Origin of the sequence: Clostridium sp. AM43-3BH (assembly GCF_003479985.1) — a bacterium.
GTDB lineage: Bacteria > Bacillota > Clostridia > Lachnospirales > Lachnospiraceae > Otoolea > Otoolea fessa.
In genome coordinates this window covers 1-57,671 of record NZ_QUIH01000007.1, presented here as the reverse complement: position 1 = coordinate 57,671, position 57,671 = coordinate 1, and the positions used below count along the sequence as shown (strand labels likewise).

Annotated in this window: 56 protein-coding genes and 2 tRNA genes (1 of these 58 running past the window's edge); 8 read left to right on the top strand and 50 right to left on the bottom strand. The window is 50.0% G+C overall.

What is annotated here, in order from left to right:
• A protein-coding gene (locus DW931_RS11720; protein WP_022358845.1) for an ABC transporter permease crosses the window boundary here: on the top strand, positions 1 to 725 show its 3' portion. 97 nt of this gene lie to the left of the window's left edge; the window shows 725 of its 822 coding nt (coding positions 98-822); its start codon lies beyond the left edge, outside the window; it ends in the stop codon at positions 723 to 725.
• Positions 725 to 2,653 (top strand): extracellular solute-binding protein, encoded by a 1,929-nt coding sequence (locus DW931_RS11715; RefSeq protein ID WP_107001833.1) that lies wholly within the window; start codon positions 725 to 727, stop codon positions 2,651 to 2,653. Before DW931_RS11720 ends, DW931_RS11715 begins: the two co-directional genes overlap by 1 nt.
• 82 nt (positions 2,654 to 2,735) lie before the next feature.
• Here DW931_RS11715 and DW931_RS15970 read toward each other — a convergent pair whose 3' ends face one another.
• Positions 2,736 to 2,876, bottom strand: a complete 141-nt coding sequence (locus DW931_RS15970; RefSeq protein ID WP_182426675.1) for a hypothetical protein — start codon at positions 2,874 to 2,876, stop codon at positions 2,736 to 2,738.
• Positions 2,877 to 2,987: 111 nt separating this feature from the next.
• Here DW931_RS15970 and DW931_RS11705 point away from each other — a divergent pair, with 111 nt between their 5' ends.
• A complete protein-coding gene (locus DW931_RS11705) occupies positions 2,988 to 3,419 on the top strand; it encodes a NifB/NifX family molybdenum-iron cluster-binding protein (RefSeq protein WP_118482015.1) in 432 nt (143 codons plus the stop codon).
• Positions 3,420 to 3,470: 51 nt separating this feature from the next.
• On the opposite strand, the gene trmL is transcribed toward DW931_RS11705, so the two are convergent.
• The 16 genes from trmL to DW931_RS11625 all read right to left on the bottom strand — a co-directional run bounded on the left by trmL (position 3,471) and on the right by DW931_RS11625 (position 21,516).
• Positions 3,471 to 3,965 carry a tRNA (uridine(34)/cytosine(34)/5-carboxymethylaminomethyluridine(34)-2'-O)-methyltransferase TrmL gene (gene trmL / locus DW931_RS11700; protein WP_107001831.1) on the bottom strand — a complete coding sequence of 165 codons (495 nt, stop codon included), beginning with the start codon at positions 3,963 to 3,965 and terminating at the stop codon, positions 3,471 to 3,473.
• Entirely contained in the window at positions 3,959 to 5,134 is a 1,176-nt protein-coding gene (locus tag DW931_RS11695) for an aminotransferase class I/II-fold pyridoxal phosphate-dependent enzyme (RefSeq protein WP_107001830.1), read from the bottom strand. The genes trmL and DW931_RS11695 overlap by 7 nt, the downstream gene beginning before the upstream one ends.
• The gene (locus DW931_RS11690) at positions 5,131 to 5,613 is read right to left on the bottom strand and encodes an Lrp/AsnC family transcriptional regulator (RefSeq protein WP_022358850.1); all 483 of its coding nucleotides are present in this window, start codon (positions 5,611 to 5,613) and stop codon (positions 5,131 to 5,133) included. Before DW931_RS11690 ends, DW931_RS11695 begins: the two co-directional genes overlap by 4 nt.
• Before the next feature lie 14 nt (positions 5,614 to 5,627).
• Positions 5,628 to 6,245: an AIR synthase-related protein gene (locus DW931_RS11685; protein WP_243015256.1), complete on the bottom strand. Its 618-nt coding sequence runs from the start codon at positions 6,243 to 6,245 to the stop codon at positions 5,628 to 5,630.
• A 115-nt stretch (positions 6,246 to 6,360) separates the two neighbouring features.
• Positions 6,361 to 7,857: a VanW family protein gene (locus DW931_RS11680; protein ID WP_243036944.1), complete on the bottom strand. Its 1,497-nt coding sequence runs from the start codon at positions 7,855 to 7,857 to the stop codon at positions 6,361 to 6,363.
• A 148-nt stretch (positions 7,858 to 8,005) separates the two neighbouring features.
• A complete protein-coding gene (locus DW931_RS11675; protein WP_118469324.1) occupies positions 8,006 to 8,731 on the bottom strand; it encodes a 3'-5' exonuclease in 726 nt (241 codons plus the stop codon).
• A 188-nt stretch (positions 8,732 to 8,919) separates the two neighbouring features.
• Positions 8,920 to 10,746, bottom strand: coding sequence for a B12-binding domain-containing radical SAM protein (locus tag DW931_RS11670; RefSeq protein ID WP_118469326.1), 1,827 nt, complete (start codon positions 10,744 to 10,746; stop codon positions 8,920 to 8,922).
• Between the two features lie 4 nt (positions 10,747 to 10,750).
• Positions 10,751 to 11,803, bottom strand: a complete 1,053-nt coding sequence (locus tag DW931_RS11665) for an L-threonylcarbamoyladenylate synthase (protein WP_181357271.1) — start codon at positions 11,801 to 11,803, stop codon at positions 10,751 to 10,753.
• A 204-nt stretch (positions 11,804 to 12,007) separates the two neighbouring features.
• Positions 12,008 to 12,745: an N-acetylmuramoyl-L-alanine amidase gene (locus DW931_RS11660; RefSeq protein ID WP_333489847.1), complete on the bottom strand. Its 738-nt coding sequence runs from the start codon at positions 12,743 to 12,745 to the stop codon at positions 12,008 to 12,010.
• An 87-nt stretch (positions 12,746 to 12,832) separates the two neighbouring features.
• Positions 12,833 to 13,705, bottom strand: a complete 873-nt coding sequence (locus tag DW931_RS11655; protein WP_118469328.1) for a YitT family protein — start codon at positions 13,703 to 13,705, stop codon at positions 12,833 to 12,835.
• Positions 13,706 to 13,815: 110 nt separating this feature from the next.
• Positions 13,816 to 15,270, bottom strand: a complete 1,455-nt coding sequence (locus tag DW931_RS11650; RefSeq protein WP_118293786.1) for a sigma 54-interacting transcriptional regulator — start codon at positions 15,268 to 15,270, stop codon at positions 13,816 to 13,818.
• 149 nt (positions 15,271 to 15,419) lie between these two features.
• Positions 15,420 to 16,787 carry a sodium/glutamate symporter gene (locus DW931_RS11645; protein ID WP_022358860.1) on the bottom strand — a complete coding sequence of 456 codons (1,368 nt, stop codon included), beginning with the start codon at positions 16,785 to 16,787 and terminating at the stop codon, positions 15,420 to 15,422.
• A 152-nt stretch (positions 16,788 to 16,939) separates the two neighbouring features.
• Positions 16,940 to 18,109: an alanine dehydrogenase gene (locus tag DW931_RS11640; protein ID WP_107001824.1), complete on the bottom strand. Its 1,170-nt coding sequence runs from the start codon at positions 18,107 to 18,109 to the stop codon at positions 16,940 to 16,942.
• A 333-nt stretch (positions 18,110 to 18,442) separates the two neighbouring features.
• The gene (locus DW931_RS11635; RefSeq protein ID WP_118469329.1) at positions 18,443 to 19,120 is read right to left on the bottom strand and encodes an RraA family protein; all 678 of its coding nucleotides are present in this window, start codon (positions 19,118 to 19,120) and stop codon (positions 18,443 to 18,445) included.
• 86 nt (positions 19,121 to 19,206) lie between these two features.
• The gene (locus DW931_RS11630) at positions 19,207 to 20,460 is read right to left on the bottom strand and encodes an SLC13 family permease (protein WP_118469331.1); all 1,254 of its coding nucleotides are present in this window, start codon (positions 20,458 to 20,460) and stop codon (positions 19,207 to 19,209) included.
• A 9-nt stretch (positions 20,461 to 20,469) separates the two neighbouring features.
• Positions 20,470 to 21,516, bottom strand: coding sequence for a beta-propeller fold lactonase family protein (locus tag DW931_RS11625; protein WP_118469332.1), 1,047 nt, complete (start codon positions 21,514 to 21,516; stop codon positions 20,470 to 20,472).
• A gap of 120 nt (positions 21,517 to 21,636) precedes the next feature.
• Between DW931_RS11625 and DW931_RS15965 the strand changes: the two genes are divergently transcribed.
• On the top strand, positions 21,637 to 21,807 hold the full coding sequence (locus tag DW931_RS15965) for a hypothetical protein (protein WP_182426676.1): 171 nt from the start codon (positions 21,637 to 21,639) through the stop codon (positions 21,805 to 21,807).
• Here DW931_RS15965 and DW931_RS11620 read toward each other — a convergent pair.
• The 3 genes from DW931_RS11620 to DW931_RS11610 form a co-directional block, all read right to left on the bottom strand.
• On the bottom strand, positions 21,780 to 22,661 hold the full coding sequence (locus tag DW931_RS11620) for a LysR family transcriptional regulator (protein WP_118469333.1): 882 nt from the start codon (positions 22,659 to 22,661) through the stop codon (positions 21,780 to 21,782). The genes DW931_RS15965 and DW931_RS11620 overlap by 28 nt on opposite strands.
• 169 nt (positions 22,662 to 22,830) lie before the next feature.
• Entirely contained in the window at positions 22,831 to 23,712 is an 882-nt protein-coding gene (locus tag DW931_RS11615; RefSeq protein WP_118469334.1) for a LysR family transcriptional regulator, read from the bottom strand.
• Positions 23,713 to 24,038: 326 nt separating this feature from the next.
• Positions 24,039 to 26,000 (bottom strand): aconitate hydratase, encoded by a 1,962-nt coding sequence (locus tag DW931_RS11610; protein WP_118469335.1) that lies wholly within the window; start codon positions 25,998 to 26,000, stop codon positions 24,039 to 24,041.
• Between the two features lie 411 nt (positions 26,001 to 26,411).
• On the opposite strand from DW931_RS11610, the gene DW931_RS11605 reads away from it, so the two are divergent.
• The gene (locus DW931_RS11605; RefSeq protein WP_181357266.1) at positions 26,412 to 27,296 is read left to right on the top strand and encodes a gamma-glutamyl-gamma-aminobutyrate hydrolase family protein; all 885 of its coding nucleotides are present in this window, start codon (positions 26,412 to 26,414) and stop codon (positions 27,294 to 27,296) included.
• Between the two features lie 321 nt (positions 27,297 to 27,617).
• On the opposite strand, the gene DW931_RS11600 is transcribed toward DW931_RS11605, so the two are convergent.
• The 4 genes from DW931_RS11600 to DW931_RS11585 form a co-directional block, all read right to left on the bottom strand.
• A complete protein-coding gene (locus tag DW931_RS11600) occupies positions 27,618 to 29,303 on the bottom strand; it encodes a glycosyl hydrolase family 18 protein (RefSeq protein WP_118469336.1) in 1,686 nt (561 codons plus the stop codon).
• Between the two features lie 261 nt (positions 29,304 to 29,564).
• Positions 29,565 to 29,819, bottom strand: a complete 255-nt coding sequence (locus tag DW931_RS11595) for a hypothetical protein (RefSeq protein WP_022358865.1) — start codon at positions 29,817 to 29,819, stop codon at positions 29,565 to 29,567.
• A 91-nt stretch (positions 29,820 to 29,910) separates the two neighbouring features.
• Positions 29,911 to 30,528 (bottom strand): hypothetical protein, encoded by a 618-nt coding sequence (locus tag DW931_RS11590; protein ID WP_118482014.1) that lies wholly within the window; start codon positions 30,526 to 30,528, stop codon positions 29,911 to 29,913.
• 72 nt (positions 30,529 to 30,600) lie between these two features.
• Complete coding sequence (locus DW931_RS11585; protein WP_118469337.1) at positions 30,601 to 32,022, bottom strand: serine/threonine-protein kinase; 1,422 nt, start codon at positions 32,020 to 32,022, stop codon at positions 30,601 to 30,603.
• A gap of 323 nt (positions 32,023 to 32,345) precedes the next feature.
• Between DW931_RS11585 and DW931_RS11580 the strand changes: the two genes are divergently transcribed.
• Both DW931_RS11580 and DW931_RS11575 read left to right on the top strand, forming a co-directional pair.
• Entirely contained in the window at positions 32,346 to 33,095 is a 750-nt protein-coding gene (locus tag DW931_RS11580) for an adaptor protein MecA (RefSeq protein WP_107001812.1), read from the top strand.
• Positions 33,096 to 33,234: 139 nt separating this feature from the next.
• Positions 33,235 to 33,405, top strand: a complete 171-nt coding sequence (locus tag DW931_RS11575) for a 4Fe-4S binding protein (protein WP_107001811.1) — start codon at positions 33,235 to 33,237, stop codon at positions 33,403 to 33,405.
• A gap of 83 nt (positions 33,406 to 33,488) precedes the next feature.
• Here the strand turns inward: DW931_RS11575 and DW931_RS11570 are convergent, their stop codons facing one another.
• From DW931_RS11570 to DW931_RS16495, 21 genes are all read right to left on the bottom strand, one after another.
• Entirely contained in the window at positions 33,489 to 34,211 is a 723-nt protein-coding gene (locus DW931_RS11570; RefSeq protein WP_118469338.1) for a helix-turn-helix domain-containing protein, read from the bottom strand.
• Between the two features lie 207 nt (positions 34,212 to 34,418).
• On the bottom strand, positions 34,419 to 34,901 hold the full coding sequence (locus DW931_RS11565) for a GNAT family N-acetyltransferase (RefSeq protein ID WP_107001809.1): 483 nt from the start codon (positions 34,899 to 34,901) through the stop codon (positions 34,419 to 34,421).
• A 78-nt stretch (positions 34,902 to 34,979) separates the two neighbouring features.
• Entirely contained in the window at positions 34,980 to 36,311 is a 1,332-nt protein-coding gene (gene dnaB, locus DW931_RS11560) for a replicative DNA helicase (protein WP_022358873.1), read from the bottom strand.
• Positions 36,312 to 36,327: 16 nt separating this feature from the next.
• Positions 36,328 to 36,774, bottom strand: coding sequence for a 50S ribosomal protein L9 (gene rplI, locus DW931_RS11555; protein WP_022358874.1), 447 nt, complete (start codon positions 36,772 to 36,774; stop codon positions 36,328 to 36,330).
• A 2-nt stretch (positions 36,775 to 36,776) separates the two neighbouring features.
• Positions 36,777 to 38,825: a DHH family phosphoesterase gene (locus tag DW931_RS11550; RefSeq protein ID WP_118469339.1), complete on the bottom strand. Its 2,049-nt coding sequence runs from the start codon at positions 38,823 to 38,825 to the stop codon at positions 36,777 to 36,779.
• Positions 38,826 to 39,287: 462 nt separating this feature from the next.
• The gene (locus DW931_RS11545) at positions 39,288 to 39,902 is read right to left on the bottom strand and encodes a cytidylate kinase-like family protein (RefSeq protein WP_118469340.1); all 615 of its coding nucleotides are present in this window, start codon (positions 39,900 to 39,902) and stop codon (positions 39,288 to 39,290) included.
• Between the two features lie 319 nt (positions 39,903 to 40,221).
• Positions 40,222 to 40,797 carry a biotin transporter BioY gene (locus DW931_RS11540; RefSeq protein WP_118469341.1) on the bottom strand — a complete coding sequence of 192 codons (576 nt, stop codon included), beginning with the start codon at positions 40,795 to 40,797 and terminating at the stop codon, positions 40,222 to 40,224.
• 18 nt (positions 40,798 to 40,815) lie between these two features.
• Positions 40,816 to 41,769 (bottom strand): biotin synthase BioB, encoded by a 954-nt coding sequence (gene bioB, locus DW931_RS11535; protein WP_118469342.1) that lies wholly within the window; start codon positions 41,767 to 41,769, stop codon positions 40,816 to 40,818.
• A 347-nt stretch (positions 41,770 to 42,116) separates the two neighbouring features.
• Entirely contained in the window at positions 42,117 to 43,316 is a 1,200-nt protein-coding gene (hydF, locus tag DW931_RS11530) for a [FeFe] hydrogenase H-cluster maturation GTPase HydF (RefSeq protein WP_118469343.1), read from the bottom strand.
• A 19-nt stretch (positions 43,317 to 43,335) separates the two neighbouring features.
• Entirely contained in the window at positions 43,336 to 44,763 is a 1,428-nt protein-coding gene (gene hydG / locus DW931_RS11525; RefSeq protein WP_022358886.1) for a [FeFe] hydrogenase H-cluster radical SAM maturase HydG, read from the bottom strand.
• A 165-nt stretch (positions 44,764 to 44,928) separates the two neighbouring features.
• Complete coding sequence (gene hydE, locus DW931_RS11520) at positions 44,929 to 45,984, bottom strand: [FeFe] hydrogenase H-cluster radical SAM maturase HydE (RefSeq protein ID WP_243015261.1); 1,056 nt, start codon at positions 45,982 to 45,984, stop codon at positions 44,929 to 44,931.
• 90 nt (positions 45,985 to 46,074) lie between these two features.
• Entirely contained in the window at positions 46,075 to 46,341 is a 267-nt protein-coding gene (locus DW931_RS11515) for a TM1266 family iron-only hydrogenase system putative regulator (RefSeq protein ID WP_022358889.1), read from the bottom strand.
• A 506-nt stretch (positions 46,342 to 46,847) separates the two neighbouring features.
• Positions 46,848 to 47,612 (bottom strand): amino acid ABC transporter ATP-binding protein, encoded by a 765-nt coding sequence (locus DW931_RS11510; protein ID WP_022358890.1) that lies wholly within the window; start codon positions 47,610 to 47,612, stop codon positions 46,848 to 46,850.
• Positions 47,613 to 47,632: 20 nt separating this feature from the next.
• Positions 47,633 to 48,283 carry an amino acid ABC transporter permease gene (locus DW931_RS11505; protein WP_333489850.1) on the bottom strand — a complete coding sequence of 217 codons (651 nt, stop codon included), beginning with the start codon at positions 48,281 to 48,283 and terminating at the stop codon, positions 47,633 to 47,635.
• 199 nt (positions 48,284 to 48,482) lie between these two features.
• Complete coding sequence (locus DW931_RS11500; RefSeq protein WP_118293963.1) at positions 48,483 to 49,340, bottom strand: amino acid ABC transporter substrate-binding protein; 858 nt, start codon at positions 49,338 to 49,340, stop codon at positions 48,483 to 48,485.
• Positions 49,341 to 49,630: 290 nt separating this feature from the next.
• Positions 49,631 to 49,897 (bottom strand): 30S ribosomal protein S18, encoded by a 267-nt coding sequence (gene rpsR, locus DW931_RS11495; protein WP_022358893.1) that lies wholly within the window; start codon positions 49,895 to 49,897, stop codon positions 49,631 to 49,633.
• A 77-nt stretch (positions 49,898 to 49,974) separates the two neighbouring features.
• Positions 49,975 to 50,436, bottom strand: a complete 462-nt coding sequence (locus DW931_RS11490; RefSeq protein WP_022358894.1) for a single-stranded DNA-binding protein — start codon at positions 50,434 to 50,436, stop codon at positions 49,975 to 49,977.
• A 25-nt stretch (positions 50,437 to 50,461) separates the two neighbouring features.
• On the bottom strand, positions 50,462 to 50,749 hold the full coding sequence (gene rpsF, locus DW931_RS11485; protein WP_107001800.1) for a 30S ribosomal protein S6: 288 nt from the start codon (positions 50,747 to 50,749) through the stop codon (positions 50,462 to 50,464).
• Between the two features lie 240 nt (positions 50,750 to 50,989).
• Complete coding sequence (locus tag DW931_RS11480) at positions 50,990 to 51,184, bottom strand: DUF951 domain-containing protein (RefSeq protein ID WP_022358896.1); 195 nt, start codon at positions 51,182 to 51,184, stop codon at positions 50,990 to 50,992.
• Between the two features lie 23 nt (positions 51,185 to 51,207).
• A complete protein-coding gene (locus DW931_RS11475; protein ID WP_118469346.1) occupies positions 51,208 to 51,930 on the bottom strand; it encodes an NAD-dependent protein deacylase in 723 nt (240 codons plus the stop codon).
• A gap of 98 nt (positions 51,931 to 52,028) precedes the next feature.
• Positions 52,029 to 54,083 (bottom strand): GNAT family N-acetyltransferase, encoded by a 2,055-nt coding sequence (locus DW931_RS16495; RefSeq protein ID WP_118469347.1) that lies wholly within the window; start codon positions 54,081 to 54,083, stop codon positions 52,029 to 52,031.
• Positions 54,084 to 54,411: 328 nt separating this feature from the next.
• Here DW931_RS16495 and DW931_RS11465 point away from each other — a divergent pair, with 328 nt between their 5' ends.
• Positions 54,412 to 55,776: an MATE family efflux transporter gene (locus DW931_RS11465; RefSeq protein WP_118469348.1), complete on the top strand. Its 1,365-nt coding sequence runs from the start codon at positions 54,412 to 54,414 to the stop codon at positions 55,774 to 55,776.
• Here DW931_RS11465 and DW931_RS11460 read toward each other — a convergent pair.
• The 5 genes from DW931_RS11460 to DW931_RS11440 all read right to left on the bottom strand — a co-directional run bounded on the left by DW931_RS11460 (position 55,753) and on the right by DW931_RS11440 (position 57,600).
• On the bottom strand, positions 55,753 to 55,956 hold the full coding sequence (locus DW931_RS11460; protein WP_118469349.1) for a hypothetical protein: 204 nt from the start codon (positions 55,954 to 55,956) through the stop codon (positions 55,753 to 55,755). The two genes, DW931_RS11465 and DW931_RS11460, sit on opposite strands and share 24 nt — an antisense overlap.
• A gap of 90 nt (positions 55,957 to 56,046) precedes the next feature.
• Positions 56,047 to 56,772 (bottom strand): hypothetical protein, encoded by a 726-nt coding sequence (locus DW931_RS11455; protein ID WP_207664450.1) that lies wholly within the window; start codon positions 56,770 to 56,772, stop codon positions 56,047 to 56,049.
• 87 nt (positions 56,773 to 56,859) lie between these two features.
• Entirely contained in the window at positions 56,860 to 57,246 is a 387-nt protein-coding gene (locus DW931_RS11450) for a thioesterase family protein (RefSeq protein ID WP_022358901.1), read from the bottom strand.
• A 206-nt stretch (positions 57,247 to 57,452) separates the two neighbouring features.
• A tRNA-Cys gene (locus DW931_RS11445) sits at positions 57,453 to 57,523 on the bottom strand.
• Between the two features lie 5 nt (positions 57,524 to 57,528).
• Positions 57,529 to 57,600: transfer RNA gene (locus tag DW931_RS11440), tRNA-Glu, on the bottom strand.
• Between the last annotated feature and the right edge of the window lie 71 nt (positions 57,601 to 57,671).

Sequence of the window (57,671 nt, the reverse complement as noted above, 5' to 3'; positions counted from 1 at the left end):
TGACAACCAAAAGCGGGGCATTTACACTGGCAAATGTCTGTTCCATCACGACACCGGAGCATATGAAGGCGCTGCTCTTATCCCTGGGTCTGTCTCTGGCTGCGACCGCCATCTGCCTGCTTTTGTCCTATCCGCTGGCTTTGGTGCTGCGCCGCCGCGGCATTGGGGCAGGCAGCTTTATGGTATTCGTCTTCATCCTTCCGATGTGGATGAATTTCCTGCTCCGCACCCTCGCGTGGCAGACGCTCCTGGAGAAAAATGGCGTTATCAACGGCATTCTTTCCTTTCTCCATCTGCCAAATATTGCCATCATCAATACCCCGTGGGCGATCATTCTGGGCATGGTATACAACTTCCTGCCTTTCATGATTCTCCCGATTTATAATGTGCTGGCAAAGATCGACGACAATACCATCAACGCCGCCAAAGACCTGGGTGCAAACAATTTCCAGACACTCATTCACATCTGGATTCCGCTCAGCATCCCGGGCATCATCAGCGGCATTACCATGGTATTTGTCCCGGCGCTGACAACCTTCGTTATTTCCAGTCTCTTAGGCGGCAGTAAGATCCTGCTCATCGGAAATGTCATCGAGCAGGAGTTCACCAAGGGAAGCAACTGGCACTTAGGTTCCGGTCTCTCGCTGGTTCTGATGATTTTCATTTTACTGAGTATGGCGCTTATCGCCAAATACGATAAAGAAGGGGAGGGCAATGCGTTCTGATGAAACATAACCGCTTAAAACAGTTTTTCCAGGACTTTTACCTGGCGCTCATCCTGCTCTTTTTATACATCCCGATCGTGACCATGATCGTTTTGTCCTTTAACAACACAAAATCGAGAACCGTCTGGGGCGGTTTTACCACCCGCTGGTATACGCAGATGTTCCAGGATTCCGCCATCATGAATGCCTTAAACAATACGCTGCTCATCGCGTTTGCGTCGGCTCTGATAGCGACCGTCATCGGCACGATCGCCGCCATCGGCATCAACAGCATGAAACGAATTCCGCGCACCATCGTCATGGGAATCAACAACATCCCGATGCTGAACTCCGATATCGTAACCGGTATCTCCCTGATGCTTGCATTTATCGCGTTCGGTATCTCTCTCGGATTTAAAACCGTGCTGATCGCGCATATCACATTTAACATTCCATATGTGATATTAAGTGTCATGCCGAAACTCAAGCAGACGAACCGGTACACCTACGAAGCCGCTCTGGATCTCGGTGCCAGCCCGCTATATGCTTTCTTCAAGGTCGTATTTCCGGACATCGTCCCGGGTATCCTCTCCGGCTTTTTGATGGCATTTACGATGTCCCTCGATGATTTTATCATTACGCACTTTACAAGAGGTGCCGGTATGGATACCTTATCCACCCTGATCTACAGCCAGGTGCGCCGAGGCATCCAGCCGACGATGTACGCCCTGTCCACGCTGATTTTCGTGGCAGTCCTGGTGCTTCTGGTGATCACCAACTTTGCCCCGGAGAAAAAATCCACCGGCAATGCGACTGTGATTGACACAGAGACCATCAAGCGCCGCAAACGCAACAACCAGATCAAGAACGGCGTTCTGGGACTTGCCTGCACGCTGATTCTGCTTGTCGTTGGTGTCAGCACCTACAGCCGCTACACCACGACTCATTCAAACGAACTGTACGTCTACAATGCAGGCGAATATATTGATCCGGACCTGATTGAGGAATTTGAACAGGAAACCGGAATCAAGGTTACCTACGACGTATTTGAGACACTGGAAGAAATGTATCCGGTCATCGAAGCCGGCGGCGTCAACTACGATGTAGTCTGCCCATCCGACTACATGATTCAGAAAATGAAAGAAAATGACCTGCTTGCCGAACTCAACTTTGACAACATTCCAAATGTCAAAAACATTGACCCGCAGTACATGGAAATGTCCAAGCAGTTCGACCCGGAAAACAAATATTCCGTGCCATACACCTGGGGAACCGTCGGTATTCTTTATAATACGAAGCTCATCGAAGAAAAAGGACTTCCGGTTCCGACCAAATGGTCCGATCTCTGGAATCCGGCTTATAAAGGCGAGATCCTGATGCAGGACAGCGTCCGCGATGCCTTCATGGTAGCGCTCAAAAAAGACGGCTTCTCTGCCAACTCGACCGATGAAACCGAACTCCAGCAGGCAAAGCAGGATCTGATTGACCAGAAACCGCTCATACAGGCTTACGTCATCGATCAGGTGCGTGACAAGATGATCGGCGGCGAGGCAGCCATCGGCGTCATCTACTCCGGCGAGATCATGTACATCCAGGATGAGGTAGCCGCACAGAACCTCCCATTCTCCCTGGAATACGTGATCCCGGAAGAGGGAACCAACGTCTGGCTCGATTCCTGGGTAGTTCCGAAAAATGCGAAAAATAAGGAAAACGCAGAAAAATGGATCAATTTCCTCTGCCGCCCGGATGTCGCAGTCAAAAACTTTGAGTACATTACCTACGCGACGCCAAACAAGGCAGCCAAGGAAATGCTGGACGAAGAAATCCAGAACAACAAAGCCGTCTTCCCAGATGCGAAGCAGCTGAAAAACTGCGAGGTTTACCGGTATCTTGGGGATGAAGCGGACGAGCTTTATAATAGTTTGTGGAAAGAAGTTAAGTCGGATTAAGGGGCTTGCTGCTTCAAATCATAATTGTAAAAAAGAGTCAACAGAAGTGCATTCTGCTGGCTCTCTTTTTCTATCAAAGATATTATACTTCCAATGCCGCTTTTAAGTCTTCCATACTGGAATATCTCGGTGCATTTGGATCTTTTACAATCGTTCTTCCTTCTTCGATTGCTATCAATAACGCATCCTTCTTTTCATTCTTCTCAATATTTACTCCATCCATACAAGCCACCTCCATATATGTCTATTATATATTTTTTCATAAATAGCATATACATTTATATTGATTTTTCAATTCTAAGCGCTATACTATCTCTAAAAAAGGAGGTCACTCATGAAAATTGCAGTCCCTTATGAAAACGGAGAAACCTGCTCCCACCTGGCTCAGGTGAAAGAATTTTTAATTTTTGATGTAGTTGATGATGAGATTATTTCCACCAAAACCGTGAAACAGACCTATGCAAACGATCCCGGCGCGCTGGTCGAGTTTCTGAAAAAAGAAAATACTGCCGTTCTCCTCTGCGACGCCCTTCCGATCCCGATGATGATCGCCCTGCGCGAAACCAGCATCCAGGTTCTCGGCGGCGCCAAAGGCGCTCCTAAAGACCGCGTCGAAGACTTCTTAAACGGAATGCTTCACTTTGACCGGAGCGGAAATAACGGACCATCCTGCGGCGTCCACCTGCCGGACAACAATAAAAATGGCACTGACTCCGACGCCGAATGCGACGGAAATATCAGTGCCTGTGGGACTTGGTGCCACTAATTCCTGTTTCATCTGAGACGTTGATGACGCACGTGTGGGACAGAATCCACCTTATTTCCACTGGAGGTGATGCAGATGCCCCTCCGTATTCATCTTCTCAAACCCATTCTGCCGCAGCGCCTCATACAGAATGATCGCCACCGAGTTTGACAGATTCAGAGAGCGCATCTCACCCCACATCGGGATGCGGACGCAGCGCTCCGGGTCTTCGATCAGGAGTTCTTCCGGGATGCCGCGGCTTTCCGGTCCGAACATGATATAGCAGTCCGGATCGTAGTGAACGTCCGTATACACCTGCGTCGTCTTCGTGGTCGCCATATACGGGCGCGCGCCCGGATTCTTCTCCAGAAAATCTTTAAAATCGCTGTAAACTGTCACGTCCAGATGCGGCCAGTAATCAAGACCCGCTCTTTTTACCATTTTATCATTCAATTTAAAACCGAGAGGCTCGATCAGATGAAGCCGCGTGTTCGTTGCCACGCAGCTTCGTCCTATATTTCCTGTATTCATCGGCATCTCCGGTTCATAGAGTACAATATTTAACATTTCTTCTCTCCATCCAGCCGTGCCACAAACCGCTTGATGCGCTCGATCGCCTTCTGCAGATCCTCCAGCGAATACGCATAGGAAACACGCAGATAGCCCTCGCCGCAGTTTCCAAACGCGGTGCCCGGCACAAGCGCCAGCTTCTCTTCCTGTAACAGGCGGTTTGCGAATTCATCCGAGGTCATGCCAAACCGTTTGATGCACGGGAACATATAAAATGCTCCATACGGCTCGAAACAGTCCATGCCAAGCGCCCGGAACTCTCTCAAAAGATAGCGGCGGCGCTCATCGTAGGCTTTCTTCATGCGGGCAATGTCCTCATCGCCATTCCGCAGGGCGTCAACCGCTGCATACTGGCTGGTGGTCGGCGCACACATAATCGCAAACTGATGGATTTTCAGCATCTGTTTTAAGATAAGCGCTGGAGCCGCCGCATAGCCGAGACGCCACCCGGTCATCGCATATGCCTTGGAAAATCCGTTGATCAACACCGTGCGGTCACGCATCCCGGAAATCTCCGCGATGGAAACGTGCTTGCCACTGTAGGTCAGCTCGGAATAAATTTCATCACTCAGCACAAACAGATCCTTCTCCTCAATCACCTTCGCGATCGCCTCCAGATCGGTGCGGTTCATGATCGCGCCCGTTGGATTGTTCGGGAATGGAAGAATCAGCACCTTTGTTTTCGGTGTGATTTTCTCCAGCAGCTTCTCCGGCGTCAGACGGAACTCATCCTTCTCCTCCAGCTCGATAATGACCGGCGTACCGCCCGCCAGCACCGTACACGGCACATAGGAAACGTAACTCGGCTGCGGAATCAGAACCTCATCGCCCGGATTGAGCATCGCGCGCAGGGCGATATCAATCGCCTCGCTGCCGCCGACCGTTACCATCACTTCTGTATTCGGATCATACTCAAGACGCTGACGACGTTTCAGATAATGGCAGATCTCCTGGCGCAGTTCCTTTAAACCAGAGTTCGACGTATAGAAGGTACGTCCTTTTTCCAGCGAATAAATGCCCTCCTCGCGGATATGCCACGGTGTATCAAAATCCGGTTCGCCCACGCCCAGGGAGATCGCGCCCTTCATCTCGCTGACAACGTCAAAAAACTTCCGGATTCCGGACGGCGGAATATTTACAATCGTATCTGATAATGGGTTTCTCACGGAACAATCAACATCCTTTCATCCTGAGGACCGTCGCAGAGAACGGTACCATGGTCTTTGTATTTTTTAAGAATAAAATGGGTCGCGGTACTCAGCACAGAATCGATCGTGGAAAGCTTTTCTGCCACGAACTGTGCAACTGCACGCATGGTTTTCGCCTCGATCATAACGGTAAAATCATAGCCGCCGGACATCAGGTATACCGAGGTCACCTCGCTGTACTGATAGATTCTCTCGGCAATCTTGTCAAAGCCCATCTCGCGCTGCGGCGTTACCTTTACTTCGATCAGTGCAATGACCTTCTCCTCATCTGTATTATCCCAGTTAATCAGGGTATGGTAACCGCAGATGATATGTTCATTTTCCATTTCGGCGATCTCCGCTGCGACCGCAGCTTCATTTTCCCCGAGTAAATCCGCCAGCTCTTTGACGCTGATGCGGCTGTTTTTTTCAATGACCGCTAAAATTCTCTCTCTCACTTTACTACCTCCTGTTAATGGGATTTTGGTAAGTCTTTCATTTTATCTATCTCATCCGGTTTTGGCCGGTCAAGAAAGCTATGTACTTCGCCGCTGTAAATCTCGCGTCCGATCGCTGTGCGCGTCCGACCGATGAGCGCCGCCGGAATGCCCTCTCTCTCCAGATTCTTTAGCAGTTTCGGACCGCTAGACGCCGTCAGCAGAATGCAGCCCTGGGACTGTAAACGGTATGGATTGAGGTCAAATACCTCGCAGACCTCCACCGTCTCCTGGCGGATCGGAAGTTTCCTAAGATCCATCTCAAATCCGAGTCCGAATCCATCAAAAAAATGCCACAGCGCTGCCATGACGCCGCCCCCGCCCGCCGGATACCACGCAGATGCGCCGAGACGGGTCAGCACTTTCCGCTCTTTATGTGCAGCAAATGCCTCCAGAAGCGGAGACGGATTCCATTTCTCATAGAGATTCTGGCATTCTCTCACATACCGTGCAGAAAATCGGTTCAAAAGCGCCGCCTCGCCGCTTTTTGCCGCCATCGAGGTACCAAGAAGCGCGGTGTAACCGACCGCCAGAAGATCCTGCTCGGCTTTCATCTCCCCGTATGCCTCGAAAATTTCATCTTTTATGTTCATTCTGATTCCTTTCCCAGCTTCACATTCAAGTACAGTAATTTTCTGCGTTTACCACGCCATGTTACCACAAATCTCTGCTCTCATACCATCACTATATATGATCCGATATAAGCTATCACTCCATCGGCGGCGCTGCTTCCTGCGCCGGACCGGCTGGTCCCTGCGGCTGTGCCGGGGTCGGCTCCTGTGCTGCCGGTGCTTCCGTCGGTGCCGGAACCGGATTTTCCGGCTGTGGCGTCTCAGGCTGCGGTGTCTCAGGCTGCGGTCCAGCCGGAACCGCCGGTGCCGCAGCTGCAACGGCCGGACCTACACGGTAGATTGCCTTCGATGCCATATAGGTATCCGTCTGCAGCAAGGTTTTCTCCGTCTCCACGCCGTCCACGTAGACGTATTTCCAGAGCCGTGACTGCAGCCCATAGTGCGCCGACTGTTCCTTCACCCTCGCACCCGGCTTCAAAGATGCGTCCACCTTTGTGATCGGCTCGCCCGGATCCTTCTTCGACAGTGTCTCCGAAACGTATTTGATGGTCCGGTTTGCCGGCCGTGTCTCTTTTCCATATATCGTAAATGAAATAGTCCCGCCGTTCACTGCCCCTTCCATATAGATCGGGGTATCGTATGGATTTTTAAATTTCAGATCCTTATAAGTACCCGCGATCGCCGAATCCTGCGATGCCGGAACGTAAGTAACAATCATCGAATGATTCTGGCGCTGGGTGATATCCATCTCCGCCAGAAGCGCTGCATTGTAGAGCGTCGTGCAGATCTGGCAGGCGCCACCGCCGACCGTATCGACTACCTGACCGTTCGCATAGGAACCTGCCGATGCATAGCCATTTTCCACCGTAAATGGGGTGAGCCATGTATAAGCCGAAAATTCTTCTCCCGGCATCAGAACCGTGCCGTTGATCTTCGCCGCACCGTTCCGCAGATTCTTGGAACGCGACACATTTCCCGGGTTGAATCCGGTACTGAATGTTCCAAGTGCATCCTGAATCGTAGATAATGCCTCTGTCGTGCGGGTCGGCTCTGTATTTTTGACTGTTGCATCCACCGAAACCGGTTCCGAAAGACCGCCCGCGAGCGCCTCATTCAGTGCTTTTGTCGTCGCATCTATGTCCACTTCCTGTCCCGCCGAAGACTGGCTGACCTGAAAGACTCCATTTTCATGCGTGATCACAGCGTCCTGCGGCGCTGTCGTAAATTCCGCGCACCGGGTCTGCACAAACTCGGCAACCTTCGCTTCATCGACCGCTGTCTCAATCTGCAGATCCACGCCGGACTGCTCTAATTCCTTCTGATTCAGATACCGGCGCAGAAGATTTCCGCCGGAAAGTTTCTCCACTTCCTCATCAATCTCGTTCTGGTTGACCCAGGAAAATCCCAGCTCCGCCGCCGTCGTCTGAACCTCATGACCTTCTACCCGGATCGAAATGGTCTGATTTTCCATCTCCCCGATGGATTTCTCAATCGTCTGATCCGCCTCTTCCCGTGTCATCCCGGAAAGATCAAACCCACCGACCTGAAAACCCGTGGGAATCGTCCCCGCTGACGCGGTGCCCGTACCGGCTATAAGCAGTCCCATCACTGCCGCACCGCATACGCCTGCCATCCAATTTCTTTTTTTCATCATCTACCGAACCTTTACATCATAAGACCTGCCAAAATGGTTCCCGCTACCATCGCTACTACTACGATTATAATAACAACCGCTGATACGATCTGGCGTGTTTTCTGATTTGAAAATTTAAACATATCTCTCACCTCTTCTGCATTCTGCCATGCTGCGCGATAATCTGATCCGTAAGTCTCGAAATCTCATTTTTCGAAAGCGAATCAATCTGCGCAGATAAATTTATTCTATGATATTTTAGTAATTCCCGCAAGACTTCTTTTTGCTTTTTTGACGCGGGCTGTTCGCGTTTTACCTTGTAAATCAAAGGCTGCGGTGCAAACACCTCCGGCACTTCCAGAAAATACCTGTTTTTAAGCTCCTGATACAGATGGTGCGCCGCCATCGCATCCGAAAGCGCCCGATGGCTCTCGCCCGAATCCACCGCAAAATACCGGCACGCGGCTGCCAGATTCTTTTTTTCCTCCTCTGGCATAAAATGGCGGCAGATTTTCAAGGTATCAAGCCCCGCATGCTCAAATGTATACTTCCGGTTGACCGCCGCCCGCTTGAGAAAGCTGAAATCAAAGATAACATGATGCCCCAGAAGCGGCAGCTCCCCGCAGAATGCCAGAAGTTCCGGCAAAACTGTATCCAGCACCGGCGCATCCTTCAAATCATCGTCACAGATTCCCGTCAGCTCCCGGATGCGCGCATCCAGTTCCCGCTCCGGGTTGACAAACGTCGAATACGTCTGCACCACGATTCCATCTTCCACCCGCGCCGCGCCAATCTCGATGATCCGCTCGGTTTTGGGATTTAACCCTGTTGTCTCCAGGTCAATCGCTATATAAGAATTGTCTGTTTTTTCCATTTTATTTATCCATCGTAACTGTTCAGTACCTTCACAGTCACGCGCAGTAAATGCACAGACCTACTGAACAGTTTACTATCCATCTAATTTAAAATATGGCTGTCCTACATTTCTTCTCGTTCGCAGATGTTCAGACTGCCGCCATCCGCAATTTCTTTTTCCTGTCTTTCTCTGGAAAATCCCATTCCTCACTGTATCTCATTCTGGGAAATGGAAAATGCCGCCGCATTGCCAAACAGAACGTCCCGGTTTTTGTAATCAAACAACACAAACCTTCCGTCTTCCATCCGCTCTAAATGTGCCATTTTCGCCATCTGTCTGGAATCGTATGTCTCGTAGCCCTTTAAATAGCGGCGTTCCTTCGCCTCTCGTATGAAAAACTGCTTCGTCTCGTTCTTCCACTCCGACGGATCCGGGGCAAAGGATGGGCGGCTCTTGACGTTTTCGCGGAGGTAGAGGTCATACATTAAAAGGTCCTGATAAGATGTCTCATTGATAGAAAAAATTTCTGCCTGCTTCCTCCATTTCTGAATGAACCTGTATAAAATCTCATACCGCGCCAGCCGGTTATGGCTCACGCCATTCAATCCTTCATCCTCATAAAATGCCGCCAGGCGATCATACAGCTCAAACGCATCGCCCCATTCCTGCGACAGGCATTTCATCGTGCGGCGGAACTGCCCGCTGTTGTAATAGACCTCGACCATCTCTTCCACACCCTTGAGACGGATCACCTCTTCATAGGAAAGCCAGTTGGTTCTAAGCACCTCATACGGCGGCTTGCTCTGGCTGAGCAGACCGTATTTCTGCTTCATTTCTTCCATATAGGAACCTTTCAGCACCTTCAGAAAGCCAAGCTGAAGCTGTTCCGGCTCCATTTTGTATACATCGTTGAAGGAACGATGAAAGCTCTCGATATCCTCATACGGAAGCCCCGCAATCAGGTCGAGATGCTGATGGATGTTGCCAAAGGTGTTGACCTGCGCCACACGGCGCGCCACCTTGTCCAGATCCATCGTCCTCCGGATCTCCTTCACAACCACCGGGTTCGTCGTCTGCACGCCGATTTCCAGCTGAATCAGTCCCGGACGCATCTGTTTCATCAGCGCCAGCTCGTCATCATCCAGAAGATCCGATGAAATTTCAAAATGGAAGTTGGTAATTCCATTATCGTGTTCCAGCAAATACTGCCAGATTGCCATCGAATGACTCTTTTTGCAGTTAAACGTCCGGTCTACGAACTTTACCTGCGGCACCTTCCGGTCAAGAAAAAACTGCAACTCCCTGGTTACCAGCGAAAGGCTGCGGAACCGCACTTTTTTATCAATCGAAGACAGACAGTAACTACAGGAAAATGGACATCCACGGCTGCTCTCATAGTAGATAATGCGGTGTTCCAGCCCGCTTAAATCTCCGTAGGAAAATGGAATGTCGTCCAGATTCATGAGCGGCGCCGGGCGATGGACCTCGATGGTGCCATCCGAACGGCGTAGGACAATGCCTGGGAGCTCTGAAAAACAAACCTCCGTCCCGCACTCACACGCCTCCACCAACCGCGTAAAGGTCTCCTCGCCTTCGCCCTGCATGATCAGCTCGACCTCCGGCAGCTCATCCATCAGGTGAACCGCGTCATACGAAGCCTCCGGACCTCCCATCCAGATGCGGACCTGCGGAAGAACCTTTTTCAAATCGTGGATCAGTTCCTTTACGTAAACGATATTCCAGATATAACAGGAAAATCCCACCACATCCGGTTTTCTCCGGTAAATATCCTGCAGAATCTGAGCCATCTGGTGGTTGATGGTGTACTCGCCGAAATCGATCTGGATTTCCGACACGGTTTTCGTTCGATTCGCGCCTTCTGCTGCCTCCGAAACCATTTCCATTCCAACAGCCGCACCCTGCTCATCCTTCTGTCCCAGCCCCAGCCGCTCCATCGCATACCGTCTCAGGCTGTAAATTCCCAGATTTGAATGTATATATTTGGCATTAATCGCCGCCAATAAGTACCGCATCGTCTCACACCTTCAAAATATGATAGCCAGCCGCCTTATTGAGCCGGTTCATAATCGCCCGTCCTAAATTGTCTTCCGAAAATCCTTCCGAAAAGATATATTCCGCGCCACGATCGTCGAAATCGCGCAGAACCGCATACAGGTTGTGTGCAACAGTCTCCTGACGCGCCCGCGCACCGATGCTTTCCAGCATCCCCGCCGGGTAACGGTCTTTCGTCTCGTCCGTGCAGATAATTCCAACCTTGCGCCCTTCTGCCAGCTTTTCGCCTGCCAGGCGGTTGATCGTCTCCACAACTGCCTCCGTCTCGCCCTCGACCAGTGTCAGATCGGCTTTCGGTGCATAATGGCGGTATTTCATTCCCGGTGCTTTCGGGCGCACGTCCGCGCTGACTGGTCCTAAAATCGCCGGATCAATGCCGACTTCCCCGACCGTTTCACGCAGCATCTCCACGGTAATCGCACCCGGCCTTAAAACCATCGGCATTTCCTCCGTAACATCCACGATCGTCGATTCCAGACCAATTCCAACCGGACCGCCGTCGATGATCGCATCGATCTTTCCGTCCATATCCTGAAGCACGTGATCCGCACGCGTCGGGCTTGGGCGTCCCGATGTATTCGCACTCGGAGCCGCGATCGGCACGCCGGACAGACGGATTAACTCTGCCGCGATCGGATCAGACGGCATCCGGATTGCCACCGTGTCAAGCCCGCCGGTCGTTCCATACGGCACGATCGCGCTCTTAGGAAATACCATCGTCATCGGTCCCGGCCAGTATGCCTTTGCAAGCTTTTTGCCATTTTCCGGCATATTCGATACCAGCGGCGCGATCTCCTCCAGACAGGACACATGCGCGATCAGCGGGTTGTCAGACGGGCGTCCCTTCGCCGCATAAATCTTCTTCGCTGCCGCCTCATCCAGCGCATTCGCCCCCAATCCGTACACCGTTTCCGTCGGAAATGCCACCAGACCGCCCGCGCGGATGATCGCTGCCGCCTTCTCAAGCACCTCCCGGTCATGCGCCGTAAAGTCCTTTGGATTTTCTATCTTCCACATCTGGGTGTGAAGTTCTTTTTTGGTTTCGTTTTGCATATTGATTCTTCTTTCTACTATCTTACAATGAATAAATCTATCTTCCGTACTAAGCTCGAAAACACCTCGCTAAGTACTCCTAGTATGCGCGGCATGACTCGTACTAAGCTCGAAAATACCTCGCTAAGTACTCCTAGTATACACAAGATTCCTCGCCAGTTCAAGGTTTCAGCGCCCATTCAGATACTCCATAATCCCCATATGCAGCGTATACGCCACGCGGTCCTGATATTCTTCTGTTTTCAGCAGTGCCGCCTCTTTCCAGTTAGACAAAAATCCGCACTCGACGATGACAATCGGACATTTGACGTGGAGCAGGAGATAATAGCTGTCATTCGGTTTGGCTTTTCTGCGGTTCTGGTCTCCCAGCGCATAGTCGAAGCGCTTCTGCAGTATTTCCGCCAGCCGTTTCCCCTTCTCTGACTTCCGGTAATAAAATACCTGCGCACCGGATACGTCCTCCTGGTGGTAGCTGTTCTGGTGGATGCTGACGACCAAATCCGCGCCGGATTCCTCGACGCGGGCGCAGCGGTTTTTCATGTCGGACATTTTCCGGCTTCCGGCTGACGTATCGTAAAGTCCCCGGTCATCCTCCCGGCTCATCACGACCTCCACATCCGACTGCTCCAGATACCATTTCAGGCGCTTCGCGATTGCCAGATTGATGTCCTTTTCCAGGCTTCCGTCCACACTCACCTTTCCCGGATCAAAATCCCCATGCCCGGCGTCCAAGAAAACAACCGGCTTTTTCTTTCCAAGCACAGCGTCCGCCCCCGCTGATGCCAGCCCCGCATACCGTGCCGCCAGAAAGACGCCGCAAAATAAAAGAAGGCAGACTGCCAATTCCACTGACAGCCGCCTTCGCATTTGTTTTAGAAACGGGTGTGTTTCAAACCATTCGTTCAAGTGCACCGCTCCTGATGCATTCTTATAATATCTATATTCGCCTTGTTCGCGGCATATCCCGCTATTTTCTAATTCCAATCCCGGCTCCTACTGCTGTGCCTCCGCTACATCCTTAAACCCAAGTCCAAAAATGCCCGAGGTTTCCTTCACAATCACAAACGCATTCTCATCCGTCTCCGCAATAATGCGTTTTAAACGATTGAACTCCGTTTTGCGGACGGTACATAAAACCACCGTCGTGTCCTCGCCGCTGTAGCCGCCCTTGCCCGGAAGCAGCGTTACCGTACGGTCAATTTCCTTAATGACACGTTCTGCGATTTTCTGCGGGTATTTCGTCACGATCGACGCCTCGCTTCCGGCATCATTTCCGTAGATGATCATGTCGATGACCTTCGTCTGCGCGTACAGGGAAATCAGTCCGAACAGTGCCGCATCGACATTTCCAAAGACGAAGATCGAGGTGGAGAGGATGATTCCATCGATCATCATCAGGGCGCGCCCGATCGAGACATGCGGATATTTCTTCTGGAGCAGGTAGCCGACCACATCGCTGCCGCCCGTCGTCGAACCGGACAGAAAGATGAACGCCATGCCGACGCCGACCAGAATGCCGCCGTAGAGACTTCCCATAAGCTGGTCGCCCATATAAACCGGAAAGACCGGGGCGATCACGTAGTCAAGCACCACCGAACAGATTCCGCACGCAAACGCCGTCCGCAGCGCAAAGGCACGGCTCAAATGAAACCACGCCAATATTAAAAGCGGCACATTGACCATCAGTGTCAGCCGTCCGACCGGCAGGTTCGTCACATGGTTTAACATCAGTGCCACGCCGACCGCACCGCCCGGCGCAATATCCGCCGTCTCAATAAAGCTGTGCGTGCCGATACTGTAGATAAATGCGCCCAGAATCAGATATAAAAAATCTTTTACAGAATATTTTCCAATGTATTTCTCCATTTCTGCATTTCCTCCTGTTATTCTGTCTGAGCGTTCCATCCTTTCCGGGCTGATTCTGCTGGTTCTGCTTCCCGCATCGTCCTCAATTTTCCGTATCTATCCTCCATCGCTCAGATTTCTTTTTCCTGTTTTTCCTTCGCCTTTTCGCCCCGCAGCTGGCTCGCCTTTCTCTGCAGCGTCTGCCTCGGCACATCCAGAATCCGCGCTGCCTCAGATATATTTCCGTGCGCCGCCTCCAACGCCTGCCAAATCAGTTTTTCCTCATAGGCAGCCACCGCCTCACGAAGCGACGAGCAGAGTTTTGGAACTTCTTCCAGGCTTTCCGGCGTCTTTTTCCTGTCCGCCTGCTTTTCCAGCAGAAGCTTTCCCTTGATGTCTTTATACTGGAGCAGGGCGCTCGTCTCATCCACCATGCTCATGCCGTAAACGATCACGTGTTCCAGCTCCCGGACATTGCCTGGCCAGTCATATTCTTCCAGTTTTTTTAGCAGATCCTTTGACACATACTGAACCTGCTTGTGGAACGTGCCATTGTGTTTGTTTACATAAAACTTGACAAAATGTCCAATATCCGCCTTCCGTTCCCGCAGCGGCGGAATCCGGATCGACATCATGCTCAGACGATAATAAATATCGCGCCGAAGCTGTCCTTTCTCGATCGCCTCAAGCGGTTCCACATTGGTCGCCGCAATGATCTTCACATTCGTGCGTTTCGTCTCACTGCCGCCCAGGCTGCGGAAACTGCCGTCCTGCAGAACCCGCAGAAGCTTTGACTGCAAAAACAGAGGCATCGAATTGATCTCGTCGAGAAACAGTGTTCCGCCGTCCGCCAGCTCAAAGAGTCCCTTATTTTCCATTGCCCCGGTAAACGCGCCCTTGGACGTTCCAAATAAGATACTTTCGAGCAAGGTATCCGGCAACGCCGCACAGTTCTGCGCGATAAACGGTTTATCCCTCCGTTCACTGGCATTGTGGATCGACTGTGCAAACACCTCTTTTCCGGTTCCCGTTTCCCCATAGATCATAACCGGCAGATCGCACGCCGCCACCACCGGTATATAGTCTCTGGCATTTTTCATTTTTTCATCCACTGCGATGATATCTTCCATCGTAAAAGATGCGCCGCTGTGTTTTTTCAGCTTTCCAGCGCCGCCGACCGGGATCTGTTCCGAAGTCAGTTCCACACTCTCCGGCTCTTCCTCGCCGTCTGTCATCTCCTCCATCGACAGATCGATCGCGCCCACCACGGCGCGCCCGCTCTTGATCGGAATCGAAAGAGAGCTGATATGGATGCCCTCCTGCCCCTTGGTCTGAAGCAGTTGATTTTCCACGTAAACCGGCAGTCCGACCTCCATCGCTCGGATCATGCTGCTGTTCTTAGCGTTCAGGTTTTCAAATACATCGAAAAAATTTTGTCCCACCAGCGCCTGGTAAGCTTCTCTCTCTTTCCGGTTTGAAAATTTACTATTTAACTTTGCTGAAAACAGAATCTCGCCATCCAGGTTGATGATCGTGATTCCGTCAATATATCCTTTTCCATGAAATAACTGTCTTAAAAACTCCATGCATTTCTCCCCTGTCTGAAACACCGCTGACCGGAATCACGCGCCAAGTCTCACGGACGTTCGACTTGAATCTGCGTTCATCCGGCCTGACAACGGTGTTATGTTTACACCTGTTCCAAGTGTATCAGAGGAAACAGGCAAAGACAAGTTTATCCGATCTCCTCCACACCTGGGCGATCCAGCGGAAGTTTCAGCCACCACCATTTAAATACGATATTTGCGATGATGCATGCTGCCATGATTACCAAATAGATGCCGATAAACTTCCAATGGCTGCCATTTAAGAGCATCATCGGTCCCATCGACCACGCAAACATCTCTGCCGGAGTTGTAAACGGCGCTGCAAATGCAGTATCGTTCAGCGTCTTGGAGCGGTTTTCCGGATCAACGATTCGAAGAAGGATGAAGCCGATCGCAAAAACGCCCGTTGAATAGCCAAATACGAAGATCGCGCGCTCAAACCAGCTGCCGCGGTTCATCGCCGGACCAAAGAACATCAGGGTTGCCACTACGATTACAATACCGCAGAGCAGAAGAAGTGCCAGCGGAGCTGCATATTTAACGATAACTGCCAGTTTGATGGAAGCGATTCCGAAAAACACCAGATAATCCGTCGCAGTACCGGAGATACGTCCCACTACATTTTCATCAATATAATCACCGACGCCGACTTTTCGGAAAACGAGGAACATCACGATCGCGGTCAAAAATGCCATCAGGTAATTCGGCAGATCCAGACCGATCGCTGCATAGATTCCCTTGCTGAGTCCCACACCGATACCGGATGCGATCAGCATCACTGCCAGATGCCATGCCAGCGGATCCAGGACGTTGGATGAAATAGTTTCCTCGCCCATCGACTTGCGCTCATTTTTGGGCACCAGACCACAGCGCAGATCATCGGAGATCTGATTGAAGCCTTTCATATATTTGGTCCAGCCCTTTTTCGTTCCCAGCTTGATGAAGAACAGACCGCCAAAGATACCCGATAAAATACCAACAGTTGCACAGGTCATCGCGATATCCATTGCATCCAGATCACCCAGTCTCTCAAACGCGGTACCAACAGCCGCTGCCGTTCCGTGTCCGCCGGAGAAACCAGCTGCCAGCAGCAGACCGAAGCCATAGTTAATGTTCGGGAATAATTTCGAAATTACTAAAATACTAAACAACGGTGCCAGTGAGAACTGAATCGCCTGTGCCAACACTTTATAGGAAAAATAAGAACCAATCCGGTCAATTTCCGCTTTAAAATCTTTCTTGTTGAAAGAAAATCCATTAATTCCGACACCTGCGAAAATCAGGATAATCAGAACACTTGCATAAGAACCAATATTTTCAGAAAACGGCAGGATTCCCAGTCCCTGCGCCCCGAGTGCCAGCGCGATAAATCCGGCAATCATGCTTGGCGGAATGAAAAATTTCTGTACCAACGGCACTTTTGCACGTAAAAGCTGACCAACCGCGATAAAAAACGATGCGATCGCAAAGTCCACTAAAATGTCTGTAACACTCACAGATACCCCTCCTATTCTTCTGTATCAAATGCGCCTCCAGCTATTTCCCATCTGGAAGCGCTTCTATTCTCCCCTCAAATGGCAGAGCGCTTTTCATCCGTATCCCCATACGTTTCACGAAAAGCGTTCTGCCGATATCCTTTATCTGAAAATCACTTCTCTAATTTGATAAAGTTATCCGAATGGCTCTTGGTTGCCGACGGAGCCAGATCCAGTTTCTGATCTGCGATCTCTAAGATGTCTTCCGGACGAACCCACGGTCTGCCCTGGATAGCACTTGTCTCCTCATGGGTTAAGTATCCCTTGTAGGTGGTTAAGCTGCGGCGCAGGAAACCATCCTTTGCACACGCCTGCGCCACGCCATTGTTGATGATGCTTCTGAAGTGCGGCAGTACGGATGCTGCGTATGCGATCGAGGTAGACTGGGAAATTGCGCCCGGAATGTTGCTTACGCAATAATGTACGACACCTTCTTCGATGTAGCGCGGATTTTCATGGGTGGTCTCATGGAATGTCTCGATTGCACCATAATCGTTGCTAATATCTACGATAACGGAACCTTTCTCCATCGAGCGGACCATCTCGCGGTCGATCATGTATTCTTTGGCATCCTTCGGCCATCTAACACAATTATATACGACATCTATCTCTGGTAAAATCTTTTTCAGATTATAACGGTTGGAAATCTGGGTGTTGACTTCCTCATTGAACTGTTTTCCGATATCACGCAGGGTTCCGATATTAATATCCATAACCGTTACCCACGCGCCCAGCGCATGAAGAACAGAGATTGCTGCGCGTCCTACCACGCCGCCTCCAATGACCAGCGCCTTAACGCCCGGAGCACCGCCGAGACCGTTGACGAATTTGCCCTTGCCGCCGTTGATGGAGAGCAGGGATTCCAGGCCAAAGAGTGCACCCGCCTTACCAGCTGCCTCACAGTTCGGTGAACCGTAACGGTGGGAATCTTCTGCGGTAAATGCAATACACTTACTGTCGAGAAGTGCCTGTACCTCCTCCGGATGTGCTGCCGGATGGATGCAGGTAAATACGATCTGGTTTTCACGGAGCAGCTTGTACTCGCACGGTTCAAACTCTTTTACCTTTGCGACGAAATCGCAGGTTGCATAAATTTCTTCCTTTGTATCAACCAGCTTCGCGCCCTCTTTCACATATGCCTCATCCGGGAATCCAGAACCTTCGCCCGCGCCCTTCTGAACGTAAACCTCATTGCCGTCACCTACCAGCATGCTTACCTCTGCCGGGGTTGCGATGACACGGTACTCGCCTACTTTGATGTCTTTCAATACGCCAACTTTCATAATGTGTTCCCTCCATGTAATATATTTTTCTTTTTGCTTGATACTTTTGCTTGATACTCATATATACAGCAAGTTCCGTGCCAACTTTTACGTTTTTCGATTTTATTTAATATTTTTCTTTTTTATTTTCCAAAAAATTCGAGGTTTTCCTTGTAAATACAAGGTTTTTGTCGAATTAAAATTTTTATTTATTTTTTTGATAACCTTCCAGGAATGACTCGTTCTTGTCTCATTTTTTTCATAATGCAAAAAATGACTCATTTATGAGCTTTTATATGCTCATAAATGAGTCATTCAAATTTTATTTTTAAGTCATATGCCGATTTTTGAGTCCTACTGCCCGACTTCCGCCGCTGCCAGCTTTCGCGACTCCGTCAGCGTCTTTCCCTCGCGCAGATGAACCGCCACGCGCTCCTCGCGCTTCGCGATCCGGGAGGCGGATTCGTAGACTTCCGCGATCTTTCCGGACGGAACCACGACCACGCCGGTCCGGTCCATCACGACCATGTCGCCCGGAAAAATCAGGACGCCGCAGAGCGTCACCGGCACATCCACGCCGACTGTCTCGATATCGTAAGCGCTCTTGTTTGGTGCAGTTCCGGCGCTATATGCCGGAAAACCAAATGCCGCGATGTCATCGATATCGCGCAGGCAGCCGTCGGTCAGCTCGCCTTGCACGCCGCGAAGCTGTGCCCGGAGTGCCAGCAGGTCACCGCCCGTCGATACATTCATGATACCGCCCATGGAAATCACCAGCAGGTCGCCCGGTTCCGTTTTGTCATCGATCACTTTTCCGTGCTTTGCCAGGTTCACGCCGTCCCACGGTGTACTCCGGCGCTTCTGCAAAATCGTGCGGGCAAATCCGGCTGCACGCTTCTGGGAGGGATCGATCGGATGAAGTCCCAGCACACTGCCGCGTTTTAAACCAAGTCCGTCCATGGCATCTGCCACATTTCCGGTCGGGAGGGCGCTATAGCGCTCCACCCACATCATTCTCTCTTCTGCTGTCATATTTTCCTCTTCCTATTCTCAAACCATATCTTTACAGGCTTCTGCCCGGCTCTTTCATCTATCCGATATGATGCTTTCTTTTTCCACTATACAAACAGATGGTAAATACCCAGGAAAGAAAATACCGCTACCACTGCCAGTGCCAGGAAGGAAACGGCAAACAGCTCTACAAACATACGGTTCTGCGGGAAACGTTCTTCCGCATTCTCCTGCTGAGAAACACCTGCCATGATGAGCGCGCCGGTTGTGGAAATCGGAGTAAATCCTACGATCGTTCCACCGATTACAATCACCGATACCAGTTCGATGGCATCTGCTCCCAGCGTTGAAGCCAGTCCGCTTGCTGTCGGAATCAGAGTCGGGAATACAACTCCAAGACCGGAACTGAAGAAGGACATAAACCCAGAAGTAATACCCATGATCATCGCAGCAGTCCGTTTGCTCATAACATGCTCCAGAGCCGCTACCATGATATCGATACCGCCGGACAGGGAGATAACATTCATTAAAATGCCAACGCCCAAAACCATAATAATCACATTCCACGGCACCATCTGAACTGCTTTCTTCTCATCACCGCAGCCAAAGATAATTAACAGCGACCCCATTAAAAATCCCATCAGACCGACATTCCAGGAGAAGAACAGAACGCCGACTGCCAGACCAGCCAGTGCTGCCAGGGAAAGGAGCTGTTTTCCGGTAAATTTCGGAAGCTCTGCTTCTTTTCCGACTGCCTTTACATCCACTTTCCAGCCTTTATAGTAAATGTAGACAAGTACCATGGTTGCCAACGCCGTCAGAATCAGGCAGAACATGATCGGAACGGTGTCTGCCTCCAGTCCCTGTGCTGCCATCAGTTCACGGACAACGGCTGCCTCCGGGGTCAGCGGACTCATACGTCCGGACATAACGCCCAGGTCACCGATGATCGCCGTCATAATCGGGTTGATGCCTGCGGATGCCGCAACCGGGATTGCGATAACCGGGATGATTGCCAGGCTCGGAATTGCGCCCGGTCCTACGGCACTGATGATAAATCCTAAAATATAGATAACAAACGGAATCAGACGTTTCTGTTTGCCAACCAGCGCTACCATCTTGCGTGCTAAAAGTTCCAGGGTTCCGTTTCCGTTAATAATCGCAAACAGATAAGTAATACCGACCATCTGGATGCACAGGGATGCACTGAATCCCTTGATGATATCGGACGCCTTGATGCCGAATACCAGCGCCAGCACAGCAGCGATACCGGTACAGAGAATACCGACGTTACAGTTTTTCACAAATCCAATCACAATGGCTGCCAGAAGGCAGATTAAAGAAATAAGACCTAAGTTCATAGCAACCTCCTATCGAAATGTAATGCAGACCGGACTCTCGGTGTGGATGATCCGTCCCGTGTATTCCATGCGGCCTGTTTCCTCGCAGAGACGCATCTCTACGATGGTATCGCTGTCCTCATTTGCCGCATAAAACAGGCTGTAATCGCGGTTGAAGGAGATAAAACGTGGTGTCAGACCCAGAGTCGGGTAATAGCCTAATTCCTTCATATATCCAGTGTTCTGGTCGATGCGGTAGAGCACGATAGACTCATGGATGCGGTTGGAACCGATGAGAATCTCGCCATTTTTGCTGAGCAAAGATGCACTCGCCTGTCCCTCGCCCGTATAGGTATCTGGCAGAGTCGGAAGTACCTGCAGCGCCTTTAATTTACCGTTCTTGTCATCAAATGAAAGGTAGGTCATCGAATTTCCTTTTTCATTGATTAAGTAAACAAAGCGGTTATTCGGATGAATTGATACGTGGCGCGGCTCATCGTACTCGCGTCCGCGGTAGCAGTCGGTCTGTGTCAGGCTGCCGTCCTCCGGGTTAAAACGGAATACGACGATCTGTCCGTAGCCCTGCAGTCTCGCCTGGCATACAACAAAAAGGTATTCTTTCTTCTGATCCCAAATACACTGGTGTGCAAAGGAGATAGCGCCTTCTTTCTTTCCTGCCATATGCGCAGTGTGGACAATCTCTCCCAGACTTCCGTCCGCATTGCGGCGGATGACATAGACAGCGCCGCCCTGCAGGGCTGCCACTACCATGTAGCGGTTGGTTCGGTCCGGTGTGATGAAGACCGGATTCTTGCCGCCGATCTCGATGGTGTTTAAGGCAGATAAGGTTCCGTCTGCCTCGATCTTATAGCTGCTGACCTGCGTATTGTCGCCGTGTACGGAGTAGAGATATTTCTCCTCCAGATCCATCGCCTGATAGGACGGATTCGGCAGCGTCTCTAAGCACTGAATCTCTTTCCATTCGCCGGTTGCCTCCGAAATTTCGTAAGCCTTTAAGCCCTTGCCGCGTGCATTTCTCTCGCGGGTGGTACGGCATCCTACGTATGCGTAACTCATGTTTGTTTCCTCCTGACCCTTTTAATGCATTTTATTTTTACCCAAAGAATCCGCGTTCCCTCGAATATGCGGATTCTTTATTTCTTGGTTTGATAAAATTGTAACATGGAGAATTGACAAATGGAAATTCAGGATTTGAATGTAGGGGTATTCCGGAATGGAATGGTGCGGATGATGGATGAGATCGCGAGAGGGACGGCGCAGTCCCAGGGATATTCTTCCAGAAAATGCTTGCGCTCTTGGGTCTGCGCCTGTTACCATATTTATTTCCGCTCTATCTTATTGATGTGATAATATTCTTCTGTAAAGGATATAAAATCCATGATATCCTGGTTCCGATAGCAGGAATCGGAAAGCATCATCCAGACGCGGCGGGAGACAGGTTCCTGTTCTTTATTGTAGATCGGGATGAGCTGGAAACGGCTGCGGTCAAACGCCCAGTCGGAGCCGAAGAGAAAGCAGATGCCAAGTCCATTTTCTACCATCTCGATCGCGATATCCGAATATGGGACGAAATGAGCGGCATGGAGGGATTCTCCAAAGTGATCCTTCCACCACTGGTTGAGCAGCAATTTTACCATCGGATTTAAATATGATTCGATGATTGGCAGGTGCTCGACGTCCTCCAGTGCGGTCCCCATCGGCGCCATGATGTAAAGTTCTTCCTCAAACAGGCAGATTTTCTCTCCAAGAAATGGATAATCGCCACAGACGATCGCGATATCGATCGTTCCGTCAGTAATCTGGCGGATCAGCATATCGCTGGAGTTTGGAAATGTCTTAAACTGAAGGCGGTTGTACGCGTCCACATAACCTTTCAGAAGTTTCGGCATATGGAGTCTTGCAAAGGAGTTCGGGACACCGACGCGCACCAATTCCTTGACTCCATGGCGTTCTGAAAAATGTTCACGTATCTCGCCGAGAAAATCTAGCATGATACCTGCTTTTTTTACAAGATATCGTCCATCCTCTGTGAATGTTACACCTTGATTGCTCCGTTTGACAACCTCTATGCCCCATTCCTGCTCAATTGCCTTGACGCGCTTCGTCAGGGCGGACTGTGTCACGTACAAATCCTCCGCCGCCTTGCTGATGCTGCGTTTTTCATATAATTTTCTAAGAATCAGCCAGTCTAGTTCCCGCATTTCTTCCAGTTCTCCTTTATCTCAACATTTTAATTGCATATTGCTTTGTACTTGTTAAATGAATGAAAAAAGCACCCATTTGTGGTAAAATTATTGAACGGATCATTTTTTCGATTCATGGTGCAATTTTTAGGTTAGAGATTGCTTCGTGAATAACTCAGGATGAATTTTATTTTCTATTTTTCCCAGTTTTCGCACCTTCCGCCACATACTCCACAAACTGCGAAAGCGCCGGGGACAGCCGCTTACTCTTCGGATAGAAAAACCAGGTATTCCGTTCCACCGGCGTCCCATCTTTCCAGAAAAGCGGGGTCAGACACAGGTTGTGTTCATTGGCAAAATGTTCTGGAAGAAAACAAAGTGTATAACCAAACCCTCGTTCTATCATCTGCCATGCCACATCAATATAACCAACTGGCATACCATTCCCGACCGGGGTGATGAAATTTTCATTCCACCAGCGCTCCAGAATCTCTCTTGTCCGGTCATTCGTCTTATACTCGATCCGATCTAACCCCGGCAAATCTTCCATCTTAACCGGTTCCTTCGTCACCAGACAGGCGGCGCTTTTACCGACCCGGATGCGCTCCAGCGCCCCCTCATAATCGCCGCGGATAAATCCGACATCCACCGTCCCGTCAAGCAGCTTGCGAAACAACGCATCGCTCTGATCCGTCACGACCTCAAACTGCACCCTGGGATGTTCTTTCCGGTACTGGAATAAAAGTTCCGAAAGCATGTATTTACTGTATGTATAGGAAGAACCGATCACGATCGTCTCCTCCGTGCTCTTCTGCATTGCCGCCAGCGTCTCCGTCGTCTCCTTCATAAACACCAGATACCGCTCCGCCTGATCGGCAAGGTAGCGTCCCTCCGGTGTAAACGAAAGCCCCTTCGGCGTCCGGTTGACGATCGTCACGCCAAATTCCTCCTCCATCTGCTTGAGCCGCTTGGTCAAAGACGGCTGCGTCATGTAAAACGAATTGGCAACCTTCGTCATATTTGGATTTTTATAAAGTGCCTGTAAAATCTGCCAGTCTGTATCTCTCACGGAACATCCCCCATTTTATCGCTTAAATTGATTCTGTCGTTATTTTTCTTTCTCTTCTGCCGCTTTTGGATACGCTGTTTCTTCCTGTGTTATCCTTGTTGAATCCGCATATCCAAAAAGCGCTCCAAACAATGTCTTTTTCTCAATTTCTTTCACAATCTTCACTCTTATTCTACCACAAGATTACTACAAATGTCTTTCTTCCGTCAAGTCGCACGAAAAAGCGCCTGCACATCCGCACAGGCGCCTTTTCCCAAAATAAATAAGTTGGTGAATAAGTAGTTATTGTATATAAAAAATATAATGGAGGCATAATTAATAAATGACTACGCTTCTTTCTCTGCTTCCAGCTGTTTTTTCAGTGTTCTCAGCTGTCCGCCATTTAAGACAACTTCGATTTCCTTATCTGTCAGTTCTAATTTAACCCAGAAGGAAAATCCTTTTGTCTTATCAGTAATCTGCACACGGTGTGCTGCAATCTGCTCCCGCAGGTTATCGATATGAAGTTCATCCGTCTGCTCCAGACGTTCATAATCAGCTCCATCCTCAAACAGCATCGGAATTACGCCATGATTTACCAGATTTCCTTTATGGATACGGGCAATACTCTTGGCAATGACCGCTTTTACACCCAGATACATGGGATTAATAGCCGCATGCTCACGGGAGGAACCCTGTCCATAGTTTTCACCGCCGATGATGATGCTCTGTCCCATTTCTTTCGCACGGGCTGCAAATTCCGGATCATAGCGGTGATAGCAATACTGGGACATCAGCGGAATATTGGAACGCATGCTGCTGAACTCAGCACTTGCCGGTGTAATATCATCGGTGGATACATTATCACGGGCTTTTAAGCTGATAGGAGCATCCAGTGTCTCCTGCGGCGGCTCCGGAACCGGAAGAAACTTGATATTCGGTCCGCGGACAATCTCCACCTTGGCAGCCTCTTCCGGTGACAGTGGCGGCAGAATCATCGAATCATCAATATCGTACTGATCCGGCTCATGGATGGTATCCAGAATCTTCACATTTTCACCCATAATATCTTCTGCCGTTGCGAAAGTTCCCACAATCGCAGTTGCCGCAGCACTCTCCGGGCTGACAAGGTAAATCTTCGCGGTCGGATTTCCGGCACGTCCCTTGAAATTACGGTTGGAGGTGCGGACTGCCACACCGTCGGTCGCCGGAGTCTGACCGATTGCGCAGCACGGACCACAGGCAATCTCCAAAAGACGGACACCTGCATCCAGAAGCATCTCCACATATCCATCGCGCATCAGCTGACGGTACACCTGCTTGGAAGAAACCGCACAGGTACAGCTTACATCCTCATTCACATGATGTCCCTTAAATACAAGTGCTGCTTTTGCAATATCGGCATAGCTTGCATTGGTACAGCTTCCGATAAATACCTGCTGTACTCTCTTCTTTTCCGCCTGATGCAGCGGCATAACATTGTCCGGCTGGTGCGGACATGCGATCAACGGCTCTAACTCGCTTAAATTGATATCGATCGTCTCGTCGTACTCGGCGTCCTCATCCGGAAGAAGCTCTGTGTATGCTTCCGGACGTCCCTGTGCAGCCAGAAATCTCTTTACCTGTGCATCTGCCGGGAAAATGGAAGTGGTCGCGCCCATTTCCGCACCCATGTTTGCGATAGTCGCACGTGCCGGAATCTCCATCTCGGCAACTGCCGGTCCCACGTACTCATATACATTTCCCAGACCGCCCTTAATGGTCACGCGGCGAAGCATTTCCAGGATAACTTCCTTCGAGTTGCAGCCCGGTCTTAATTTACCGGTCAGGTTGACACGGACGACTCTCGGCATCGTCAGACGCATCGGAACACCCGTCATCGCCGTTGCTACATCCATGCCGCCGACACCGATACACAGCATACCGATCGCGCCGCCATGCGGTGTGTGACTGTCTCCGCCCATCGATACCTTGCCTGGCACACCAAAACGGGATACATGAACGGTATGGCAGATGCCGTTGCCCGGTCTGGACACATACACGCCGAATTTCTTTGCTGCGGACTGCAAATAAATGTGGTCGTCCGGCGTCTTATTATCTACATATAATAAATTGTGATCGAGGTAGCTGACGCTGCACTCCGTGCGGACACGGTCCAGCCCGATCGCCTCGAATGCCAGATAAGTCATAACGGCATTGATATCGTGTGTCAATGTCTGATCCACCTTGATAAAAATTTCTTTGCCCGGCGTCATATCGCCCGATACGAAATGTGACTCAATAATCTTTCTGGTAAGTGATTTCCCCATGTTTTGATTTCCTCCATTTGGTTTGTCATATTCTCTCGGAGTCTTTCCTGCACTCCGCCATCTCTATCAGCCCCGCAGCCCTGACCCGGCTGCCCGTCTGTTTTTTCCGTCCTTATTGTAACGCCTGCCTGCGGGGAAAATCCAATTAAGAAAGGGAATGAAGGTATAACTTTCTGTTATCAGGGCTTTTCCCCGTACTCCTCCCTACTCAATTCTTCGCTTCCATTTACGCCTCCTTATTTTCGCTCATTTTTCGTATATCTACAAAATTATATTATGTATTTTAGGTAGCATTAAAAATTATTTTATTTTATTATGTAATTTTATGTATCTTTTTGTATTTTTATGACTGTTTTATGTTAGAATCCAGCCATGTTTGGGAGGACAATTTGTATTAGGGAGGAAATTCGAATGAGAAAAATTAAAATGATGACCAGTGCAGTGCTTCTTTCTTTATCCCTGGCTTTTTCTTTAACAGCTTGTGGAACAAAGTCTGAACCGGCAGCCGATACAACAGCGGCTGAAGCCGAAGTAACCGAGACAGAAGGCGAAGCAGAGACTGCCGAAGAAGCGGCGAATGACGAAGAAGAGAAAGTCAAAGTCGGCGTTTCATGGAATGCCGACGAAATCGACGAAGATGCACAGTTATATATAGATGCCGTTACCAAAGCTGGCGGCGAAGCAATTTATCTTCCTCAGATCAAAACCGAGGATGACGCGAAAAATGCTCTGGCAGAAATCGATGCTCTGGTTATGACCGGCGGCGAAGATATTGATCCGAGCTACTACGGCGAAGAGCCAAACGAAAAATTAGAGACTGTAAACGAAGTCAGAGATACTTCTGATTCTCTTTTAATCAAGGCAGCTCTCGATGAGGATATCCCGATGCTCTGCACCTGCCGTGGCATGCAGTTCTTAAACGTATTAAGCGGCGGTACCTTATATCAGGATCTTCCGACTCAGAATCCGTCCGATATCGAACATCGCGATCCGGACCGTAAGGTATTCGCAAAACATGAGATTACCGTAGACAAAGATAACATCGTTGCTGCCGCATTTGGCGGAGAAGGCACCTACACTGTAAACTCCTGGCATCATCAGGCAGTCGATCAGTTAGGTGACAACCTGAAAGTCGTTGCTACTGCTCCAGATGGAATCATCGAAGCAATCGTCAGAGAAGATAAAGACTACGTGATGGGCTTACAGTTCCATCCGGAAGCTATGATCGCTGAAGGTGATGACAGTTTTCTTGCTTTCTACACCAACCTGATCGATCAGGCAAAAGAGGCAGAATAATCACATTTCTCCCAGACAAAACAATATTTTTGATGTTTTAATAACCTCCAGGCGGATGAATCAATCTTTCCGCCCGGAGGTTTTTTGTCCAAGACGCTCTTTTTTATAAAGAAGAATGTGCCTTGGCACATTCTCGCGCCGAGCGCGGTCGCTTGCGACAAACTACATCTTCGCGCGAGTACACATCATTGGCACGTTAGTGCCTTTTTGTGTAATAGGGGATTCCAAGGAATTTCCTATTACATAAAAAAGCAGAAGCCCCACGCTCCCGCATGAGACTTCCACCCTACTTTGAATCATTGAATCTTAATTAAATTGTCTCTACTCCCAGCCAATCACATCCCAGACGTCGCTGGTTTCCAGCCCCAGCCGCCATCCGGCTACGCCTGCCAGGTCGTATTTCTTGATTAAATCCATCTTGAGTCCCAGAGACCTTGTCTCCTCCATCCAGAGCTGCTGTTCGCCGTTCTGGCTGTCCAGCCTGCCGTAATACTGACCAACCGAATCATCCCAGGTCAGATCCATGCCGCTCTCCGAGACCCATTTTGTCGCCTCGGAAATTCCCATCGCACGGGAGGACGCATTGTCGCCGCTTCCCGTCCAGAGCCTTGTGTAGAACGGGACTGCGTTGATTACCTTTTCCTTCGGAACCAGGGAAAGCATATCTTTGATGCCGTTTTCGACATATCCGATCGAAGAAACAGAACCGGCTTCACCGCCTGCATAGTGCTCATCATAACCCATGATAATCACATAATCTGCGACGTTGCCCTGCTCTTTCTGGTTGTAGAAACGGTTATATACCGCCGGAACATAGTTATCGACCGACAGCACCAGCCCTTTCTTTCGGCAGGAAACCGACAGCTCGCGGATAAACTCGATGTAATGGACGCCCGCCGCCGTCTTCAAACTCTCAAAATCCAGATTGATACCGTCAAATCCATAACGGTCCGCCTCTGTCATCATATTTTCAATCAGTTTTTCGCGCACAGACGTCCTGGAAAGAAGCACCTCCGCCTGCACGTTCTTGCTGCATTCGCGGCTGAAATTGTCGAGTACCGCCCAGACCTGCAGACCTTTTTCATGCGCCCGATCCACATAGGACTTATCTGCCAGAGATTCATACGCGCCGCTGTTGCTGCTAAGCGTAAACCACGTCGGCGCGATGACATTGACACCTTTCGTCTTTGCAATCAGAGAATCCATCGCCTGGTTTGCCGCCGCGATCGTTACCTGATGCCAGACCATCACAATCTTCTGATCCAGTGAAATATTCTGGTAGACCGGAGCAGTAAAATCACTCTTTAATGTCTCCTCGTGCAGATTTTTCATCTTCCACTTGTGCATATATCCAATATGACCGTCCGGTGTCATGACTCTCGCCCAGTTGTCATACTGTTCCAGCACTGTCACTGTCCCGCCGCGCTTTATCTCAGTCACAATCGGGCTTTTCAAGCCGCCTCTTAAGCGGATCTTGGCGCTCCACGCCGCATCTGCCACCGTGACCGGATCCCAGTTATTTTCCACGAAAACCCGCTTCTGTGCCTCACCATCATACGCCTGCAGACGCACATCGGTGTATTTCTGAATCAGAGCCAGTGAAAGATAAACTGCATCACCATCCCGGTAAAGGATCTTTTTTCCGTCCTCATCCACGGTCGTCTCGTCGCTTTTCACGATCTCCTCCGGCAGGGCGTACACCAGTATTTCCTCATTGGCATCCCAGTAAAAACGTTCATTTAAGTTCGCATCTACCCACGCAGCCGGCAGATATGTCTGCCCGTCCACGTAGACCCCGCTCTCCTCCTGACGTTCATAGTTCAGATACAGCGCCACCCGGTCGCTGCCGCCCGCCGCGTACAGAGCATCCAGATCCGCCCTCTCCCGGCTTGGCATATATTTGACCGCTGCAATCACGCCAACGGCTGCCACGATTAAAAACAGCACAAACCCGAAAATCCGTCCCAGACAGCCCGAACGTGCTTTCCTTGATCTTCCTCTTTCCATGTTTTCCTCCGGTGTATGTTAAGGTAATACCATAAGCACTAAGCTCGAAAATACCTCGCTAAGTGCCCTTATTATATCACACCAGCTCCATGGAATGTTGACTTTTTTCTTAACTCCTCTTTCATTTTCCCTGTAATAGGTTACTGTTTACGCATACGTGCCCAGTAACTGTAATAGCACCATCTAAACAGTTCTCACCATTTTCTCCGAAAGAAAAATCCGGCGGACTGTCCAGATACGGACAAAACGGCACCTCTCTTATCACCGGTTGTAAACCCGGTCAAAATGTATCTCTGTCAGCACTCCTGTCTCCGCTCCGACGTAATCAGCCATATAAAACGAGCCGTCCTCCCGGAACTCACACAGCTTCCTGTATTCTTCTGGCCTGCACTCCCTCCCATCAATTAAAATCTGGATTCCTTTGCTTTTATATCGCTGTAATCCCTCGACAAATATTCTCTGCTGTTCCCTACGCCTCCTCTCTGCCTCTTCTTTTTTACTTTTTCTCACTACCATTCCACACCTTCTCCATTCCGCGAAAACAGCCCCTTCTAACTTTTGACCTTTCGGAGATAATCGGTAATTTATAACCCCAGGTCTGCCTCGCTTATCGTAGGAATTTTCCAAAAAAAGTCATGGACTCTCCCGTAACCATCAATGCGTTCTTCTGCAGTGGGATTCGCCGGATCCGGATATCCAGATATTGCTCTGCCATTTTTACAGCTTCCTCTTCTCCAAATGAGACGAAATACTCACACCATTTTTTCCATTTTTGCTTTTCTGCTGCCAATGCCGCAAAATCTGCCAGCTGCCATCCGCTGACCGAACCGACCAGAAAACAGCGGCTGCATCGAAAAAAGGCATCCTGATTCTTCTGTGTCAAGGCTCCGAAGTCGATCACCATCGCCTCCATCCCCCTTTCCGAACAATCGTACCATTCTGCACGTTCAGCCTTTTGATAGAAAAAAATTCCCCTAATTTCAAACGGCTGTCCTGCCCCGTCTATAACCGGTTTTTCCCTTCTTTTTCCCGTCCGGAATATCTTTTCAAGCTGTGCAAATGAGCCGCTCTCATTTTGTTCCAGAACCGCCGTTCGCCGGCACAGAACCCCGGACAGATATGCTGCCGTCATAAGCGAAAAGTGTGTCACCCCAACCGATGGTCCGCTCCCGGCTATCCCGATACATTCCAGGCGTTCTGTCCCGGCCTGCTTTGTGTCTGGCACTGGTTTTTGCCTGAATTTTCGCCCCACTTTTGAGCCTTCGCCCCGTTTTCCGATTCTAATCTGTATTTCCTCCTATTTCCACTGCCACGGGAATCCACCCATAAAGCGCTCCCACCTTCGCCGGATGTTCCGCCAGAGTCCCCCTTCTTTTGCTGCCTGTCTGGTCCCCCGTCCTTTTTTGAGAGCTTCCTCCCGGAAAATCCTTTCAAAAAATTCTGTCTCCTCCGCTGCCTCATTTTCCTGCCCCCGCCTTCCGCCTGCATCGAACGGCGGGGTTAAAAACGGAAGCCGCAGATACCTAAGATGCCGGACCTCCTCCGGAAGATAATCCCGCCCGCATTTTCTGTGATTTAATAAAATCTGGAGTCCCTCTTCTGCTCCCAGAAACCGGATCGCCCGCAGAGAATCTTCTTTCTCCCACGGCTGCAATCCACAGACGAAAAGAATCAAATCATACTCCCCATCCAGAACCGTCTGGAGCCTGGTTCCGCAGTCATCTAAAATCACTTCAAACACCGGCTGTTCCAGCTGCACCACATCGCTGTATCTGGGTTCCAACGCCAGACCGTCCATGTAATAAATTCCATGTTCATCCGGCACCATCCCATACCAGGATGCCAGCCTGCGGACTGCCCCCGTGTCATTCTGCTCCCTGTAAAGGCAGGAAACTCCTTTCTGCCGCAGATATCGGACCGCGCCAAGTGCGGTATGTGTAACCCCGATTCCGCTCCGGCTGCCTGCTACGGCAATCCTGAGAAGTGGTATATGACGTTCTGCAAATATGCGCGCCTCCAGTTTTTCCAATGCCTCTAACACTTCCCGGACACTCTGGCAGCGCTCTTTTTTCTCTGTTCTGAGACATCGCCCCATAAGAATGTACAGATCTCCCCAACAGCTTCCCTGTCCTGCTTTTATCTCCCCCTCTGGGGCATGCCCTGTCCCCATATAGTACAGGAGGGCGCCAATGGCATAGATGTCGGTCCTCTCATCCAGAGTCCCTCCCTCGTACTGTTCGGGGGCTGCAAAGCCTTTTGTTCCATAGCAAACAGATCGTTCCTGGCTCAAAGACGCCAGTGCCGCCTGATCAAAATCAATCAATTTTAATTGTTCCCGGCAGATTAGAAGATTCCCGGGGTGGAGATCTAAATATAAGATTGGATTTGGTTTGAATGAATGCAGATAATTCATGATCCGGCAAAGCTCAATTCCCAGACGGATAAGCTCTCCCGTTTGCAGACTGCCCGTTCTCTCAATTCGGGCATACAACGACTCACCGCACAGATATTCCTCGATGAGATAATAATAATTTTCGTCAATTTCCAGATCGTAGATGATCGGGATTCCCGGATGGCGCAGCCGCTTCAAAAGCGCTGCTTCCTGAATGAAACCGCTCTCTGTCCGCCTGACACGCTTAATCGCTCTCTCTTCATCAAGCCCCAGATGCCTGGCTAAAAAAACAGTTCCGCTCCGACCGCGTCCGATCACACGTTCCAGCTGGTATTTTCCAAATAGAACGGCTGCTTCCGTACCGCGCCTCCTTTCGGTCTATACCACCTCTCAAGATTCATTGTATACGATCCCCTCGGTTCCCGCAACCGTTTTTAGAAAGATTTTATGCTTTTTTTTCATATTCAAATTGCCAAGTGATTATATTATATAGTATGATGAATACCAAGGTTCCAAAGTCCAAAACATGAGTAAACAGCCTTTTTCCGCAGAAAAATGAGCGGCTTACGAATGTCTTGCAAAATTGCGGAAGTGCGAAGCACGAAGCATTCGGTATCTTAACCACCCAAAAGACAAGGAAGTGAAAATCCATGAAAATAGAACGCATCAACGAAAACCAGATCCGCTGCACCCTGACAAGCAGCGATCTGAGCGCCCGCAACTTAAATCTGGGCGAACTCGCCTATGGCACGGAAAAGGCGAAAAAACTGTTCCATGAAATGATCCAGAAGGCATCGAATGAAGTCGGCTTCGAGGCGGACGATATTCCTCTGATGGTGGAAGCAATTCCGCTCTCCAGTGAGAGCATCATGCTGATCATTACCAAGATCGAGGACCCGGAAGAGCTGGACACCCGCTTTTCACGCTTTTCCCCGGGAAACGAGGACGAGCCTCTGACAGCGCTTGCCAACGAGCTTTTAGAGGGCGCGGACGGGCTTTTAAGCCTATTTACTGACAATGGCAAAAATACCGCCGCAAGCCCGCTGACCGGTTCGGACGCGCCTTCCACTGAAAATGCAGAGCCAGGTTCCAAACTGCCGGCAGCGCGTATTTTTACTTTCGGCTCCCTCGACGAGGTCTGCCGGGCAGCGCGCATCGCAGCTCCAGTCTGCGAAACACCGAACACGCTTTATAAACACCCGTCCGATGGTCGTTACTACCTTGTTGTCCGCCAGACAGCCGACAGCACCGACGCATTCAACCGCCTGTGCAATCTCCTGTCCGAGTACAGCGAACCATTAAAGACTGCCGCTGCCCCGAATGCATTTGAGGCATACTATGAGGAGCATTATGAGACGATCGTCCGGGAGCACGCGCTCTCAACGCTCTCGACCCTGTAGGAATACTGACTTCCAGAAAAATCGGTTTTTTCCATTGCTTTTATTTTAGAACATGAAAACCATCAATTTCTCCTTGAATATTTCGCATTTTTAGTATAGAATATAGCCAAACGCATAAATATAAAAGGAGGATTTTATCATGGCATTTGTAATTACTGATTCTTGTGTAAGTTGTGGTTCCTGTGCTGGCGAATGTCCAGTTGGAGCAATCTCTCAGGGAGATGGCAAATACGATATCGACGCTAACAGCTGCATCGACTGCGGTACATGTGCAGGCGTATGTCCGACCGGCGCTATCGAGCAGGGCTAATTAAACACAAACAAAAACGAAATATCTACATAAAAAAGCCTGTCGTTTCCGACAGGTTTTTTTATGCCCTTTTGCAGAACTTATCACATCTTATTCCCATTCCGTCCAAATTTCTTTTTCTTTACACGGGACCGGAAAAATGGAAACCGCCCTAGCGCAGCCGCTGCTGCTTCCGCTCGCCCCTGGTTTTCCCGCTGATACGCGCGGATGACCTCGTCGAGGCGCTTGAAGCGCTCTTCCTCCCGCTCATCAGAGACCCGCATCAGGTATTCCAGCTCCTTCATCAATTTATCATGCACCAGATAGCTAACATCCTGGCTCAGTTTTTCACTGTTTTCCTCGATCGCGCGCCCGATGACCTGGTTCATGATCTCCTGAAACTGGCGCATTTTCTCCCCCGCCAGAGGCTGGGAAACCTCTGCCTGCGGCAGTTCTGTTTCCTTGTTTTCTACCTCTGTATTTTTTTTCATTTCCATATTTTCCTGCCTGCTCATGTTACGCTCTCCTGTTCCCGTTTCCCGGAAAACCGCCTGTGCCTGCGCTTCCAAAAGCGCTTCCGGTTCTGTTTTCTGATTTTCTTCCACTTTTCCGAGGATTCCCCGTATGGCTTTCAACTGGTACCCCTGTTCCTTCAACTGCTTGATCTGACGGAACAGCTGGATATGAAACTCCGTATAGTACCGATGCCCCAGTTCATTTCTCGGAATCGGAAGCCCCAGCTCGTCCTCCCAGTACCGGAGCACGTGAGCCTCCACCTGCACCTGTCTGGAAGCATCCGAAATCAGGTAATGCTTGTTCTTATTCATTCTGCTTGTCCTCCCCGGTACCTTACTACTACTATATGCGGGGTTCAAACTAAATATGAATAGCATTTACATAAAAAACCAGTTCCGGAACTCCTTCACCATCGATCGGAACGATTACCATATCGTAGCTAAATGCCAGCTCGCTGACGGTAGAAGGCGAATGAATGACATAAATAAAAAGAGGGGATTAAATTTCCCCTCTCCATTCTACAGCTTCTTCTCAAAGCACCAGTAATCATGCCCCTGCAGCACATACTCACCGACCTTCTCAAAGGCCAGCTTCGCGTATGACCGCAGCGCTTTCACATTATCCTTCGCCACCAGCATATGGGCACTCTTGCAGCCGCGTCTTCTAAGTTCCTCCATCGCGCCTGCCAGAAGCTCGCGTGCGATGCCTCGGTTCTGGTACTTCTCCGCCACACCCAGTCTGGAAATTTCTGCCGACGGCTGCAGCTCTTCCGACCAGCACGGAATCGATTCCACCTCCGGATCATCATCGATCGAAACCAGCCCCGCGATCTCCCCCGACACATCATCCCGGATACAAAAAAGCGAATCCCTGGAAAAATCCGACTGAAGCTCCGGCTCCCCTGGATAGATGTCCGTCCAGGCACAAAACTCGGTTCCAGCTAAGGCACGGTAAAAATGGCGGACGGTGTCCAGATCCGATTCTTTTATCAATTCAAACATTTCTCATATTCCTTTTTACATAATAATCTTTTATCAATCATATATTTATCCGGTCCCGTCCCTTACACGATTCTATCGTTATTTCGCCAAATTCGCAAACTTCGTCAGCTCCGGTCTCCACATCAGCTGCACCGTTCCAATCGGACCATTACGCTGTTTGGCAATGATTACCTCCGCGATATTCGGCGTATCCGTATCCTTGTTGTAATAATCATCACGGTACAAAAACATAACCACATCGGCATCCTGCTCAATCGCACCAGACTCACGCAGATCCGAAAGCATCGGGCGGTGGTCCGGACGTGTCTCGCAGGCACGGGAAAGCTGCGACAGGGAGATAACCGGCGCATTCAGCTCTCGCGCCAGCGCCTTTAGTGAACGGGAAATCTCCGAGATCTCCTGCTGGCGGTTCTCTCCGCTCTTTCCGCTGCCGCTCATCAGCTGTAAATAGTCGATAATGACAAGGCTTAAACCGTACTCCAGCTTCACCTTGCGGCATTTCGAGCGCAGCTCCGAGATCGAGATACCCGGCGTATCATCGATGATCAGCTTGGAACTTCCGATCGTGCCGATGCCTTCCACAACGGCATCCCAGTCGGAATCCGTCAGCGTACCGGTACGCAGCTTCTGGGAATCGACATTCGACTCCATCGAAAGCATACGGTTGACCAGCTGTTCCTTCGACATTTCCAGGCTGAATACCATGCACGGAAGCCCTTTTTTGACCGCCACATGCTCGACAACATTCAGAACAAACGCCGTCTTACCCATCGAAGGACGCGCCGCAATCAAAATAAAATCGGACGGCTGGAATCCCGACGTCCGGTAATCCAGATCGATAAATCCGGTCGGAATACCCGTGACGGTGCTGTTGCTCTTCGACGCCGCCTCAATCTTTTCCAGAACATTCAACGCCACCTGCCGGATCGGCACAAACTCTCCGCCTCCGCGGCTCTGGAGCAGGTCAAACACCGATTTCTCCGTGTGCGCCAGAATATCCTCCAGCTTGTCCCTTCCGCCGTAACAGAGGTTTTCAATCTCCTCATTCACTTTTATCAAACGGCGCAGGACTGCCTTTTCCCGCACGATATTGGCATACGATTTGACATTGACCGAGGTCGGCACAGATGTCATGATATCCCGGACAAAGTCCAGGCTGCTGACCTCCGGCGGAACATCTTTTTCGCGCAGCCGATTTTGAAGCGTCACCAGATCGACCGGCTTTCCTTCATTGAAAAGCTCGACCATCGACTCAAACATGACGCCGTACTGGTGCTGGTAAAAATCGGCGCCTGTGATAATCTCAGACGCCGCGATAATTGCTTCCCGATCCATAAGCATGGATCCGATGACTGACTGTTCCGCCTCTACACTGTGCGGGAGAACCCGCTTTATCAGGGCTTCATCCATGATTCAGTCCTCCATATTAAGCTTCTACAACCTTTACTGCCAGTTTTCCGGTTACTTCTTTGTGAAGCTTGATCGGAACTTCGTGTGTGCCAAAGGTCTTAATCGGCTCCGGCAGAACCAGTTTCTTCTTGTCAATATCCAGATTTAACTGATCTTTGATCGCCTTTGCAATCTCCTTGGAAGAAACAGAGCCAAATGCTTTTCCGCCCTCGCCTGCCTTGATGGACAGGGTGATGGACTTATCCTCCAGATGTTTTGCCAGATCCTTCGCTGCTGCCAGATGCTCTGCCGCGATCTTCGCCTCATTTGCCTTCTGCAGCTTCAGATCATTTAAGTTCTTCGGTGTTGCCTCGATTCCCAGTTTCTTTGTCAGAATAAAGTTGCGTCCATAGCCGTCGCTTACCTTTACAATCTGACCTTTTTTGCCAAGTGCCTTTACATCCTCTAATAATACAACTTCCATCGTTATATTTCTCCTTTCTCCATCATATCCGTAATGAGATCTTTTAATTTCTCTCTGGCTTCATCGATCGTCGCACCCTTAAGCTGTGCGCCCGCAATCGTGCGGTGTCCGCCGCCGCCTAAGCGCTCCATGATAATCTGCACGTTGATCTCATCGATCGAACGCGCGCTGAAATAGATCGTGTCGCCCATCTGCGTCAGGATAAATGACGCCTTGATGCCTACAATATCCAGCAGCTCATTTGCCGCCTGTGCGCCAACCACGGTAGGACTTTCAAGTCCTTCGGACGGACACACGGAAATCGCAAATGCGCCGTGATAAATCTCTGCTTTCTGGATCGCCTCAGCTCTCGCCCGGTAGTCCTCCAGCCGGTCGCGGAACAGCTTTCTCACACGCACGACATCCGCGCCGTTTCTACGCAGGAACGCCGCCGCCTCGAAGGTGCGGACACCTGCCTGGTTCATGAAATTGTTTGTGTCAATCACGATACCGGCGTACATCGCATCCGCCTCCGCCGGCTTGATCTTGATGCCGTCGTCGCCGATGTACTGCAATACCTCGGCTACCATCTCACACGCCGAAGACGCATACGGCTCGACATAAGATAACACCGCATTGTCGATGATCTCGCTGCTCTGGCGGTGATGGTCGAGCACCACGATCGTTTTGATCTGCTTGAGCAATTCCGGTGCCTCCGTGATACTCGGGCGGTTGACATCAACCACAACTAACATCGTGTTGGAATCCGCCCACTCTGCCGCTTCCTCGCCGGTTAAGAACAGATCCTCCGGGTAATCAGAGCTGTTTTCAAACCGCGCCATCATCGGTTTCACGGAAGAATTGACCCCATTGATGACGATCCGCGCCTTTTTATTAAAAGAGGTCGCAATCCGCCAGATACCAATCGCCGCGCCAAAGGAATCCGTATCGCCGATCTTGTGTCCCATGATCAACATCTTATCCTTCGTATCCATCAGCTCGCGCATCGCATGCGCTTTGACACGCGCCTTGACACGGGTCGTTTTTTCCAGCTGCTGCGATTTGCCGCCGTAATAGCGGATCTTCGTGCCATCCTTGACAACCGCCTGATCGCCGCCGCGTCCCAGCGCCATATCAATCGCCGTTCTCGCATACTCATAGTTGCGGATGTAGCTGTCTCCATTCATACCCATACCGATACTCAGCGTGACAGCCATATCATTTCCGATATTAACCGTCTTGACATCCTCCAGGATCGAAAAGCGGCTCTCCTGAATCTCTTTCGTGTACTGCTGCTTGATCACAAACAGATACTTGTCATTTTCCAGCTTCTTGACGATACCTTCCATCGCCATAAAATACTTCGTAATTTTCCGGTCAATCAGGGCAACCAGCAGGGAACGGCGTACCTCCTCGACACTCTCCAGCGCCTCGTCGTAGTTGTCGAGATAGATAAGTCCCGCCACCAGACGCTGGTTGTTGATCTGCTGCTTGCAGCGCAGAATCTCCGTCTCATCGCAGAGATACAGCACTAAAAGCATCTCACCGCTGTCCTCGTCCACCGCGCCAAGCTTCATACCTTCCGTCTCGCTCAGCGCCACCTGCTGGATATCGATCCGGTAAAATCTGCCGTCAAATGAAGAATGAACGCTCGTTTTTTCGTCCATCTCATCCAAAAATTCCCGCGTCAGTTCCGGAAAGACCGCCGCGATATTCTTACGGCAGTTTTTATCTTCCCCGACGATCTCCGAAAAGGAGTGGTTCAACCAGAGGAAATGTCCCTCTGTGTCCGCGATGGCATACGGCACCGCCATCTCATAGAGGAGCTGTTTCTGCACCCACGCATACTCCGCCGAAAACTCCACCAGTCCGCCCATCAGACGTTTTCTCCGGTATATGAACAGCCAGAGTGCCACCAGCACATATATAACCGTAAATCCGGACATCACAAGACCGGCAGCCGGGCTCACAATCCCAACTGCCAGGTTCGCCGCCAACAGGAATACCGACAGTATGATCGGCCACTGCAGATACGTCCGCAGCTGACCTCGTATTTTCATATTTTCTTTCATCTCATTCTCCCGTGCATACAATGTTGCTGTCCATGTGCCGGTTTTCAAAATACCTGCCATGAGCAGTAACGATAAAGCAACCAAAATGACTTGATGCCCCTTATTATAGCATAGTGAGGGGGATTCGTCCAGACAATCCCCCCATTGACAAACCAGAGCCGCCGTGCTAGTTATTGTGCACGCATACGTGCCCAGTAACCTGCGCTCGTATATCTTTTACGAAATGCTTTAGTCTCGGCTATAAAGTTGGTCGAGCTAGTAATAAGACACAAAAATAACCGCCCCGGTCCTGCAAACTTGAGCGGTTATTTTTAACTTATCATTTAAGGGTCCAACCGTCTATCGGTGAGATCCTTTATATATAGATAACATAACTACAAAAAATTTCAATCATCTTCTTTGCATTTGTTATCTTAGATATCCTCATATCGACTGCATGAAACTATAAATGCCACTCTTCTTTTACTTCACCGCCTGGCAAATCAACTCCACGCACTTCTCAATTCCCAAATCTCCACTGTTCAGCATCAGATCATAGTTGTCTCTGTCGCCCCAGCGTTGATTCGTATAGTTTTCATAGTAGATCCGACGGCGTTTGTCGGTCTGGTGCATAAATTCATCAATATGCTCTTCCAGATCCCCGTACTCATCAATCGCGCGGCGAAGCCGGATATCACGATCCGCATAAACAAAGACACGCAGTACATCCGGACGGCTTTTCAGAATATAATCGGCACATCTGCCGATGAATACGCAGCTTCCGCGCTTTGCCGCCTCCTCGATCGCCTTCTTCTGCGCCACATAGATCTGCTCTGTCAATGGCAGTTCACTGAGCTTCGGCTCCTTCGGATAGGAAAGTCCATACAAAGTTCCCATCGCGAAATTGTAAAGCAGACTATTTGTCAGGCGCTGCTCACGATCCGCAATAATTTCCGCCGGAAAACCGATCTCCTTCGCAGCAGCATCGATCAATTCCTTATCATAAAATTCCATTCCCAGTTTTTTAGCCGCTGCCAGACCAATCTCACGACCTCCGCTTCCATATTCACGACTGATAGTGATAATCTTTTTCTCCATACAACTGCCTCCTCCCTGTTCCTCCGGAACTCCCTCTTTTTTCTGTCTTTAGTATAACATATGCCTCAAAATTGTTCAAGTTTAGTCGCATATTCTTCTTATTTTTCTGTATCTTATTCCATATATGTAATTATTTCTGTTTTCTTTTGCTTTTATTTTTCTCTTTTCTTCTTACTTTCTATAAAATTTCAACTAACTTCTTCGTTTCATTCACAAAAAAAATGGGTGAAAGCGTTTTATGTATTCCACCTTCACCCATCTGACCTTCATTTTAAATTATCATTTTATCTAAACTGTCGTTTTTACCGTCAAACACTTTTTAGTCTCCTAACCGGTAAATTTCCCGGCGCAGCTTCGGTCCGATCAAAACTGTGAAAATGATTTTGACTGCATCGCCCGGCAGATACGGGATAACGCCCACACCCAGTCCGGCTACAAAGGTCATGTTAAGCTGACCTGCCAGCCATACCGTTCCGAAAATATAGCAAATTGCCAGTCCCAATACCATGCCTACGATATGCAGGGCTACTTTGCCCGGAAAATGATCTACGAAAAATCCAACAATCAGCGCCATCAGGATAAATCCGACGAGATAGCCGCCGGTCGGTCCTGCCAGTTTACCGACTCCTGCCGTAAATCCGGAAAATACCGGAATGCCCACCATGCCAAGCAGCATATAAATCAGGTAACTGATCGTGCAAGCTTTCATTCCCAGCACATATGCCGCCAGATAAATAGCAAGGTTTGTAAAGGAAATCGGAACCGGGCTGAATGGAAGCGGAATCGAGAGCGGTCCCAGAATACAGGTTATCGCCGTCATCACGCCAATCAGCGCCATCCGTTTGGTTGTAAAGTAAGGTCTGTGCTCCGCTTCTGCAGAAAGTATTTTACTCATGATATGGATACTCCTTTTTTATAATGTGAAACCCATAGCCGCCAACATCTCCTGGTCCTCGCTGATGCGGTTTCCGGAAGTTGTCAGCATATCTCCGGTGATGGCTGCATTCGCGCCGGAGCGGAATGCCCGTTCGCCGGAATGTTCCATTGAATTTCGTCCTGCTGCCAGACGGACCATCGCAGTCGGATTGATATAGCGGAAAATAGCAATCGTCCGCAGGATCTCATTCTCCGAAAGCGCTGCCTGATGTTCCAGCGGCGTGCCCGGAATCGGACGCAGGATATTGATCGGAATTGACTTGATTCCAAGCTCGCTCAGCGTGATTGCCATGTCGATCCGGTCTTCCCAGGTTTCTCCCATGCCGATGATACCGCCGGAACAAACGGAAAGTCCCGCCGCCTGCGCACGCCGGATGACCTCCAGCTTGTCCTCAAATGTATGTGTGGTACAGATATTCGGGAAATTTCTCCGGGAAGTCTCAATATTAGCATGATACCGTCCCACGCCCGCCTCTTTCAGACGGTTGAAATCTTCCTGTGACAGAAGTCCGTGGGAGGCGCAGAGCTCTACCTTGCATTCCTTCTTCATAGCGCGGTATGCCCGAAGCGCCTTCTCCATTTCCGCTCCCGTCAGCGCACGTCCCGCCGTCACGATGGAGTAACGATGTACTTTCTTTGCCTCATGACGCTTGCAGTCCTCCAGAATCTCCTCTGGCTCCAGAAATGGATATTCTTCCACCTTCGTATGATGACAGGCTGACTGCGCGCAAAACTTGCAGTCCTCGCCGCAGCGTCCGCTTCGTCCATTAATGATAGAACACAGATCCACATGGTTTCCGCAGAGCTCCTTCCGGATTTTATCAGCTCCCGCACAAAGCTCATCCAGATCCTCACTCAATAAAAAGCTTAAATCCTCGCCCCGTTTCAGACGGCGTCCCTTTATAATCTCTTCTGCCAGTTGTAAACTCATATCTTCTACTCCTTATCAAAATCAAAACACTTTTTCTTTAGTTATCCTTCGGTCAAACTCAAAAATATCCCATTTTTCTCATTTAGCTAACTTTCGCTATTATAAACCGTTGATTTTTAAATGTCAACATACCAGATTAATATAGTTTACATTCTGGCATCTGCGAAATCTAAAAACTGCTTCACGCGAGTGCACATCCTCGCGGAGCGTTTTTTCATAGGACGCAATTTCTTATGAAAAAAGCTGCTGTCCGACAGGCATTTCCATCGTCCAGCAACTTTATCCGCCTTTATTTCTAAATTTCTAATTATTTACGCTCTTTCCGTTCATTTCTCCGCCCAAATTTCCTACCTGACCGGCTCCAGTGCCCCCATGCTCCGTTTCAAAATTCCCTTCATATAGGCAATCAAAATCCCATAATTGGTCATCGGGATCTCCTGATCGGCAGCGCTGCGAAGACGGCTCTTCATCTCCCGCGCATTCAGCATACAGCCGCCGCAATGAACGATCAGCTTATAGCCGGACACATCCTCCGGAAATTCCGTCCCCGACGTAAAATGAAACTCCGGCGCTTTTCCCGTGTACTGGCTGATCCAGTCCGGCAGCTTCTCCGTGCCGATGTCACCGCACTGGCGATGATGTGTACAGCCCTCGGAAATAAGGATCGGATCTCCGTCCTGTATCATTTCCAGCGCTTTTGCGCCCTCTGCCGCCTGTTTCAGATCCCCCTTATACCGCGCAAACAAAATGGAAAAGGAAGTCAGACGCACCTGCGGCGGCGTCAGCCGGTCTACCAGCGGAAATACCTGGCTGTCCGTGATTACCAATGCCGGATCTTCTTTCAATTTTGCAAACGTCTCCGAAAGTTCACTTTCCCGGCAGACAAACGGCATCGCACCGATGTCCAGCAGATCCCGGATGACCTGCTGCTGCGGCAGAATCAGCCGCCCCTTCGGCGCCGCCTTGTCAATCGGAACAACCAGAATTACCGTATCAAACGGTTTTACTAGATCAGCAGCCAGCCGTTTTTCATCCGTCTCCTGTGACGTAAGACGTGCCATTTGCTCTTTTAACTGCTGGATTCCTTCTCTCGTCCGGGCACTCACATAGGCGGTATGTTCCACAACCGGTTCCTGTTCCGATTTTCCCGTCAGCAAATCCATCTTATTGTAAACCACCAGATACGGGATTTCCTTCTTCTCAAACAGCCGGATCATCTCTTCTTCCCAGCTGCTGATTCCTTCCACCGCATCCACCACCAGGACTGCCAGATCCGCCTTATTTAAGACTTGACGAGTCTTGCCAACTCTCTTTAAGCCCAGCTCGCCCTCATCGTCGATTCCAGGCGTGTCGATGATAACCACCGGACCGAGCGGCAGAAGCTCCATCGATTTATAGACCGGATCGGTCGTCGTCCCCCGGATGTCCGACACAATCGCCAGCTCCTGCCCGGTCACCGCATTGACCAGACTCGATTTTCCCGCATTTCTCCGTCCAAAAAACGCGATATGTACCCGCTCGCCGGACGGCGTCTCATTCATTCCCATTTTGATCCTCCTGATTTAGTTAAAACCTGAAATCCCGCTGCCCCTTTTCAATTTCAACCAGATTTTTTCTCACGATCTCCTGCACTTTTTCTTTCGGAATCGAACCGATCTCCGCCTGAATCAGCTTCTCTCCAATCTCTTTCGTCCCCGGCGCCGCATAATCCTCCAGATACTCCTTGAGCGTCATCAGCGCATTCGGATGACAACAGTTCTGAATCTGCCCGCTCTTGCACAGGCTCATAAATCGGTCGCCCGTCCGTCCTTCCCGGTAGCACGCCGTACAGAAGCTTGGGATATAGCCTAATTCCATCAGCCAGCGGACCACCTGGTCGAGTGTCCGGTTGTCGCTCACATCGAACTGCGCCGAATTTTCCTCCTCCGGCTCTTCCTCTGCATATCCGCCGACACTGGTGCGGGAACCGCCGCTGATCTGCGATACGCCCAGCCGCAGCACCCGCTCCCGACAGGCTTTGCTCTCTCTTGTTGAGATAATCATGCCCGTGTACGGAACTGCCACCCGGATGCAGGCTACGATCTTCTCAAAAATATCGTCGCTGATGCCGTTGTCAAAGGTCGATGGGTCGATATCGTCCGCCCGGCGGATGCGCGGCACACTGATGGTGTGCGGACCAACACCAAAAACTGCCTCCAGATGTTCCGCGTGCATCAAAAGTCCTGCAAATTCATACCGGTACAACTCCAGACCAAATAAAACGCCGATTCCTACATCGTCGATACCGCCCTCCATCGCGCGGTCCATCGCCTCCGTGTGATAACAGTAATTGTGCTTTGGTCCCGTCGGGTGCAGGCGCTCATAGCTCTCCTTATGGTACGTCTCCTGGAACAGGATGTACGTTCCGATTCCCGCCTCTTTCAGCTTCCGGTAATTCTCCACCGTCGTCGCCGCAATATTGACATTGACCCGGCGGATCGCCCCGTTTTTATGCTTGATACTGTAAATTGTCTTGATACTGTCCAGCACATATTCAATCGGATTGTTAACCGGATCCTCGCCCGTCTCCAGCGCCAGACGTTTATGTCCCATATCCTGAAGCGCAATTACCTCCCGCCGGATTTCCTCCTGCGTCAGCTTCTTTCTGGCAATGTGCTTGTTTTTCATGTGGTATGGACAGTACACGCAGCCATTCACGCAGTAATTCGACAGATACAGCGGCGCAAACATGACGATCCGGTTTCCGTAGAAATCCTGCTTGATCTGGCGCGCCAGCTCAAAGATCTCCTCCACCTTTTCCGGGATCTCGCAGTCAAGAAGCACTGCCGCCTCGCGGTGGCTCAGCCCTTTTCGAAGCCGCGCCTTCGCCAGAATCTGGTCAATCAGTTCCACGTTGTTTTTGTTCTTCTCGGCATAGGAAAGAGTCTCTAAAATTTCCTCATGGTTGATAAATTCCTCTGCCTTTTGGGATGATGGGTTGTAATTGTAACTCATAGTTTCTTCTCCTTTTCTTACAGGTCAGGATGATAGCTGTCATGTTTTCCTCCGGAATTATCAATTTCAAAAATGCCAGCATGATCAGCCGTCCATCGCGTCCTTCCCCGTCAGTTTATTTATCTGTAAGCATTTTTCGATGCCAACAAACCAAATCGCAGGCTTTTACCCCTTATAATCTCCCCGGTCGATGACTACCTCGTACCCGATGCTTTCCATGCGCCTCTTCATGCAGTTGATGCACTCCGCCGCCTCGTCTCCCGTACAGATTTTATTGTCATAAAGCATATATTTGGCGCGCACCCCGACCGGAGACAGGTTCGGCATCACGACGTTTCCGCCTGCCAGAATCCCCAGTTCGCGTCCCATCGGATGAATCGTTCCGAGCGCTGTCGTCGCCGGAAGCAGCACTTTCGGCTTCAGCAGGCGAAGCAGCCCTAAAAGAAACAGTGTCTCTTCCAACGTTCCTGCTGCCTTCCCGCCAAACGGAGTGTCGTGCTGCGGAATAAACGGACCGATTCCCACCATTTCCGGATCCAGTTCTTCGATAAAACGCATATCTCCCGCCAGACAGCGCGCCGTCTGGTGCGGAGAACCGACCATAAAACCGCATCCGGTCTGATAACCAAGCGCCTTTAAATCACGCAGGCACTGCATCCGGTGTTCAAATGACATCTCTGCCGGATGCAGTCTCGCGTAATGGCACGCGTCCGCCGTCTCATGGCGCAGCAGATACCGGTCCGCCCCTGCCTCTTTCCAGCGTTTCAACGTATCATACTTCTTTTCTCCGAGCGACAAAGTAATCGCACAATCTGGGAATTCCGCCCGGATCGCCTGCACCATCTCCAGCACCCAGTCGTCCGTCATCGCCGGATCCTCACCGCCCTGCAAAACAAAGGTGCGGAATCCCAGCTGATAACCATTCTCACAGCAGGAAAGAATCTCCTCCCGACTCAGGCGGTACCGGCTTGCATTTCGATTGCTCCTTCGGATGCCGCAATAAAGACAGTCGTTTTTGCAATAATTGCTGCACTCAATGAGTCCCCGCACATACACCGCTTTTCCGTACTCTCTTTCCCGGATGCAGCGCGCTTTTTCAAAGAGGTAGTCCGCCAGCTCCGGTGAACGTCCCTCGATCAGACTGACCCACTCATCCTCCGTCAGGGACTCCCCCGCTTCCAGACGGTCAATCAATCTCTTTAATTCTGTAATCGTTTCTATCTGTTCAGCGCCTGTACGGACCGCCTCCCGCCACCAGTCAGACGGTCGAAGTCCCGCGCGTGTAAAATCTGCCATTCCGCCACCTCGTTTTCATTCCTGTGCTTCCGGTGCCTTCGAATACAGCGCCTTCGAAGAAATCCCCCGCAGCATCCCCAACTTCCCGGACAGCGCACTGATCACATCACCCGGCGCGTCAATCACGACGCTGATAATATTCACGTTCCGTTTGTGGTAAGGAATCCCCATCCGCCCTACGATATACTGCCCGTACTGGTGCAGCACCTTATTCAACTCTTCCGTATCTCCCGTCTGATCGACCACAATACCGATCACGGCAACTCTTGATTCTGTCTCCATGTTTTTCCCTCATATCTTCCTGTTTATCTGTCCAAATTTTTCTCTACAACAGATACCATTTCAAATATCTCTGCTAAAAACCATGCTGCGATCCTGTCCTGCAAAATCTTCCATCCACAGGCACCACTTTTTCCAGACCCGCCTTTCTATAAAGCAAATGGATCAAAAAGAGCCCGCGTAGACGCGGACTCCATCCATCTCAAAAAGGGTATACGAATCTCCATGAACCGCTCCCCTTTCCTTCAAGACCCGTCTCAAACGTCAGCATCGCTTTTCACCACTTCCAGCATCGCCGGAACACTCGATTATTTCTGTTCCATTCCTTTTTGAAAGGTATCTACTGCCTCGCAAATCGGAATACTTGATAAAAGCGTATCACATTTACTGTAAAATTGCAAATAACACTTATATGCTTCCCCATAAAATGCTTCCCCATAAAAAACGGGCGTCGCCGATTTTCCACTCCAAAACCAGCAACGCCCATCTTCCATTTTCCTAATTATTTCTTACAGAATCTTACCATACCGTCCCAAAAAGCTCTTCGTTCTCTCATTATCCGAAGCAAACACCTTCTCCGGCGCGCCCTCCTCGACGATGAGTCCGTCTGCCATGAAGATCACGCGGTGGGAAATATCTTTTGCAAACGCCATCTCATGGGTAACAATCACCATCGCGATGTGCAGATCCGCTAACGACTTAATAACCTTTAATACTTCTCCCGTCAGCTCCGGATCCAGTGCGGAGGTCGGCTCGTCGAAAAACAGAATCTTCGGATTCAGTGCCAATGCACGGGCGATCGCCACACGCTGGCATTGACCGCCGGAGAGCTGGTACGGATAATAGTCCTCCTTATCCTCCAGACCCATTTTTTTCAGAAGCTCGCGCGCCTCTTTATAAACCGTCTCCTTGTCGCGCTTCTGCACATGGATCGGCGCGTCTGTGATATTTTTCAGCACAGAATAGTGCGGAAACAGGTTAAAATTCTGGAATACCAGACCGTACTGGCTGCGGATCTCCTTCATGTCCTTCTTATCCGCATAGCTGACCTTGCCATCCGCGCCCGTCCAGGCTGCTCTCTTTCCTAAATATACGATCTCGCCGTGGTCCATCGTCTCCAGCATCGTCGCGCAGCGCAGAAGCGTCGATTTACCCGAGCCGGACGGTCCGATGATGGACACGATCTCGCCCTCGCTCACACTCAGTGAAATATCCTTTAAAACCGACAGATCGCCGAATGATTTTTCCACATGATTTAATTCTAACAGGTTCATTTTCCACATTCCTCCCGCTTCTATCGGTAATAATCCAGCTTTTTCTCAATCCATTCCATTGCAACTGCCACAACCAGATTGAAAATATAGTAAAAGACGGCTGCTGCCACAAACGGCATCATATTCGTCTGGGATGCCGCCAGCGCCTTGGCGATTGAGAACATCTCCGCCACGCTCAACGTAAACGCCAGAGACGTATCTTTTACCAGCGTGATGACCTCATTCGTCACCGACGGAAGAATCCGCTTGATTACCTGCGGCAGGATGATCTTGAAGAAGGTCTGTGCCTTTCCATAACCCAGAATCTCCGCTGCCTCATACTGTCCGACCGGCATCGACTGGATGCCGCTGCGGTAAATCTCGGCAAAATATGCCGCATAGTTAATGACAAAACCGATGAAGGTAGCCCACAGACGGTAACTGCTGCCGACTTTGATGCGGAACAGATAATACGGTCCAAAATACACCACCATGAGCTGTAGCATCAGCGGCGTGCCTCGCATAATCGAAATATATACTTTTACAATCGTCTGGATCAGCTTGTTCTTCGACATACGCCCGAACGCGATCACGAGTCCTAACGGAAGTGAAAATAGCAGTGTGATCACAAAAATCTGTGTGCTGACTGCCATACCACCCGCAAGCTGTGTAATCATCTGCTGGAGTGTCATCTTACCCATAATTATTCCATACCTGCTTTCTAAAATGTAGATTCGTTACTGTTCACGCATACGTGCCCGGTAACGGAATGTGCTGTGACTTCACAGTTAAACACATAAACCGCGAATGGGGACTGCCATGAAATCATTCACAGCCGTCCCTATTCCTATTATTTAATAATGTTTCGTTTTTACAATCAACGATTAATTACTATTTGCCGACGGTAGTTACGTCCTTGCTAAACCATTTCTCAGAAACTTCCTGTAAGGTTCCATCCTCTGCCATCTCTTCCAGAGTGCTCTGAACTTTATCTCTTAACTCGGTGTTGCCCTTCTTGAAGCCTACGCCGTATTCTTCCTCAGAAAGGGAATCGTCCAGAATCTTGAAATCAGCGTTTCTCTGCTGAATCTGATAACCAGCTACGATTACGTCCATCGCAATGGCATCAACGGCGCCCTGCTCCAGATCCATGAATGCGGTGTTGTAATCAGCGGTTGTCAGAAGCTCCTTGAAAGTAGCGGTCAGTTCCGGTGCCTCTTTTAAAGCTGCCTCTGCGGAAGAATCTGCCTGAACCTCTACGATCTTGCCTGCCAGATCCGCCTGGCTGTTGATATCCGAATCATTGGCTACGACAAATACCTGCTGGTTTGCCATGTACGGCTCAGTCCAGGTGTAATCATCCTCACGACCCGTCATCGTAAATCCATTCCAGATGCAGTCGATATTGCCGGACTCAAGCTCCATATCTTTAGAATCCCAGGCAATCGGCTGTGCCTTATATTCCAGACCCAGACGTTTTGCAACTTCCTGTGCCAGCTCCAGGTCAAATCCGGTGTACTCGCCGTCATCGCCTACAAATCCCATCGGCGGGAAATCCTGATCAAAACCAACAATCAGAGTGCCGCCGTCGGTTGTCTTCGCCTCTTCTGCGGTGGTTTCCTCTGCCTGGCTCTCAGCCGCCTCTGTGTCTGCTGCGGTTGTCTCTGCTGCGCTGTTGCTGCTGCCACATGCGGTCATGGAAAGTGCCATTACTGCAGCCAGCGCTGCGCTCACAAATCTCTTTTTCATAATTAGTGTCCTCCTCATTTTCAGACAGTGGAAGCCGTTCTCCCTTTGCCGGTTTCCGTCTCGCTTTTTAATATGCTACCATATTAGCATACTAAAGTGTTTTTGTAAAGCACTTATTTTCGAAATCTGTTTTTTTGTGTAATAGGGAATTCCATGGAATTTCCTATTATACAAAAAGGGATCCCACATGATCTCTCACATGGAATCCCAATCATTTTTATCCTCAATAATTGAGTGAAATTTGAGTAAAAATCTTCCTTTACCCTTAAAAAACTCTTATTTTACAAGGATTACTCGCAAACATACGGCATCAGGGACAGATGTCTTGCTCTCTTGATAGCTACAGTCAGAGCTCTCTGATGTTTAGCACAGTTGCCAGTGATACGTCTCGGAAGGATTTTTCCTCTCTCGGATACGTATCTCTTTAATTTATTTGTATCTTTGTAATCGATTTCGCCGTTCTTCTCGCCGCAGAATACACAAACTTTTTTTCTTCTACGCATACCGCCTCTTCTGATCTTGGAAGCGTCTGTTTTATCGCCTTTATTGAATGCCATTGGTCTTTCCTCCTTCACACACATCAGCCTGATGGCGCTCTCGCGCACTCCGTCCGCCGGGGGACCGATTCCCGAACCTAGTTGAACGGAAGGCCTTCGTCTTCTACTCCATCAGGAATATTCATGAATCCATCGCCGATTGCGCTGGACGGAGCCGGGCGCTCTGCCGGACGGTAACCGCCGTCGCTGTTGCCAGATGCCGCATTCTTGCTCTCTGCAAATTCCTGATCCTCTACAATCACTTCTGTCGTATATACTTTCTGGCCGTCACGATTGGTATAGCTGCCAGTCTGAATTCTTCCGGTTACTACGAGCTTGGTTCCCTGATGAAAATACTTCTCAGCGAATTCGCCTGCTCTGTCAAATGCAACACACGGAATGAAATCCGCTGTCTGTGCGCTGTCGTCTCCGTTTCCGCCTCTGCGGCCTCTGCGGTCTACTGCCAGCGTGTATCTGGCGATTGCCATAGCTCTCTCGCCCTGAGAGTATCTCACTTCCGGATCTCTCGTTAATCTGCCCATCAGAATTACTTTATTCATACGATCACTCTTTCTTTATCTACTCTTACGCATCCTGTCTTACGCATAAGTATCTGATAACCGGCTCCATGATGCGGATGTGGTTCTCCACCTCATTCGGGCATACGGAATCAGACTCGAAATGTACGAAGTAGTAGAATCCTTCTTTCATTTTCTGAATCTCGTAAGCAAGTCTCTTCTTGCCCCATTCATCAATGTCAGTTACTGTACCGCCGAAACGTGTGATGTAACCTGTTACTTTCTCCATCGCTGCGGCTCTCTCTTCGTCCTCGAGTTTTGCGCTAAGAACAACTGCTAATTCATATTTGTTCATGCTCTTTCTTACCTCCTTGTGGTCACTGACCCCCTGACTCCAGCAGGGAGTAAGGATTTTTGTGTTATATATTACCGAATATCTATGATACCAAAAAAGGAACGGCTTGGCAAGCACTTTTTCGAGATTTTCTATGTAAATTTTCTCGTTTTTTCCGGGCTTTCTGCCCCTTCTTACTGCATTCTTTTACTGACTGCCAGATCATGAAGCTGCCTGCATCTGTACGCCCACCCGCCGCTCTTATTCGGACTTCTCTCCCGCTTTTTTCAGTCCTCTGGTACTCTTTTCTACCAATGGTCGTGCCATCATCACCTGATGCCCGCAGCCGGCACATTTCAAACGGAAATCCGCGCCGACCCGCAGGATCTCCCACTCATGGCTGCCGCACGGGTGCGGCTTTTTGAGTTTTACAATATCTCCAACCTCGTATACCATTTCCTCTCTCCCCTGTTACTACCTTATACTCCGACCGCGTCCCCCAGCACCTTCCCAATGCTGTCGCTGATAACCAGATCCGCCTGACCATCGCGCGAGGTCGCTGATTTATTGATCAGAACCAGTTTATTTCCATGATAATAATCAATCAGCCCCGCTGCCGGGTACACCACCAGCGAGGTACCGCCGATGATCAGCATATCTGCCTTGCGGATATGGGCAATTGACCGCTCAATTACCTCATTGTCCAGTCCTTCCTCATACAGCACGACATCCGGCTTGATCACGCCGCCGCAGCCGCACTTCGGCACGCCCTTCATCTTCAAAATATCATCCAATCCGTAAAACCTGCCGCAGCGCGTACAATGGTTGCGGAGCACCGATCCGTGCAGCTCCAGCACCTCTTTGCTGCCTGCTGCCTGGTGCAGCCCGTCGATATTCTGGGTAATAACCGCTTTCAGCTTTCCTTCCTGCTCCAGCTTCGCCAGCGCCAGATGCGCCCGGTTCGGCTTTGCATTCGGGAACAGCATCTTATTGCGGTAAAACCGGTAAAATTCCTCTGGCTTTCTCATATAAAAGCTGTGGCTTAAAATCGTTTCCGGCGGATAGTCATACTCCTGATGGTACAGCCCGTCCGTGCTTCTAAAATCCGGGATATTGCTCTCGGTCGAAACACCCGCCCCGCCAAAAAATACAATATAATTTGACTCATTAATCCATTTTTTTAATATGTCTGTCTCTCCCATCTGACGCACTCTCCTCTCCTTTTTCTGAAAACATACTGTTTCTATTAGTTTACATAAAGTCAGCATATTTTCTATACTATACAATTACAGCACGCACTCTACACAATCTCATCCAGATACACGCCGTTCACCGTATCAACCTGTGCCAGAATCTCTGCCAGCTCCTTATTTTCAAACTGTCCGCCCCAGATTTCTTCCGCTTTCCGGCAGCCAAACAGCCAGCTTACCAGCTCTTCCGGCTTCGTCTCCAGCCATATGGAAACATTTTCCGTGCAGCCGCAGGTATCCGGCTCCGGTTTCCGCGCCTTCAGGCTGGAACCTGTCTCCCCAATCGTCCAGACAAATTCACCGTTGTTCATTTCCAGAATCGGATCGTTCATGCGGATGCCGAGTGTAAGCATACGTTTTTCTCCTCCCTGCTGCTCTGCCTGTTTTAAGCCAAATGCCGCCAGCAGCGCCCCGATATTCGTCAGGCGCGCCATATTCCACGGCTTCTCTCCTGTCTTGACCGTGTATGCGTCCTCCGCATACAAAAGCCGGTGTTCACGGACTTCCCAGCCCCAGTAGGCATCCAGACCAACCAGCCTGCCGTCCTGTTCCAGGAATTCCAGCGTGCCATTTTCGGAAGCCAGCTCCTTGATGAAACGGCTCATATACGCCGCATCCCGGCGCGTATACATCTCATACCGTGCTCCCAGCCACTGTTCCATATAGACAGCAGCCCGCCCGCAGTCCTCCGGCGTATCCTGGCACACCGTGCGCGTCAGCGTCTGTTTCGCCTCCTCGGTCAGCTCATAGAATGCCACATTTCCGATGAAGGTAAATCCCATCGGCGCATACACAGCCGGGTTGACTGGAACCAGATACGTGATCGGCTTTCCGGCTGCCTCCTCGTCGTGAAGCATTTTCACAAATACGTCCCGGAAATGTCCTTCGCGGCGGCGGCTCTCCTCGGTCGCCACCCCGACCAGATAATCGAGCTTCCAGAGGCGTCCACGCAGCTTCACCGCATACGGATTGTACTGCACCATCGAAATCAGAAGTCCATTATCCTTTTTCACCAGAATCTCGTTATCCTTCGTCTTTTCCTTATAATAATACTCGATAAAACTCTCCGAATCTTCCGGGAAACACATATGCCAGAGATGCTTCGTCTCGTCCTTATCCTCCGCGTCCAGATACGTCAGCACACTTCCCGCCGTCGTATTGGCGATCTGCTCCGCCCAGTGATAGCCCTTGCTGCCGTTTAACAGCTGTTCTACCAGATATTTGCGTGCATAATCCGCCGGATAATACGTCATTTTCGCCTTCCGGAGTCCCTCTAATCCCATATCGTCCTCGCGGTTGACCCACTCAGCCTCAGGAAATTCCTCTATCAGGAACTGTTGGTTGATAAACTGGTACAGACCGTTGATCTCCGGGTTTGCCTTCTCAATATGGATAACCGCCATATGTTCCACCGGATTGTAGCTTCCGATCGTAAATGCCTCCATCTGACCGTCGATATACACGCCGCCCATGTGGATGCTGAATTCTGAACAATTTTTCAGAATATCGTGAATGCCCTTTACCTCATAATCGAGATGTTCCTCGACCTCCTCGCCCTTCTGCTGTCTCCAGCGGTCCAGAAAAACCCAGACATCGTGGCTGTCCGAACAACACAGACGGCGGTACTCATAGCGCCCCTCATATTCGCGCTTAAATGCGTTGACGCGGTTTTTCTTCTTATGCAGTTTCTTTCCCGCCAGGGAACGCATCGCATCGCCGTTGTAGAGATAATCCCTCGAATCGACCTGCTCTTCCACCAGATATTTGTCCTCCGGCAGATTTAAATATTTCACTGCATACTCATCCGCCAGATTGATAACCAGCGGATATCCCAGTTCTTCATTAAAATACTCCTCAATCGCCGCAAACGCCCCTGGCAGGTCTTCCTCCCGGCACAGCGGCATCGCGGAAAAACAATGTCCTTCATTCTCCATCAGCCATAAAAGCGCCTTATTTTCCCAAATTGCATAACGGACATTATAATAATCTTTCCAGACATAGCTCTCCAGAAATACGCTGTCGCACGTCATATTGTGGCGCATCGCGTAAAACGGAAGCATCTCCTGGATACTGTTAACTTCAATTTTTTTAAACTCTAAACTCATGAAACCTCCTGTGTAAAATCAAAGTGGGTTTTATTTGCCTTCTCATATTATACCATAAATACTAAATTCAGCTATCGCCTTTGGCTCTGCTTCATTAAGTATTTAGATATGACTCGCACTAAGCTCGAAAACACCTCGCTAAGTGCTCATATTATACCACAAATTTCCTACTTAAAAACAAGGATTTTCTTCCCTTGACTCTATAATTATTGTAGACATTATAGTTATTTCTGATAAACTATACTCAGAAAATGATTTCTACGGCGTTTTCTTTCTGACGGCCGACGGCGGAGTCATCTATTTTTACCAGAAAGACGAGGATTTATTCATGGAAAAGAATCTCACCTCCGGCAGTGTGCTGAAAACAGTTATCTATTTTTCCCTGCCATACTTGTTATCTTATTTTTTGCAGACACTCTACGGCATGGCGGATCTGTTTATTATCGGGCAGTTTGGCGGTGTGGATGGGACGACGGCGGTCTCGGTCGGCAGTCAGGTCATGCATATGCTGACGGTTATGATCGTTGGTCTGGCGATGGGCGCAACGGTTCTCATCGGACGCGCGGTCGGCGCGGGTGACCGGAAGCTTGCGGCGCGCGGCATCGGTAACACGATTTCCTTATTTGCAGGTCTGTCCATTCTTCTGACCGGACTTCTGCTGACGACGGTTCACGGCATTATCAGGCTGCTGTCTGTCCCGGAGGAAGCGGTAAACGGCACCGCGGCATATCTGATGATCTGCTTTGCCGGCATCCCGTTCATCACCGCCTACAATATCATCAGCTCAATTTTCCGCGGCATGGGCGACTCCAAAAGTCCGATGTATTTCGTTGCAATCGCCTGTATTATCAATATTGCGCTTGATTACCTTTTAATGGGCGTGTTTTCGCTCGGTCCGTCCGGCGCGGCGCTCGGCACGACCCTGTCACAGATGTGCAGTGTCCTGATCGCCCTGGTCGTAATCATTAAAAAACGGATGTTTCCGGGTTTTCGTCTCCGTGACCTCCATCCACATAAGACTACCATAGCCTCCATCCTGCAGGTCGGAATCCCAGTTGCAATTCAGGACGGCTTTATACAGGTTTCTTTTCTGGTTATTACCATGTTTGCCAACCAGCGCGGATTAAATGATGCGGCGGCGGTCGGAATCGTTGAAAAGCTGATCGGAATCCTGTTTCTGGTTCCATCCTCGCTTCTCTCCACGGTTTCCGCCCTCTCCGCTCAAAATCTGGGCGCCGGAAAACCTGAGCGTGCCCGTCAGACGCTGCGCTACGCGATCTGCATCACATTTTCTTTCGGGCTGATCATCGCAATCGCCATGCAGTTTGCTGCCGGTGCCGCCGTCTCCCTCTTTACTGATGAGGCAGAGGTTGTCCGGCTCGGAACCCAGTATATGAAGAGCTATGTGCTGGACTGCATGATCGCCGGTATCCATTTCTGCTGCAGCGGTTTCTTCTGCGCCTGCGGACTGTCCGGGCTGTCGTTCCTGCACAACTGCATCTCGATCGTGGTAGCGCGCATCCCGCTGGCATGGCTCGCCTGCCGCTATTTCCCAGAAACACTGTATCCAATGGGACTCGCCGCGCCGATCGGATCTCTCATCTCCGTTGCCATCTGCCTGATTGCATTGCGGTGGATTAGACGGCATCCGGAAAAGCTGGTTATGAATTTACATCCAGTTGAAACTGAATAAATGCTGCATTCCCATCTGGATCTTGAAACTTCCATCCGCCAGTTCGACAAGTCTCAGACGGAAACAGCGGTCTGACCTGGAAAGGTCGATGTCGGCATTTCGCCGGAGGCTCCCTCCGTTCCGGGCACAGACAAATGGCAGGAAACTACCTGCATGGTTGTCCGCTTTCGCGGCAGCCATCAGGAAGCTCCTGCCCCATATAAAACTCTTCTGCAATTTATCCGGGAGCATTCTCTCCCCATCACCGGATTCTACCGTGAGATCACCCGCTTACTTTTCCCGCATCTCCAGCAGTCTCCATGCCTTCTTATTCTGGACTTCCAGCACGGAACCACAATATTCACACTTTTTCAACCCCAGCTTCTGAATCGGTGCACCGCAGTTTGGACAGATAAGCGAAACCGCTGCCCCTGCTGTTTTCGCATCCTCATAGACATATACCAGTTCCGTCTCATAAACCGTCTGAATCAGATTCGAATGCAGTTCTGACTGCATCTCAGGCGTTTTCTCATATTCAGTCATTTCCTCATACTCGACCGCCGACTCACACAGAATCCGGCAGAGTCCTTTTTCCTTCTGATAGCGGCTGATGACCGTCCGGTGAATATGTATCTTCTGATACTCTTTTTCCAGTTTTTTTCTCAATTCTGTCTCGATCTGAGCCTTCCACTCGCTCCAGTTAAACTCCGGGAAATCTTTTGCAATCTGCGGCAGGCACAGCCGGTCCATTCCCGCCAGCGAACGCGGTTTGGATGCGTCTGGCTGCGTCAAATCACCTTCCGATAAATGCTTTGCCACATACCGAAGCACCTGTACCTCCGGCGTACTCGCCAGCTGCCGTATTTTCCTCTTTATTTTGCGGTAAATCCACCAGACAAGCGCTGCCGCAATCAAAATGCCAATGATCCACCCTATCGTTTCTGTCCGCACCGCTGCCTCTCTTTCTATGTTGCTGCACACACACGTGACCAGTAACCTTTCTTTATCTCTATTCACACGCATGGCATACCACAAACTGATTTTGCCGCTCCCCCTTATTCCAGAACGGCAAAATCCGTGCATGATACTTAAACCTGATACTCCTTATTCCGCCTTGCTCGCTGCCTTGTCGCTCATCGCCTTTGAATTTACCATGATCCGCAGATGGGACCCTTCGCCGCATTTGCCCTTCTCATCGTTTACTTCAATATCAAACCACATTTTCCGGCGCTCAATGCTGCGGAGTTTTGCAGTCGCTGTTACCTTCATTCCCACCGGCGTCGGCGCCAGATGGCGGCAGTGAATCTCCGCTCCGACCGTCGTCTGTCCTTCCTCCAGATACGATTTCGCCAGTTCCAGCGCTGCCGCCTCCATCAGGGCCACCATATTCGGAGTAGACAAAATTTGGGAACCTGCGCTTCCGATTCGCTTTGCCGTCATCTCATCCGTTACTTCCCAGGTCAGGCTGTATTCCTGTAATTTTTCTGCCATTTTCGCTTCCTCCATATTATAAAATAATTTTGTCGCGGCTATGTTAAAATGCCGTTTCTTGAATGATTCTATTATAGCAGAAGATGCGAAAATCCGATAGCGCCATCTTACTTCACAGCGAATCAAACAGTTGAAATCCCGAAAATCCTTGTAAAATACGGCTTTTCAGGCATAAAAAAAGGAACCATCTTTCGATGATTCCTCAGAGGCGACAACCAGATTTGAACTGGTGATCAGGGTGTTGCAGACCCACGCCTTACCACTTGGCTATGTCGCCATAAATGACCCCAACGAGATTCGAACTCGTGTTACCGCCGTGAAAGGGCGATGTCTTAACCGCTTGACCATGGGGCCAGATATTAAATTAAAACTCCCCGAGTAGGACTCGAACCTACGACAGCGCGGTTAACAGCCGCGTGCTCTAC

Coding starts and splice junctions, on each gene's coding strand:
- DW931_RS11715 (WP_107001833.1), top strand. CDS start 725: ATGAAACATAACCGCTTAAAACAGTTTTTCCAGGACTTTTACCTGGCG.
- DW931_RS15970 (WP_182426675.1), bottom strand. CDS start 2,876: ATGGATGGAGTAAATATTGAGAAGAATGAAAAGAAGGATGCGTTATTG.
- DW931_RS11705 (WP_118482015.1), top strand. CDS start 2,988: ATGAAAATTGCAGTCCCTTATGAAAACGGAGAAACCTGCTCCCACCTG.
- trmL (WP_107001831.1), bottom strand. CDS start 3,965: ATGTTAAATATTGTACTCTATGAACCGGAGATGCCGATGAATACAGGA.
- DW931_RS11685 (WP_243015256.1), bottom strand. CDS start 6,245: ATGAACATAAAAGATGAAATTTTCGAGGCATACGGGGAGATGAAAGCC.
- DW931_RS11680 (WP_243036944.1), bottom strand. CDS start 7,857: ATGGCAGGCGTATGCGGTGCGGCAGTGATGGGACTGCTTATAGCCGGT.
- DW931_RS11675 (WP_118469324.1), bottom strand. CDS start 8,731: ATGGAAAAAACAGACAATTCTTATATAGCGATTGACCTGGAGACAACA.
- DW931_RS11670 (WP_118469326.1), bottom strand. CDS start 10,746: ATGCGGTACTTATTGGCGGCGATTAATGCCAAATATATACATTCAAAT.
- DW931_RS11665 (WP_181357271.1), bottom strand. CDS start 11,803: ATGTGGAAGATAGAAAATCCAAAGGACTTTACGGCGCATGACCGGGAG.
- DW931_RS11655 (WP_118469328.1), bottom strand. CDS start 13,705: ATGGAGAAATACATTGGAAAATATTCTGTAAAAGATTTTTTATATCTG.
- DW931_RS11650 (WP_118293786.1), bottom strand. CDS start 15,270: ATGGAGTTTTTAAGACAGTTATTTCATGGAAAAGGATATATTGACGGA.
- DW931_RS11640 (WP_107001824.1), bottom strand. CDS start 18,109: ATGAAAGTTGGCGTATTGAAAGACATCAAAGTAGGCGAGTACCGTGTC.
- DW931_RS11635 (WP_118469329.1), bottom strand. CDS start 19,120: ATGACAGCAGAAGAGAGAATGATGTGGGTGGAGCGCTATAGCGCCCTC.
- DW931_RS11630 (WP_118469331.1), bottom strand. CDS start 20,460: ATGAACTTAGGTCTTATTTCTTTAATCTGCCTTCTGGCAGCCATTGTG.
- DW931_RS11625 (WP_118469332.1), bottom strand. CDS start 21,516: ATGAGTTACGCATACGTAGGATGCCGTACCACCCGCGAGAGAAATGCA.
- DW931_RS15965 (WP_182426676.1), top strand. CDS start 21,637: ATGGAAATTCAGGATTTGAATGTAGGGGTATTCCGGAATGGAATGGTG.
- DW931_RS11620 (WP_118469333.1), bottom strand. CDS start 22,661: ATGCGGGAACTAGACTGGCTGATTCTTAGAAAATTATATGAAAAACGC.
- DW931_RS11610 (WP_118469335.1), bottom strand. CDS start 26,000: ATGGGGAAATCACTTACCAGAAAGATTATTGAGTCACATTTCGTATCG.
- DW931_RS11605 (WP_181357266.1), top strand. CDS start 26,412: ATGAGAAAAATTAAAATGATGACCAGTGCAGTGCTTCTTTCTTTATCC.
- DW931_RS11600 (WP_118469336.1), bottom strand. CDS start 29,303: ATGGAAAGAGGAAGATCAAGGAAAGCACGTTCGGGCTGTCTGGGACGG.
- DW931_RS11595 (WP_022358865.1), bottom strand. CDS start 29,819: ATGGTAGTGAGAAAAAGTAAAAAAGAAGAGGCAGAGAGGAGGCGTAGG.
- DW931_RS11580 (WP_107001812.1), top strand. CDS start 32,346: ATGAAAATAGAACGCATCAACGAAAACCAGATCCGCTGCACCCTGACA.
- DW931_RS11575 (WP_107001811.1), top strand. CDS start 33,235: ATGGCATTTGTAATTACTGATTCTTGTGTAAGTTGTGGTTCCTGTGCT.
- DW931_RS11570 (WP_118469338.1), bottom strand. CDS start 34,211: ATGAATAAGAACAAGCATTACCTGATTTCGGATGCTTCCAGACAGGTG.
- DW931_RS11565 (WP_107001809.1), bottom strand. CDS start 34,901: ATGTTTGAATTGATAAAAGAATCGGATCTGGACACCGTCCGCCATTTT.
- dnaB (WP_022358873.1), bottom strand. CDS start 36,311: ATGGATGAAGCCCTGATAAAGCGGGTTCTCCCGCACAGTGTAGAGGCG.
- rplI (WP_022358874.1), bottom strand. CDS start 36,774: ATGGAAGTTGTATTATTAGAGGATGTAAAGGCACTTGGCAAAAAAGGT.
- DW931_RS11550 (WP_118469339.1), bottom strand. CDS start 38,825: ATGAAAGAAAATATGAAAATACGAGGTCAGCTGCGGACGTATCTGCAG.
- DW931_RS11545 (WP_118469340.1), bottom strand. CDS start 39,902: ATGGAGAAAAAGATTATCACTATCAGTCGTGAATATGGAAGCGGAGGT.
- DW931_RS11540 (WP_118469341.1), bottom strand. CDS start 40,797: ATGAGTAAAATACTTTCTGCAGAAGCGGAGCACAGACCTTACTTTACA.
- bioB (WP_118469342.1), bottom strand. CDS start 41,769: ATGAGTTTACAACTGGCAGAAGAGATTATAAAGGGACGCCGTCTGAAA.
- hydF (WP_118469343.1), bottom strand. CDS start 43,316: ATGGGAATGAATGAGACGCCGTCCGGCGAGCGGGTACATATCGCGTTT.
- hydG (WP_022358886.1), bottom strand. CDS start 44,763: ATGAGTTACAATTACAACCCATCATCCCAAAAGGCAGAGGAATTTATC.
- DW931_RS11515 (WP_022358889.1), bottom strand. CDS start 46,341: ATGGAGACAGAATCAAGAGTTGCCGTGATCGGTATTGTGGTCGATCAG.
- DW931_RS11510 (WP_022358890.1), bottom strand. CDS start 47,612: ATGAACCTGTTAGAATTAAATCATGTGGAAAAATCATTCGGCGATCTG.
- DW931_RS11505 (WP_333489850.1), bottom strand. CDS start 48,283: ATGACACTCCAGCAGATGATTACACAGCTTGCGGGTGGTATGGCAGTC.
- DW931_RS11500 (WP_118293963.1), bottom strand. CDS start 49,340: ATGAAAAAGAGATTTGTGAGCGCAGCGCTGGCTGCAGTAATGGCACTT.
- rpsR (WP_022358893.1), bottom strand. CDS start 49,897: ATGGCATTCAATAAAGGCGATAAAACAGACGCTTCCAAGATCAGAAGA.
- DW931_RS11490 (WP_022358894.1), bottom strand. CDS start 50,436: ATGAATAAAGTAATTCTGATGGGCAGATTAACGAGAGATCCGGAAGTG.
- rpsF (WP_107001800.1), bottom strand. CDS start 50,749: ATGAACAAATATGAATTAGCAGTTGTTCTTAGCGCAAAACTCGAGGAC.
- DW931_RS11480 (WP_022358896.1), bottom strand. CDS start 51,184: ATGGTATACGAGGTTGGAGATATTGTAAAACTCAAAAAGCCGCACCCG.
- DW931_RS11475 (WP_118469346.1), bottom strand. CDS start 51,930: ATGGGAGAGACAGACATATTAAAAAAATGGATTAATGAGTCAAATTAT.
- DW931_RS16495 (WP_118469347.1), bottom strand. CDS start 54,083: ATGAGTTTAGAGTTTAAAAAAATTGAAGTTAACAGTATCCAGGAGATG.
- DW931_RS11465 (WP_118469348.1), top strand. CDS start 54,412: ATGGAAAAGAATCTCACCTCCGGCAGTGTGCTGAAAACAGTTATCTAT.
- DW931_RS11460 (WP_118469349.1), bottom strand. CDS start 55,956: ATGGCTGCCGCGAAAGCGGACAACCATGCAGGTAGTTTCCTGCCATTT.
- DW931_RS11450 (WP_022358901.1), bottom strand. CDS start 57,246: ATGGCAGAAAAATTACAGGAATACAGCCTGACCTGGGAAGTAACGGAT.